The organism is Glutamicibacter soli, assembly GCF_052322135.1.
GTDB classification, from domain to species: Bacteria; Actinomycetota; Actinomycetes; order Actinomycetales; family Micrococcaceae; genus Glutamicibacter; species Glutamicibacter soli.
In genome coordinates this window covers 1-56,257 of the sequence record NZ_JBQRUB010000002.1, presented here as the reverse complement: position 1 = coordinate 56,257, position 56,257 = coordinate 1, and the positions used below count along the sequence as shown (strand labels likewise).

General features: G+C 57.3%; 55 protein-coding genes and 3 pseudogenes (1 of these 58 cut by a window edge). 33 read left to right on the top strand and 25 right to left on the bottom strand.

The genetic code is table 11. From position 1 onward, the window contains the following. The 3 genes from ACTX90_RS18565 to ACTX90_RS18555 form a co-directional block, all read left to right on the top strand. On the top strand, positions 1-865 hold the 3' portion of the coding sequence (locus tag ACTX90_RS18565; protein ID WP_107862438.1) for an ABC-F family ATP-binding cassette domain-containing protein. 791 nt of this gene lie to the left of the window's left edge; only the last 865 of its 1,656 coding nucleotides appear in the window; its start codon lies off the left edge, out of view; the stop codon is at positions 863-865. Further along, positions 862-2,130 carry an MFS transporter gene (locus ACTX90_RS18560; protein WP_204677730.1) on the top strand — a complete coding sequence of 423 codons (1,269 nt, stop codon included), beginning with the start codon at positions 862-864 and terminating at the stop codon, positions 2,128-2,130. The genes ACTX90_RS18565 and ACTX90_RS18560 overlap by 4 nt, the downstream gene beginning before the upstream one ends. 92 nt (positions 2,131-2,222) lie before the next feature. Beyond that, positions 2,223-3,132 (top strand): IS5 family transposase gene (locus ACTX90_RS18555; RefSeq protein WP_239464072.1). Its coding sequence is split into 2 segments (ribosomal slippage): positions 2,223-2,591 and positions 2,593-3,132, totalling 909 coding nucleotides; the frame shifts between segments, so codons are not numbered across the junction. Here the strand turns inward: ACTX90_RS18555 and ACTX90_RS18550 are convergent. The 9 genes from ACTX90_RS18550 to ACTX90_RS18510 all read right to left on the bottom strand — a co-directional run bounded on the left by ACTX90_RS18550 (position 3,060) and on the right by ACTX90_RS18510 (position 10,515). Next, positions 3,060-4,556 (bottom strand): site-specific integrase, encoded by a 1,497-nt coding sequence (locus tag ACTX90_RS18550; protein WP_239464252.1) that lies wholly within the window; start codon positions 4,554-4,556, stop codon positions 3,060-3,062. The two genes, ACTX90_RS18555 and ACTX90_RS18550, sit on opposite strands and share 73 nt — an antisense overlap. 2 nt (positions 4,557-4,558) lie before the next feature. Next, positions 4,559-4,891 (bottom strand): helix-turn-helix domain-containing protein, encoded by a 333-nt coding sequence (locus ACTX90_RS18545; RefSeq protein WP_064846257.1) that lies wholly within the window; start codon positions 4,889-4,891, stop codon positions 4,559-4,561. Continuing rightward, a complete protein-coding gene (locus tag ACTX90_RS18540; protein ID WP_064846256.1) occupies positions 4,888-5,994 on the bottom strand; it encodes a tyrosine-type recombinase/integrase in 1,107 nt (368 codons plus the stop codon). Before ACTX90_RS18540 ends, ACTX90_RS18545 begins: the two co-directional genes overlap by 4 nt. A 146-nt stretch (positions 5,995-6,140) precedes the next feature. Then, the gene (locus tag ACTX90_RS18535) at positions 6,141-6,905 is read right to left on the bottom strand and encodes an IS6-like element IS6100 family transposase (RefSeq protein WP_001389365.1); all 765 of its coding nucleotides are present in this window, start codon (positions 6,903-6,905) and stop codon (positions 6,141-6,143) included. A gap of 269 nt (positions 6,906-7,174) precedes the next feature. Beyond that, a complete protein-coding gene (locus tag ACTX90_RS18530) occupies positions 7,175-7,675 on the bottom strand; it encodes a GNAT family N-acetyltransferase (RefSeq protein ID WP_000376623.1) in 501 nt (166 codons plus the stop codon). Between the two features lie 127 nt (positions 7,676-7,802). After that, entirely contained in the window at positions 7,803-8,642 is an 840-nt protein-coding gene (gene sul1 / locus ACTX90_RS18525) for a sulfonamide-resistant dihydropteroate synthase Sul1 (RefSeq protein WP_000259031.1), read from the bottom strand. Further along, entirely contained in the window at positions 8,636-8,983 is a 348-nt protein-coding gene (locus ACTX90_RS18520) for a quaternary ammonium compound efflux SMR transporter QacE delta 1 (RefSeq protein WP_000679427.1), read from the bottom strand. The genes sul1 (ACTX90_RS18525) and ACTX90_RS18520 overlap by 7 nt, the downstream gene beginning before the upstream one ends. Positions 8,984-9,174: 191 nt before the next feature. After that, entirely contained in the window at positions 9,175-9,648 is a 474-nt protein-coding gene (dfrA1, locus tag ACTX90_RS18515; RefSeq protein ID WP_092592735.1) for a trimethoprim-resistant dihydrofolate reductase DfrA1, read from the bottom strand. A 75-nt stretch (positions 9,649-9,723) separates the two neighbouring features. Further along, positions 9,724-10,515: an ANT(3'')-Ia family aminoglycoside nucleotidyltransferase AadA2 gene (locus ACTX90_RS18510; protein ID WP_001206356.1), complete on the bottom strand. Its 792-nt coding sequence runs from the start codon at positions 10,513-10,515 to the stop codon at positions 9,724-9,726. Positions 10,516-10,660: 145 nt separating this feature from the next. Here ACTX90_RS18510 and intI1 (ACTX90_RS18505) point away from each other — a divergent pair. Further along, positions 10,661-11,257 (top strand): annotated as a pseudogene (intI1, locus tag ACTX90_RS18505) (class 1 integron integrase IntI1); the annotation flags it as partial. Positions 11,258-11,310: 53 nt separating this feature from the next. Here intI1 (ACTX90_RS18505) and ACTX90_RS18500 read toward each other — a convergent pair. After that, positions 11,311-12,075 (bottom strand): IS6-like element IS6100 family transposase, encoded by a 765-nt coding sequence (locus ACTX90_RS18500; RefSeq protein WP_001389365.1) that lies wholly within the window; start codon positions 12,073-12,075, stop codon positions 11,311-11,313. A gap of 39 nt (positions 12,076-12,114) precedes the next feature. Beyond that, complete coding sequence (locus ACTX90_RS18495; RefSeq protein ID WP_204677734.1) at positions 12,115-12,420, bottom strand: type I restriction enzyme HsdR N-terminal domain-containing protein; 306 nt, start codon at positions 12,418-12,420, stop codon at positions 12,115-12,117. A gap of 96 nt (positions 12,421-12,516) precedes the next feature. On the opposite strand from ACTX90_RS18495, the gene ACTX90_RS18490 reads away from it, so the two are divergent. From ACTX90_RS18490 to ACTX90_RS18475, 4 genes are all read left to right on the top strand, one after another. After that, positions 12,517-12,915 (top strand): hypothetical protein, encoded by a 399-nt coding sequence (locus tag ACTX90_RS18490; RefSeq protein WP_204677736.1) that lies wholly within the window; start codon positions 12,517-12,519, stop codon positions 12,913-12,915. Between the two features lie 135 nt (positions 12,916-13,050). Beyond that, entirely contained in the window at positions 13,051-13,620 is a 570-nt protein-coding gene (locus ACTX90_RS18485; protein ID WP_204677785.1) for a recombinase family protein, read from the top strand. A 67-nt stretch (positions 13,621-13,687) separates the two neighbouring features. Beyond that, complete coding sequence (locus tag ACTX90_RS18480) at positions 13,688-14,146, top strand: sugar-binding transcriptional regulator (RefSeq protein ID WP_128471518.1); 459 nt, start codon at positions 13,688-13,690, stop codon at positions 14,144-14,146. Positions 14,147-14,172: 26 nt separating this feature from the next. Continuing rightward, entirely contained in the window at positions 14,173-15,171 is a 999-nt protein-coding gene (locus ACTX90_RS18475) for a zeta toxin family protein (RefSeq protein ID WP_204677738.1), read from the top strand. A 283-nt stretch (positions 15,172-15,454) separates the two neighbouring features. On the opposite strand, the gene ACTX90_RS18470 is transcribed toward ACTX90_RS18475, so the two are convergent. Beyond that, positions 15,455-15,721, bottom strand: a complete 267-nt coding sequence (locus ACTX90_RS18470) for a hypothetical protein (RefSeq protein ID WP_128471520.1) — start codon at positions 15,719-15,721, stop codon at positions 15,455-15,457. Between the two features lie 260 nt (positions 15,722-15,981). On the opposite strand from ACTX90_RS18470, the gene mobC reads away from it, so the two are divergent. The 5 genes from mobC to ACTX90_RS18445 all read left to right on the top strand — a co-directional run bounded on the left by mobC (position 15,982) and on the right by ACTX90_RS18445 (position 20,079). Beyond that, entirely contained in the window at positions 15,982-16,374 is a 393-nt protein-coding gene (gene mobC, locus ACTX90_RS18465) for a plasmid mobilization relaxosome protein MobC (protein ID WP_204677740.1), read from the top strand. Then, positions 16,371-17,837, top strand: a complete 1,467-nt coding sequence (locus ACTX90_RS18460) for a relaxase/mobilization nuclease domain-containing protein (RefSeq protein ID WP_204677742.1) — start codon at positions 16,371-16,373, stop codon at positions 17,835-17,837. The genes mobC and ACTX90_RS18460 overlap by 4 nt, the downstream gene beginning before the upstream one ends. Positions 17,838-17,864: 27 nt before the next feature. Beyond that, positions 17,865-18,710: a hypothetical protein gene (locus tag ACTX90_RS18455; protein WP_204677744.1), complete on the top strand. Its 846-nt coding sequence runs from the start codon at positions 17,865-17,867 to the stop codon at positions 18,708-18,710. Further along, on the top strand, positions 18,707-19,123 hold the full coding sequence (locus tag ACTX90_RS18450) for a DUF4913 domain-containing protein (RefSeq protein ID WP_204677746.1): 417 nt from the start codon (positions 18,707-18,709) through the stop codon (positions 19,121-19,123). The genes ACTX90_RS18455 and ACTX90_RS18450 overlap by 4 nt, the downstream gene beginning before the upstream one ends. A gap of 46 nt (positions 19,124-19,169) precedes the next feature. Further along, a protein-coding gene (locus ACTX90_RS18445) for an IS5 family transposase (RefSeq protein ID WP_239464072.1) occupies positions 19,170-20,079 on the top strand; the annotation gives its coding sequence in 2 pieces (ribosomal slippage) (positions 19,170-19,538 and positions 19,540-20,079; 909 coding nt in all). A 78-nt stretch (positions 20,080-20,157) separates the two neighbouring features. Here the strand turns inward: ACTX90_RS18445 and ACTX90_RS18440 are convergent. From ACTX90_RS18440 to ACTX90_RS18410, 7 genes are read right to left on the bottom strand one after another with little or no spacing between them, the layout of a single operon-like run. Continuing rightward, positions 20,158-21,888, bottom strand: coding sequence for a type IV secretory system conjugative DNA transfer family protein (locus ACTX90_RS18440; RefSeq protein ID WP_204677748.1), 1,731 nt, complete (start codon positions 21,886-21,888; stop codon positions 20,158-20,160). Then, entirely contained in the window at positions 21,888-23,519 is a 1,632-nt protein-coding gene (locus ACTX90_RS18435) for a putative type IV secretion/conjugal transfer ATPase (protein WP_073708051.1), read from the bottom strand. Before ACTX90_RS18435 ends, ACTX90_RS18440 begins: the two co-directional genes overlap by 1 nt. Further along, positions 23,519-25,030: an SCO6880 family protein gene (locus tag ACTX90_RS18430; RefSeq protein WP_204677750.1), complete on the bottom strand. Its 1,512-nt coding sequence runs from the start codon at positions 25,028-25,030 to the stop codon at positions 23,519-23,521. The genes ACTX90_RS18435 and ACTX90_RS18430 overlap by 1 nt, the downstream gene beginning before the upstream one ends. Positions 25,031-25,032: 2 nt before the next feature. Then, on the bottom strand, positions 25,033-26,610 hold the full coding sequence (locus tag ACTX90_RS18425) for a hypothetical protein (RefSeq protein WP_204677752.1): 1,578 nt from the start codon (positions 26,608-26,610) through the stop codon (positions 25,033-25,035). A gap of 8 nt (positions 26,611-26,618) precedes the next feature. Beyond that, positions 26,619-27,338: a DUF8175 domain-containg protein gene (locus ACTX90_RS18420; protein ID WP_204677753.1), complete on the bottom strand. Its 720-nt coding sequence runs from the start codon at positions 27,336-27,338 to the stop codon at positions 26,619-26,621. 37 nt (positions 27,339-27,375) lie between these two features. Next, the gene (locus ACTX90_RS18415) at positions 27,376-27,657 is read right to left on the bottom strand and encodes a hypothetical protein (RefSeq protein ID WP_204677755.1); all 282 of its coding nucleotides are present in this window, start codon (positions 27,655-27,657) and stop codon (positions 27,376-27,378) included. 12 nt (positions 27,658-27,669) lie between these two features. Beyond that, complete coding sequence (locus ACTX90_RS18410) at positions 27,670-28,155, bottom strand: DUF6668 family protein (protein WP_204677757.1); 486 nt, start codon at positions 28,153-28,155, stop codon at positions 27,670-27,672. Between the two features lie 323 nt (positions 28,156-28,478). Between ACTX90_RS18410 and ACTX90_RS18405 the strand changes: the two genes are divergently transcribed. The 4 genes from ACTX90_RS18405 to ACTX90_RS18390 are packed head-to-tail and all read left to right on the top strand — an operon-like array spanning position 28,479 to position 31,907. After that, positions 28,479-28,697 (top strand): helix-turn-helix domain-containing protein, encoded by a 219-nt coding sequence (locus tag ACTX90_RS18405; protein WP_128471534.1) that lies wholly within the window; start codon positions 28,479-28,481, stop codon positions 28,695-28,697. Positions 28,698-28,713: 16 nt separating this feature from the next. Continuing rightward, positions 28,714-30,204: a hypothetical protein gene (locus ACTX90_RS18400; protein ID WP_204677759.1), complete on the top strand. Its 1,491-nt coding sequence runs from the start codon at positions 28,714-28,716 to the stop codon at positions 30,202-30,204. 12 nt (positions 30,205-30,216) lie between these two features. Further along, complete coding sequence (locus tag ACTX90_RS18395) at positions 30,217-31,347, top strand: transglycosylase SLT domain-containing protein (protein WP_204677761.1); 1,131 nt, start codon at positions 30,217-30,219, stop codon at positions 31,345-31,347. Continuing rightward, entirely contained in the window at positions 31,344-31,907 is a 564-nt protein-coding gene (locus tag ACTX90_RS18390) for a hypothetical protein (RefSeq protein WP_204677763.1), read from the top strand. The genes ACTX90_RS18395 and ACTX90_RS18390 overlap by 4 nt, the downstream gene beginning before the upstream one ends. Positions 31,908-32,065: 158 nt before the next feature. Here the strand turns inward: ACTX90_RS18390 and ACTX90_RS18385 are convergent, their stop codons facing one another. After that, complete coding sequence (locus ACTX90_RS18385) at positions 32,066-32,692, bottom strand: helicase associated domain-containing protein (protein WP_204677765.1); 627 nt, start codon at positions 32,690-32,692, stop codon at positions 32,066-32,068. Between the two features lie 372 nt (positions 32,693-33,064). On the opposite strand from ACTX90_RS18385, the gene ACTX90_RS18380 reads away from it, so the two are divergent. The 5 genes from ACTX90_RS18380 to ACTX90_RS18360 all read left to right on the top strand — a co-directional run bounded on the left by ACTX90_RS18380 (position 33,065) and on the right by ACTX90_RS18360 (position 41,418). Then, positions 33,065-33,739, top strand: coding sequence for a helix-turn-helix domain-containing protein (locus ACTX90_RS18380; protein ID WP_204677767.1), 675 nt, complete (start codon positions 33,065-33,067; stop codon positions 33,737-33,739). 124 nt (positions 33,740-33,863) lie between these two features. Further along, positions 33,864-34,544: a hypothetical protein gene (locus ACTX90_RS18375; RefSeq protein WP_204677769.1), complete on the top strand. Its 681-nt coding sequence runs from the start codon at positions 33,864-33,866 to the stop codon at positions 34,542-34,544. A 243-nt stretch (positions 34,545-34,787) separates the two neighbouring features. Then, positions 34,788-38,480 carry a YobI family P-loop NTPase gene (locus tag ACTX90_RS18370; RefSeq protein ID WP_204677771.1) on the top strand — a complete coding sequence of 1,231 codons (3,693 nt, stop codon included), beginning with the start codon at positions 34,788-34,790 and terminating at the stop codon, positions 38,478-38,480. 210 nt (positions 38,481-38,690) lie between these two features. Then, positions 38,691-39,838, top strand: a protein-coding gene (locus ACTX90_RS18365) for an IS3 family transposase (protein ID WP_204677773.1) whose coding sequence is annotated in 2 segments (ribosomal slippage) — positions 38,691-38,961 and positions 38,961-39,838 — 1,149 coding nt in all. Because the reading frame shifts where the segments join, the coding sequence is not laid out codon by codon here. A gap of 1,214 nt (positions 39,839-41,052) precedes the next feature. After that, positions 41,053-41,418, top strand: coding sequence for a hypothetical protein (locus tag ACTX90_RS18360; protein ID WP_204677775.1), 366 nt, complete (start codon positions 41,053-41,055; stop codon positions 41,416-41,418). Between the two features lie 124 nt (positions 41,419-41,542). On the opposite strand, the gene ACTX90_RS18355 is transcribed toward ACTX90_RS18360, so the two are convergent. Together ACTX90_RS18355 and ACTX90_RS18350 are read right to left on the bottom strand one after the other, a co-directional pair. Further along, positions 41,543-42,076 (bottom strand): hypothetical protein, encoded by a 534-nt coding sequence (locus ACTX90_RS18355; RefSeq protein WP_204677777.1) that lies wholly within the window; start codon positions 42,074-42,076, stop codon positions 41,543-41,545. Next, entirely contained in the window at positions 42,045-42,938 is an 894-nt protein-coding gene (locus ACTX90_RS18350; protein WP_443444104.1) for a hypothetical protein, read from the bottom strand. The genes ACTX90_RS18355 and ACTX90_RS18350 overlap by 32 nt, the downstream gene beginning before the upstream one ends. A gap of 28 nt (positions 42,939-42,966) precedes the next feature. On the opposite strand from ACTX90_RS18350, the gene ACTX90_RS18345 reads away from it, so the two are divergent. Next, positions 42,967-43,731: an IS6-like element IS6100 family transposase gene (locus ACTX90_RS18345; protein WP_001389365.1), complete on the top strand. Its 765-nt coding sequence runs from the start codon at positions 42,967-42,969 to the stop codon at positions 43,729-43,731. 54 nt (positions 43,732-43,785) lie between these two features. On the opposite strand, the pseudogene intI1 (ACTX90_RS18340) reads toward ACTX90_RS18345, so the two are convergent. Beyond that, a pseudogene (gene intI1 / locus ACTX90_RS18340) lies at positions 43,786-44,613 on the bottom strand (class 1 integron integrase IntI1); the annotation flags it as partial. 101 nt (positions 44,614-44,714) lie between these two features. Between intI1 (ACTX90_RS18340) and sul1 (ACTX90_RS18335) the strand changes: the two are divergent. The 8 genes and pseudogenes from sul1 (ACTX90_RS18335) to ACTX90_RS18300 all read left to right on the top strand — a co-directional run bounded on the left by sul1 (ACTX90_RS18335) (position 44,715) and on the right by ACTX90_RS18300 (position 52,194). Next, on the top strand, positions 44,715-45,566 hold the full coding sequence (gene sul1, locus ACTX90_RS18335; protein WP_031966051.1) for a sulfonamide-resistant dihydropteroate synthase Sul1: 852 nt from the start codon (positions 44,715-44,717) through the stop codon (positions 45,564-45,566). A gap of 127 nt (positions 45,567-45,693) precedes the next feature. After that, positions 45,694-46,047 (top strand): annotated as a pseudogene (locus ACTX90_RS18330) (GNAT family N-acetyltransferase); the annotation flags it as partial. A 19-nt stretch (positions 46,048-46,066) separates the two neighbouring features. Further along, entirely contained in the window at positions 46,067-46,831 is a 765-nt protein-coding gene (locus ACTX90_RS18325) for an IS6-like element IS6100 family transposase (protein WP_001389365.1), read from the top strand. A gap of 475 nt (positions 46,832-47,306) precedes the next feature. Beyond that, entirely contained in the window at positions 47,307-47,870 is a 564-nt protein-coding gene (locus ACTX90_RS18320; protein ID WP_204677781.1) for a recombinase family protein, read from the top strand. Between the two features lie 394 nt (positions 47,871-48,264). Beyond that, entirely contained in the window at positions 48,265-49,059 is a 795-nt protein-coding gene (locus tag ACTX90_RS18315; protein ID WP_204677783.1) for a hypothetical protein, read from the top strand. Further along, positions 49,052-50,191 (top strand): helix-turn-helix domain-containing protein, encoded by a 1,140-nt coding sequence (locus tag ACTX90_RS18310; protein ID WP_204677701.1) that lies wholly within the window; start codon positions 49,052-49,054, stop codon positions 50,189-50,191. The genes ACTX90_RS18315 and ACTX90_RS18310 overlap by 8 nt, the downstream gene beginning before the upstream one ends. Before the next feature lie 291 nt (positions 50,192-50,482). Continuing rightward, a complete protein-coding gene (locus ACTX90_RS18305) occupies positions 50,483-51,067 on the top strand; it encodes an Abi family protein (protein WP_504434248.1) in 585 nt (194 codons plus the stop codon). A gap of 347 nt (positions 51,068-51,414) precedes the next feature. Then, on the top strand, positions 51,415-52,194 hold the full coding sequence (locus tag ACTX90_RS18300; RefSeq protein ID WP_504434247.1) for a DUF8608 domain-containing protein: 780 nt from the start codon (positions 51,415-51,417) through the stop codon (positions 52,192-52,194). A 512-nt stretch (positions 52,195-52,706) separates the two neighbouring features. Here the strand turns inward: ACTX90_RS18300 and ACTX90_RS18295 are convergent. Further along, entirely contained in the window at positions 52,707-53,582 is an 876-nt protein-coding gene (locus ACTX90_RS18295; RefSeq protein WP_204677707.1) for an SHOCT domain-containing protein, read from the bottom strand. Between the two features lie 96 nt (positions 53,583-53,678). On the opposite strand from ACTX90_RS18295, the gene ACTX90_RS18290 reads away from it, so the two are divergent. Both ACTX90_RS18290 and ACTX90_RS18285 read left to right on the top strand, forming a co-directional pair. Beyond that, positions 53,679-53,909: a hypothetical protein gene (locus ACTX90_RS18290; protein ID WP_128471546.1), complete on the top strand. Its 231-nt coding sequence runs from the start codon at positions 53,679-53,681 to the stop codon at positions 53,907-53,909. A gap of 149 nt (positions 53,910-54,058) precedes the next feature. Next, complete coding sequence (locus ACTX90_RS18285; RefSeq protein ID WP_204677709.1) at positions 54,059-55,495, top strand: hypothetical protein; 1,437 nt, start codon at positions 54,059-54,061, stop codon at positions 55,493-55,495. A gap of 471 nt (positions 55,496-55,966) precedes the next feature. Here ACTX90_RS18285 and ACTX90_RS18280 read toward each other — a convergent pair whose 3' ends face one another. Then, the gene (locus tag ACTX90_RS18280; RefSeq protein WP_204677711.1) at positions 55,967-56,257 is read right to left on the bottom strand and encodes a hypothetical protein; all 291 of its coding nucleotides are present in this window, start codon (positions 56,255-56,257) and stop codon (positions 55,967-55,969) included.

Sequence of the window (56,257 nt, the reverse complement as noted above, 5' to 3'; positions counted from 1 at the left end):
ACGCTGGGAGCAGGAGTACGAGCGTCAGCAGCAGGAGCAATCGCGGCTGCAGGAGAGTCTCAGCGCTGCGCAGAATCGGCTGGTGTCGGGGTGGCGACCGGAGAAGGGGTCACCGAAGCACGGCCGCGCGACGCGCGCGGGCGGGCTGGTGCAGAGCGTGCACCGACGCCAGGAAGCGCTCGAAGCACACGCGGTGACGGTGCCAGAACCACCGCAACTGTTCCAGTTCCCCGACCTGCCCACACGAAAAGGGGCGGTGCTGCTAAACGTCGACAACGTGAGCTTTGCCGGGAGGTTAGCGCAGCCGGTGTCGTTCGAACTCTCGCACCGCGGCAGGCTCGTGATCACCGGCTCGAACGGGGCCGGAAAGTCGACGCTCCTGAGTATCGCGGCGGGCGAACTACTGCCAGACACGGGAACAGTGCGGACATCCCGTGGCACGCGTTTGGGTTTTCTTCGTCAGGAGACGATGCTGCCGCCGGATCGCCGGGCGAACGAGATATACGCCCGTCACCTCGACGAACTCGTCGGTCAAGGAACGCTGCAGTCATCTGAGACGGTCGGTCTCGGTCAACTTGGACTGCTGCGATCGCGCGAGGCAGGCAAACGAGTGGGTGAACTGTCGATGGGTCAACAACGACGCCTCGATCTGGCGCTCGTACTCGCGGCACGCCCGCACGTGCTACTGCTAGACGAACCCACCAACCACCTCTCCATCGCGCTCGTTGACGAACTCACCGAGGCACTCGGGGCTACCCAAGCGGCCGTCGTACTGTCGACCCACGACCGGCAACTCCTGCGCGATGTCGCCCAATGGCCTCATGACCATCTGATGGCGATGGCTGAAGGCGAGGCGCTGGTATGAGCAACACCATCAAGCTCCGCGCACTCCGCCCATTGGCATCAGGTGATTACCGTCTCCTGTTTGCCGCCGTCGGCATCGAGGTATTCGGGACCGGTATGTGGACGATCGTCATGGTCTTCCAAGTACTCGCACTCGATGACAGCCCACTTGCCTTGTCGGCGGTCGCAACCGGAATGAGTCTTGGCCTGTTCTCCTTCTCCGTTCTCGGTGGGGTTGTCGCCGACCGGTTCTCCAAACGGCGGATTCTCATCACAGTGCAGGGCTCAACGGCCGCGATCATGACCGCCGTGGCGGTCCTGTCGCTCACCGGTAATATCGAACTTTGGCACGTCGCCGCAGCCTCGTTCGCGATGGGTGCCGGGAGCGCCTTTTTCTACCCTGCGTACAGTGCTTACCTACCTGTGGTCCTTCCGCCGGAGCAGCTCCTGGCCGCGAATGGGCTCGAAGGGGCGCTCCGTCCATCGATGGGGCAAGGGCTGGGCCCGGCCCTCGGTGGAGTCATCGTCGGTATGTTCTTCCCCGCTATCGGAGCGGTCATCGTCGCGGCTTCGTACGCGATTGCTTTCGTCATCACCTTGTTTCTTAGCCGCCGTGACGAACACACTGAGCCCACTTCTCCCGAGGATCGCCCGAGCGTCTGGGGTGACCTTCGTGCGGGGGTTGCCTACGTGGCTCGTACACGCTGGTTGCTTTGGACGCTGATCTTCGGGTCGTCGCTTGCGCTCATTGTCCAAGGCCCGATCGAAGTTCTCCTCCCGTTCCTCACCCGCGACCGATTCGAGGATGCTGAAGCTACTTTCGGGTTTCTTCTGGCCGCATATGGGATAGGTGGGGCTGTCGGTTCGCTGATCGTGTCGTCGTTGAAGCTTCCACGTCGGTACTTGACGTTTATGATCCTGTGCTGGGGTGGAGGAACACTACCTCTTGTGGTCATTGGCGTTGCCGACAATTTGATCCTCATGCTCTCCGCGCTCTTTGTCGTCGGTGCACTCACCGGGGCTGGCGTTGTCGTGTGGGGAACATTGCTGCAACGGTTGGTGCCGCTCGACATGATCGGCCGAGTCGCCAGCCTCGACTTCTTCGTTTCGATCGCGTTCATGCCGGTCTCAATCGCCATCGCGGGGCCGCTCTCACTACTGGTTCCCATCCCCATCATCTTTGTGATTGCGGGAGTCATTCCGCCAGCTCTCGCGTTGATCGCATTGCTGGCCGGGCGCATGCGTCACACGGAGGAGAAGCATCCATTGGATGTGGCTGAGGGGTGACTCAGCCGGGCAAACTGCGTCTGGGGTTGACCTCTCGCTCAGCTAGGGCGTGTCTCCTAAATCTAGTTGTGTGCACGCGCCATGATTGAGTCGTGGCACAAAGGTCTAGATTTACGCAGTTCACGAATGCGCAATGGGAACGAGTCGAACCACTCCTGCCATCGAACGAAGGCCGTAAAGGCCGTCCCTTCAGTGACAACCGCCGCGTCGTAGAAGGCATCATCTACCGTTACCGGACCGGAATCCCGTGGCGTGATCTCCCTGACCGGTATGGCCCTTGGCAGACCGTCTGGAAGCGGCATCGCCGCTACGCAACCGACGGCACCTGGGACCGCGTATTCGCGCACATCCTCGCCGAGGCCGATGCCGTAGGTGATATTGACTGGAACGTGTCGATTGACGCGACGATCAGCCGTGCTCACCAGCACGGCACGAACCTTCCGCGTCCGGACCAGGACACAGGGGGCTCTATCGAATTACAAGAATCTGCCGTTATGCGAGGTTGAACCGGAAGGTCATGGGATAGGGAGATCGCGCGGAGGGTTGAGCACGAAGGTGCATTTCGCGGTCGATGGGCATGGCCGCCCATTATCGATTGTGGTCACGGGTGGGCAACGTCACGACGGCGCGATGCTCCAGGAAGTAATCGGCGATATTCGAGTGCCAAGAACCGGGTCGGGGAACGCGCGGACGCGCCCCGAGTCGCTGCTTGCTGATCGTGGTTACACGTCACGAGTGAACCGCACGTACCTGCGTAAGCGGGGCATCACTGCTGTGATTCCGGAGAAATCTAACGAGATCGCTGCCAGGAAGCGTAGGGGTCGCGCGGGTGGGCGCCCGCCGGGGTTCGATGCTGAGAAGTATAAAGATCGCAACGTGGTCGAGCGGGCGTTTGGATTGATGAAGCAGTGGCGGGGGCTTGCGACTCGTTATGACAAGCTTGCGGTCACGTATCGTGCGGGAGTGGTGTTGGCAGCGATTCTGGTCTGGCTACGGATATAAGAGACACGCCCTAGCGACGGTGGGCATTGGAGGACGAGCTCGCCGAGGGCGCTGTTGCGGGCGCCGAGGAGGTTCACGCCGAGGGCTCGCAGTCTGTCCATCACGGTGTTGGGGTGGAGGTGTCGTCCGGCGAGGATGCTTGGGAACATCCAGGGGCTGTCCGTCCCTGCCGCTGTCCGGAGGTTGGGCCGAGCATCGCGGTGCTGGCGGATCATGTTGGCGAACGGCTCAGGCACGTCCACTGGATGGCGGCCGAGCTGGATTCTCATGCCGTGAGGGCTCTCGGCGATGGCCTCGGTCGTCAGAGTGACGACTTTGACCAGTGGTTGCGCGTAGAGGAGCAGGAGCATGCCGGCGACGCGGTAGGGGAGTGACTCGCTGGTCCCGGTGAGCAATTCGCGGATCCAGGCAAGTCTCTGCTCCTGGCTCAGGGACGGGCTCGATCGGGGAGTGCGATGCGCGACCGTGACACCGGTGTTCAAGCGGGACTTCTTGGCGAGCTGGAAGAAGTTCCTGATCATGGTGCGAGTGGTCGGTCCGCCTGCCAGCCACTCGTCGGCGTCTTGCTGGGTGCAGGTCGCGGCGGTGCGGTGGTGTGTCTGGTGCAGCCAGGTCAGGAACTTGACTGTCTCGGTGATCTCTTGCTTCGCTGAGTGCACCGGGCCGCGCGTGTTGGCGCCTGCTTCGGATTTGGCGCGGATGTTGCGTAGGTGGTGCCAGGTCGCGAAGTGCTGGACGGGCTGACGGACCTCGGCGGGGAGCCCTTCTAACTTGACGGCGATCCACTCCTCGAATCGGTGCAGGTAGGCATCGCGGTAGGGGAGTAGGCCGTGATGTTGCAGGAGTGCTCGGATGTGTTCGGTCGGCTTGCCGGGAACGGCGTCGAGGCCTTCGTGGGAGATCGGGATCGTGCCGTCGCCAAGGCCACGCAGGAGCGTCTGGACCTTGGGGGATCGCTTCCAGACGAGGATCGACTCGGGTCGCTCGGATGCGCATAGCGCGTCGACCAGACCGCGCAGAGCGGGGTGTTCCGGCTCGCCGCCGAGGACCTGGTGGAGGTCGGCGCGAAGCGCACATCGGGCGCAGAGCCGCCCTCGGTGATGCCCGGCTTCGGTGTCGCAGCTGTCGCAATGGAAGTCGTGGGGGATCTCCGCGCAGGTCGCGCAGATCGGACCGCCGCCGGCGCTTGCGGGTCCTGGTAGCAGGCGGTCTTGGAGGCACTCCGGGCAGACGCCTCGGGTGTGGACGGCGTTGTAGTAGCAGATGTTGCAGAGCCGGCCCTCCGGCCATGTGACGGCGACCCGCGGGATCTTGCGGCCGCAGCGTGCGCACGGGTTCCCGGTCGTCGAGGTGATGCGTGGACGACCCTGGATGGTGGAGCGGGGGGACAGGCCTGCTGGTCCTCGACTCGCCACGGCAGCCATCCCTACTCGTCGAGAATGTTCGCGCGCCGGGGTCGAACTGATCGGTCGAGGCTGACGACGTTGGAGCCGGGCTCGGTCGCGGTCTTCCGGCGCCGGACGTCCGCGGCGGTTGTCGTGACCAGATCGGCTGGTGTGCACTCGAAGATGTCGCAGAGTGCGGCGATAACTTGGAGCGAGACGCGCTCCGGCCGCTGATTGACGAGGCGGTAGACCTGCGGTCGGGAGAGCGTGATGTCCCGTTCGCCGAGCAGCGGGATGAGATCGGTCGTGTTGTGCAGACCTCTGGCCGCCATCAGCTCGGCCAGGCGCCACTGGTAGTCGACCTTGCGTTTCATGGTGTTCCATCCTTCGTGGTGCGGGCCAGGGCCTCGTTGACGGTCCTGTCGAGAGCGCTGCGGAGCGTGCTGCGCCGGAACTCGTCGCCGACGAACTGGTAGATGCCGGTCGTCGAGGCGTACTCGTGCCCCATCTGGTCCTGGACGAACCGTGGGTCCCAGCCAGCCTCCAACAGATGCGTAGCGTAGGAGCGTCGGAACGAGTGCAGATCGAGCCCGTCCGAAAGTCCGAGCTCGTCGCAGTAGCGGCGTAGCCGGCGCAGCAGCGCCGGTTCTCCGACCAGGCCGCCGCGTTCGCTGGGGAACAGGTCGAGTGTGTCGGGCTCACCGCGACCGTTGGCGAGCCAGTCCTCGAGGATCGGAGGCGTCCATCGCCAGACGGTGAGCACGCTGCGGGGTTTGTAGGGCGAGGAGCGCTTTGACTTGCCGTAGCGGACCTTGCAGACGCCGAACCGGCCGAACTCGCGCGCATGCGGGTTGCGGGCGAAGTCGACGAGCTGCAGGTGTCGCAACTCGTTGAAGCGGAGGCCGTAGGCGTAGGCGATCTTCATCATGACCGCATCGCGATAGGCCGCCTGCCAGCCCTTGCGTCCCGACCGCCCCATGCGTTCGACCTCATCGTCGGCGTAGACGAAGAGTCGATCGAGCTCGGACCGCGTGTAGGGACGCTTCGTGGGTCCGCCGTCGTACTCCTGGACGTGCGGTGCGGAGTTCCAGTCGAAGAAGACCTGCGCCGGGTGGGTGCCGAAGTACTGCTCGCAGACCCGGTCCCATCCGTAGTCGGGGTTGCTGACGTAGCTCGTGAACGCCCGAAGCGCAGAGTGGTAGCTGCGCAGCGTGGAGCGAGAGACGTGTCGGACGGTGCGCAGGTCGGCCGAGAACTCCTCGACCATCGCCGGCGTCCAGTTCCACGGATCCTCGTTCATGTGCTCAACGAACCGGCGCACACAGCGCAGCCGCTGCTCGATCGTCGCGAACTGCAGGTTCCTGGAGAGCTGCTGGTTGCGCCAGCCGTCCAGCATGAGCTGGAGCACCTGCTCCTCGGGCCGAAGGACCGGCAGCGAGGGCACCACCGAGACCCGACCCACACCGTCGACGTGCATCCGACACCTCGTTCCGCGGTTGCATCCAATGAGTCAATGATGCATCCGATGAGACGCCAAGGGTATACGTGCTGGTCAACGGCGTGTCTGCGGGCTCTGTTGCAAAGATTGGCGGCAGTCAGAGGTAGGCTGTCGCTCTGCGCCGATCAGGCGGCTGCTGCGAAATGGTGGTTGAGCATGCCCATGGCCTCCGTCAGCGCCGAGGGCCCAATGCCAAAAGCTCTCTCCACAAGGCGCACCTCGCCCCTGATGCCGGGCTGCAGGCACCAGGGGCGAGCCTGTCCTTTGCGCAGGGCTCGCATGACTTCGAATCCCTTGATCGTGGCATAGGCCGTGGGGATCGATTTGAAACCGCGCACCGGCTTGATCAGTATCTTGAGCTTTCCGTGATCGGCCTCGATCACGTTATTGAGATACTTCACCTGCCGGTGGGCCGTCTCCCGGTCCAGCTTTCCTTCGCGCTTCAATTCGGTGATCGCTGCACCATAGCTCGGCGCTTTGTCGGTATTGAGCGTGGCAGGCTTTTCCCAGTGCTTCAGGCCTCGCAGGGCCTTGCCCAGGAACCGCTTCGCTGCCTTGGCGCTGCGGGTCGGCGACAGGTAGAAATCGATCGTGTCGCCCCGCTTGTCGACTGCCCGGTACAGGTAGGTCCACTTGCCCCGCACCTTGACGTAGGTTTCATCCAGGCGCCAGCTCGGATCAAAGCCACGCCGCCAGAACCAGCGCAGCCGCTTCTCCATCTCCGGGGCGTAGCACTGGACCCAGCGATAGATCGTCGTATGGTCGACCGAAATGCCGCGTTCCGCCAGCATTTCCTCAAGGTCGCGATAGCTGATCGGATAGCGACAATACCAGCGCACCGCCCACAGGATCACATCACCCTGGAAATGGCGCCACTTGAAATCCGTCATCGTTCCGTCCGTCCAATCTCCGCCAAGCATGCTCAAGCTTCACGATTTTTGCAACAGAGCCTCACATCACCCTGGAAATGGCGCCACTTGAAATCCGTCATCGTTCCGTCCGTCCAATCTCCGCCAAGCATGCTCAAGCTTCACGATTTTTGCAACAGAGCCATATCGACAACCTCTCGCGCAACCAAGACATCGCGGTCGGACTGCAAGTGATCTTGAAGCCACGGGCCCGTCCCACCCCGACATGGACCTCGATGCCCGAACGGACGTTAGATTTCGAGTTCTAGGCGTTCTGCGATGAAGGTTGGATCCCAGCCGGGATTGAAAGTGTCGACGTGGGTGAATCCGAGCCGCTCGTATAGGCCACGCAGGTTCGGGTGGCAGTCGAGCCGCAGCTTGGCGCACCCCTGCGTTCGCGCGGCATGGCGGCAAGCCTCGATCAGCGCGGAGCTGACACCCCGGCCCGCATGTGTCCGTCGCACCGCGAGCTTGTGCAGATATGCGGCCTCCCCCTTGAGGGCGTCGGGCCAGAACTCGGGATCCTCGGCCGACAAGGTGCAACAGCCGACGATGCCGTCGCTGCAACTCGCGACTAGGAGCTCGGATCTCAGGACGAAGGTCTCCGCGAATGTCCGGTCGATCCGCGCGACGTCCCAGGCGGGCGTTCCCTTGGCGGACATCCACGCCGCAGCGTCGTGCATCAGCCGCACAACCTCGTCGATATCACCCGAGCAGGCGACCCGAACGTTCGGAGGCTCCTCGCTGTCCATTCGCTCCCCTGGCGCGGTATGAACCGCCGCCTCATAGTGCAGTTTGATCCTGACGAGCCCAGCATGTCTGCGCCCACCTTCGCGGAACCTGACCAGGGTCCGCTAGCGGGCGGCCGGAAGGTGAATGCTAGGCATGATCTAACCCTCGGTCTCTGGCGTCGCGACTGCGAAATTTCGCGAGGGTTTCCGAGAAGGTGATTGCGCTTCGCAGATCTCCAGGCGCGTGGGTGCGGACGTAGTCAGCGCCATTGCCGATCGCGTGAAGTTCCGCCGCAAGGCTCGCTGGACCCAGATCCTTTACAGGAAGGCCAACGGTGGCGCCCAAGAAGGATTTCCGCGACACCGAGACCAATAGCGGAAGCCCCAACGCCGACTTCAGCTTTTGAAGGTTCGACAGCACGTGCAGCGATGTTTCCGGTGCGGGGCTCAAGAAAAATCCCATCCCCGGATCGAGGATGAGCCGGTCGGCAGCGACCCCGCTCCGTCGCAAGGCGGAAACCCGCGCCTCGAAGAACCGCACAATCTCGTCGAGCGCGTCTTCGGGTCGAAGGTGACCGGTGCGGGTGGCGATGCCATCCCGCTGCGCTGAGTGCATAACCACCAGCCTGCAGTCCGCCTCAGCAATATCGGGATAGAGCGCAGGGTCAGGAAATCCTTGGATATCGTTCAGGTAGCCCACGCCGCGCTTGAGCGCATAGCGCTGGGTTTCCGGTTGGAAGCTGTCGATTGAAACACGGTGCATCTGATCGGACAGGGCGTCTAAGAGCGGCGCAATACGTCTGATCTCATCGGCCGGCGATACAGGCCTCGCGTCCGGATGGCTGGCGGCCGGTCCGACATCCACGACGTCTGATCCGACTCGCAGCATTTCGATCGCCGCGGTGACAGCGCCGGCGGGGTCTAGCCGCCGGCTCTCATCGAAGAAGGAGTCCTCGGTGAGATTCAGAATGCCGAACACCGTCACCATGGCGTCGGCCTCCGCAGCGACTTCCACGATGGGGATCGGGCGAGCAAAAAGGCAGCAATTATGAGCCCCATACCTACAAAGCCCCACGCATCAAGCTTTTGCCCATGAAGCAACCAGGCAATGGCTGTAATTATGACGACGCCGAGTCCCGACCAGACTGCATAAGCAACACCGACAGGGATGGATTTCAGAACCAGAGAAAGAAAATAAAATGCGATGCCATAACCGATTATGACAACGGCGGAAGGGGCAAGCTTAGTAAAGCCCTCGCTAGATTTTAATGCGGATGTTGCGATTACTTCGCCAACTATTGCGATAACAAGAAAAAGCCAGCCTTTCATGATATATCTCCCAATTTGTGTAGGGCTTATTATGCACGCTTAAAAATAATAAAAGCAGACTTGACCTGATAGTTTGGCTGTGAGCAATTATGTGCTTAGTGCATCTAACGCCTGGCACAGCGGATCGCAAACCTGGCGCGGCTTTTGGTACAAAAGGCGTGACAGGTTTGCGAATCCGTTGCTGCCACTTGTTAACCCTTTTGCCAGATTTGGTAACTATAATTTATGTTAGAGGCGAAGTCTTGGGTAAAAACTGGCCTAAAATTGCTGGGGATTTCAGGAAAGTAAACATCACCTTCCGGCTCGATGTCTATTGTAGATATATGTAGTGTATCTGCTTGATCGATCAGGCTTTTGTATATCTCCCCACCACCTGAAACAATGACATGATCCGTTATTTTCTTTAGGTTGGTTAAAGCATCTTTAATTGATGGAAAGATCAATACGTTCTCATTGTCAGATGTAAAACTTGAACGTGTTACGACCGCATACTTTCGGTTGGGTAATGCTCCCATTGATTCAAAAGTCTTGCGTCCAACCAACAGCCATTGGTTATAGGTAATAGCTTTAAACAGGAGCTGTTCACCTTTGGCACTCCATGGAATATCAGGGCCATTCCCGATAACTCCATTCTTCGATATAGCTACCATTAGTGATAGTTTCACAATTCTTCCTCAGAGGTTAACGCCGGAGTTAAGCCGCCGCGCGTAGCGCGGTCGGCTTGAACGAATTGTTAGACATCATTTACCAACTGACTTGATGATCTCGCCTTTCACAAAGCGAATAAATTCTTCCAAGTGATCTGCGCGTGAGGCCAAGTGATCTTCTTTTTGTCCCAGATAAGCTTGCTTAGCTTCAAGTAAGACGGGCTGATACTGGGCAGGTAGGCGTTTTATTGCCCAGTCGGCAGCGACATCCTTCGGCGCGATTTTGCCGGTTATTGCGCTGTACCAAATGCGGGACAACGTAAGCACTACATTTCGCTCATCGCCGGCCCAGTCGGGCTGCGAGTTCCATAGCTTCAAGGTTTCCCTCAGCGCCTCGAATAGATCCTGTTCAGGAACCGGGTCAAAGAATTCCTCCGCTGCCGGACCTACCAAGGCAACGCTATGTTCTCTTGCTTTTGTAAGCAGGATAGCTAGATCAATGTCGATCATGGCTGGCTCGAAGATACCCGCAAGAATGTCATTGCGCTGCCATTCTCCAAATTGCAGCTCGCGCTTAGCCGGATAACGCCACGGGATGATGTCGTCATGCACGACAAGGGTGACTTCTATAGCGCGGAGCGTCTCGCTCTCGCCAGGGAAAGCCGAAGCCTCCATAAGATCATTGAGCAATGCTCGCCGCGTCGTTTCATCAAGCTTTACGGCCACAGTAACCAACAAATCAATATCGCTGTATGGCTTCAGGCCGCCATCCACTGCGGAGCCGTACAAATGCACGGCCAGCAACGTTGATTCCAGATGGCGCTCAATGACGCTTAGCACCTCTGATAGTTGGTTCGAAATTTCGATGGTCACCGCTTCCCTCATGATGTCTAACTTTGTTTTAGGGCGACTGCCCTGCTGCGTAACATCGTTGCTGCTCCATAACATCAAACATCGACCCACGGCGTAACGCGCTTGCTGCTTGGATGCCCGAGGCATAGACTGTACAAAAAAACAGTCATAACAAGCCATGAAAACCGCCACTGCGCCGTTACCACCGCTGCGTTCGGTCAAGGTTCTGGACCAGTTGCGTGAGCGCATACGCTACTTGCATTACAGTTTACGAACCGAACAGGCTTATGTCCACTGGGTTCGTGCCTTCATCCGTTTCCACGGTGTGCGTCACCCGGCAACCTTGGGCAGCAGCGAAGTCGAGGCATTTCTGTCCTGGCTGGCGAACGAGCGCAAGGTTTCGGTCTCCACGCATCGTCAGGCATTGGCGGCCTTGCTGTTCTTCTACGGCAAGGTGCTGTGCACGGATCTGCCCTGGCTTCAGGAGATCGGAAGACCTCGGCCGTCGCGGCGCTTGCCGGTGGTGCTGACCCCGGATGAAGTGGTTCGCATCCTCGGTTTTCTGGAAGGCGAGCATCGTTTGTTCGCCCAGCTTCTGTATGGAACGGGCATGCGGATCAGTGAGGGTTTGCAACTGCGGGTCAAGGATCTGGATTTCGATCACGGCACGATCATCGTGCGGGAGGGCAAGGGCTCCAAGGATCGGGCCTTGATGTTACCCGAGAGCTTGGCACCCAGCCTGCGCGAGCAGCTGTCGCGTGCACGGGCATGGTGGGCTCTGTTGCAAAGATTGGCGGCAGTCAGAGGTAGGCTGTCGCTCTGCGCCGATCAGGCGGCTGCTGCGAAATGGTGGTTGAGCATGCCCATGGCCTCCGTCAGCGCCGAGGGCCCAATGCCAAAAGCTCTCTCCACAAGGCGCACCTCGCCCCTGATGCCGGGCTGCAGGCACCAGGGGCGAGCCTGTCCTTTGCGCAGGGCTCGCATGACTTCGAATCCCTTGATCGTGGCATAGGCCGTGGGGATCGATTTGAAACCGCGCACCGGCTTGATCAGTATCTTGAGCTTTCCGTGATCGGCCTCGATCACGTTATTGAGATACTTCACCTGCCGGTGGGCCGTCTCCCGGTCCAGCTTTCCTTCGCGCTTCAATTCGGTGATCGCTGCACCATAGCTCGGCGCTTTGTCGGTATTGAGCGTGGCAGGCTTTTCCCAGTGCTTCAGGCCTCGCAGGGCCTTGCCCAGGAACCGCTTCGCTGCCTTGGCGCTGCGGGTCGGCGACAGGTAGAAATCGATCGTGTCGCCCCGCTTGTCGACTGCCCGGTACAGGTAGGTCCACTTGCCCCGCACCTTGACGTAGGTTTCATCCAGGCGCCAGCTCGGATCAAAGCCACGCCGCCAGAACCAGCGCAGCCGCTTCTCCATCTCCGGGGCGTAGCACTGGACCCAGCGATAGATCGTCGTATGGTCGACCGAAATGCCGCGTTCCGCCAGCATTTCCTCAAGGTCGCGATAGCTGATCGGATAGCGACAATACCAGCGCACCGCCCACAGGATCACATCACCCTGGAAATGGCGCCACTTGAAATCCGTCATCGTTCCGTCCGTCCAATCTCCGCCAAGCATGCTCAAGCTTCACGATTTTTGCAACAGAGCCGTTTTGGCGTAGGTCGTGGGATCAAGAGAAGTGCCAGGCTTTTTCAGCTCTATATGCCCTGTCATGAGCCCGTTAACTCGTGCCCCATAGTCAGGCCGAACCGTGCCGGAATCTTCACGTACTTCTTTATGCATCACCGTTTTAAGGCTGAGAAGGTCACTTGATATTCCGGTTATCAGCTCTGTCACTGGCTGCGACAAAGCCGCTTCCGGCTCACCAGGGCCATTGAGCAAGTCTTTCGCTAATGCACCGTACTGTTCTACCAAGTCAGCGAGTTCAACCATAGATCAAACTCTACTTTGTCCAGCATTGAATGATGAACAATATACGTGCGTTCACCATTGCCAGTACGGGAGAAAGAATCAGGGATACTGGAAAGCATGAATACTTTTTCTGCAGTACCTGAAGATTCTGCAAAAAGTGATGGAACTAAGCGCAACTTGTCGCTAATGATTTTATTTGTAGTTGCGATAGTTGCTATGACGCTTCCATTGCCGTTGATCTTATTAGGAAGGCCCGCAGATGCCCTGGCTGTAATCTATTTTTTCCCAAGCGTATTTTTCATGGGCCTCATACGGGCCACAGCACAAAATGGTCAGGTAATGAAAATCCTTTGGAGGGTCGCCGGCCTCGCGTTATCCGTTGGGTTCGTATTTATTTTCGCGAATGCACTACCTAACAATGCATTGACTGTCACTCTTGCTGTCGCTGGATTAATTTTATGCCTCGTGTTTGAGCTCATTGCGCCAAGCAGTGTTATGAAAAAGCAGGTGTTTTAGGTCGCCAGCGAAGTGATCTAAAACGGTCGTTATTGAAACGCGCAGCGAACCCCGGCGACACGCCGGGGTTTTTTGTTTCAGAAACGTCTTTCAAAACTGATTCATTGCACAACCTGGCTGTGTACCGTTTTTGATATGGCAGTCATTGGATATGCGCGAGTTAGTACGCGCGAGCAGAACCCGGAGTCGCAGGCGGCCGAGCTGCGCGCGGCCGGAGCAGGGCAGATATTTACTGACCGTGGGGAGTCGAGCAGGGAGGCTGCGCGGCCGCAGTGGGTGGCGTGCAAGGAGCAATTGAAGCCGGGGGATACGCTGATCATCCGTGCCCTGGATCGCGTGGCCGGTGAAGAGCGAATGGCCATTGAGATTATCCGCGAGCTGGGGGAGCGTGGCGTGAGGATCAAAAGTCTTACTGAGCCGTTTTTGGACGTGGACATATCTACGCCGATGGGCGAAGCCATTGTGGGCATCATGGCGGTTATGGCGCAGCTGCGCGTTTCTATGATCCGGGAGAACACCCGCCGGGGTTTGGCGCATGCGCGCGCCCAGGGCCGGGTCGGAGGCCGGCCGCGCGTCATGGATGCAGACCGCATCGACACGGCGCGGCAGCTGCGCGAAGAGGGGAAGAGTTATGCGCAGATCGGCAAGATTCTTGGTGTCAGTGCAGCGAGTATTTACCGTTCGTTATCGAGCGAAAATCGTTGATTCAGAAATATAACTAATGTTATATTGGAAGTGAAGGAATTTCTATTTTGAGGTTTAGGAGGTTGTTATGAGCCAGTTGATGGAACGTCCGCAGCATGATGAAATGCGTGCGCGGCTGCTGAAAGCTCGGCAGCGTATGGAAGTTGATTCGCTGGACTATAAGCGGACTTTGAAGGCTGCTGCGGGCGGCATGACTCAGAAAGAGATGGCGGCGCTGCTGGGCATGTCTCAGCCAGCGGTGGCGAAGGCGTTGCAGCGTGCCCAGGCGGTACCGGAAGTGGTGGGCGAGTTCAACGCTGCAAGTCCTTATGAGGTGTGCCAGCGGTACGCGGCCGGGTTTATCGACCGTGAGGAGCTGGTGCGTGTGCTGGTCGCGTGGCCGTACAAGCCGACCCCTTGGGCGAACGAGTATGGTGAGTACGAAGAGAGCCTGGACGGTACGTGGGAAGAAGTAGGCGACGCGCTGCGGCATGAGCTGATTGATGCAGCTACTTACGATGAAGTGTTGACGAAGACGGCCGATTAGGCGGCGAGCAACCGAAGGGCGGATCGTTGGCTAACGACGAATCAATAGAACGACATTACGCGGCCCTGCGCCAGGTGCTGGCTGATCCTGATATGAATCCGCGCGGGGCATACTCGACGATCAGACAAGGGCAGTATTTCATCCAAAGCGGATCGCGGCCTCGTGCCACATCGGAACGGGAACTCTTGCACAAGAAGTGGATGCAAGAAGTGGTTGAGGACTCTGCTAAGCGCGGAGAAATCAAGCACGAGGGAAAAGCTATTGTGATGGCTGGGCCGCCCGGAGCTGGCAAAGGCACTGTGCAGCGCGAACGCTTGAATGATGTTCCTGGTTACGTTCAGTGCGACCCGGATATTTTCAAGGAGAAGATCATCCAGCACGAGCTGGATAGCGGAAACCTGGATCGTCTGAAAACGCCATTGGTGAAAGAGCTTGAAGCCCAGGGGCACAAGTTCGCTCCAATGGAGTTTGCTGCGTTGGTGCATGAAGAGTCGTCCATGCTCAGCGCCAAGCTACAGAAAGACTTGCGCAAGGACGGCACGAACTATGTCATTGATACGGTGCTCAAATCGCAAGGGTCGGCGCAGGAAGTTGCCGCTACTTTGGACAAGCGCGGCTACACCTACGATGTGGTGAGTGTGCAGGCCTCATTCGAGGAGTCCAAGGCCGGAATTTATGGCCGGTGGCAGGCCGGGCGCGATGCTTTTGAACGCGGAGAGAGTCAGCTTGGCGGCCGTCCGGTGCCATCTGATTTTGCGAATAATTTGGTAACGCCGGAGGGCAAGTCTGCTACCGAGGAAGCGGCAAGGTGGTTGGCTGAGAACGGCAAGGGGGTTGCCAGTTTCAAGCAGTTCCGTCGAGGTTCTGCGATCCCTGAGATTGATCAAGTGAAGCAGGATGGCAAGCTCATGGCGCGTCGTGCAGCGACGGCACGGCAAGGTTTTCCCAAGGGCCACGGGGTGCCGAAAACTATCGGGAAGTCTAATCGATCCGGTCGGGATCGAGGTACTGGAATCGGAGAATAAAGTCCGAACGATTCAGGGAGCTTTATCCTGGCGGGTTGCCATTACTAGAGGCCGTGCACGGGCCGCGATCACTCGTCGTAAGTGAACTCAGGTACCGCAGCTAGTGGCTTGTGTGCGGGCGGTCGATTGGTTCCTGCTGTCCATCATGTGTGCGAAAAAAGCAGCGGAGCGGGAGGGCTTTTTTCGTGCCCATGTGGGCAGGAGGCTACCTGACGTAACCAGGTTTAAAAAATGGGCCGGCACTCACCTTTGGGTGAGTGCCGGCCCATTGCTATGTGCTCGTTTAGCTCTCTGCTGGTGCAGTCGTTTGGTCGGCTTTTTTGCGAGGCCGGCGACGGGATGGGGAGCCAATTTTGTTCAGCTCGGTTTGCGTCCATCCCTTCTTCAATGCAGCGGCGAAAGCTTGCTTTTCGGCGGCCTTAGCTTGTTCCAGCTGCTGCTCGGCTTCCACACGCGCGGCAACGGCTTGGGCGATGTCGTTAGCGGCTTGCATGCGCAGGTCGTTTTGCGCTTGGAGCTGTTCGAGGATGCGGCTTGCTGCGTCACTCATGGCTTGAACCTTCCGATAGGACTGGGCTACTTCGGCTAGGCCGATCTGGCGAACTTGTGATGCTTCCAGCGTAGCGCGGGCATCTTCTTATGCCAACGCATGTTGCACTTACTAAAGACGAAGTGCCCCGCCGAAGAGGCGGAGCAAGCTATAGACTTAGCACGGCTAAGTTGCTTGTATCCTTGATCTTCGATTCTGCGGGTGGGACAATTGACCTTGTTAGGTCGATTGGCGTTGCACTGGGCGGGAGGTTGGTTCGCATGGCTCGTTTCGATTCGCGCAAGCGCCAGCCGAATGCGGCCGGTGGCCGTTCGGTGCGCCGCGAGGTGAAGCTGACCGTGGAGCAGAACCTGGCGTTGCAGGTCATGGCCGACGAAGTTGGCGTGTCTGTTCCTCGGTTGTTGGTGGAGTCAACGTTGTCGCAGTCTCGTGGTGAGACTGCCGCCGAACGTCATGAGCTGATCACGTCGCTGTTCTTGTTGCAGCGTGGCCTTGCTGCTGCGGGGAACAACATCAACCAGATCGCCAGGGCCGCGAATGCGACCGGTGAAATCAAGGGCGAGCTGCACGATTCGTTGGAGCATCTGCGGGAAACCGTGAAACGTATTGACGAGGTTTTGGAGTCGTTGAAGATCGTTGGTGATCCGGCATGATTCCGAACGTTACTCGCGGCGGCCGTATGGCCGGGTTGATGAACTACCTGGTTGGCCCTGGACGTTCCAATGAGCACGAGAACCAGCGGCTAATCGCTGGCGATGACCGCGTGACTTTCGCTTACGCTCCGGGCGTTGAATTGTCGAAGTATGATGCGTTTGAGATTGCCGAGATTCTGGATGCCCCGCGCAAGCTGCACGGCACCGAAGTGGCCAAGCCGGTGTACGCGAAAGATGACGTTGCCGGCGGGTTCTTGACCGATGAACAGGGCAAGAAGATCAAGGTCGGATCGACGCCAACGCATGTGTGGCACTGCTCGTTGTCATTGGCCGAGTCCGAAGGATCGGTGTCTGATGCGCAATGGAAGAGCATCGCAGAAGCCTTCGTTGAAAAGATGGGTTTCATTGACCCGGACGGTGCGAAGTCCTCGCGCTGGGTTGCAGTGCATCACGGGGCTTCGAAGAACGGCAACGACCACATTCATCTGGTGGTTCAGATGGTGCGCGAGGACGGCACCAAAGCGAATACCCACAACGATTTCCATCGTGCCCAGGTCGCCTGCCGCGAGCTGGAAAACGAATACAACTTGCGTGCCCTTGAATCCTCGGTGACGCAGCAGCAAGGCTTGTCGGGAGAGAAGCCAGCGGAGCGCGAACGGGCAGCCCGTGAAAGCTACGCGGTATCGGATCGGGTGGAGATTTCCCGCCGCATGCGCGCGGCACTGGCAAGCTCGTCGAGTGCTGATGATTTCATTCGCCAGCTGCCTCAGATGGGGGTGCAGGTTGCCCCGCATTTCGCCAAGGATTCCACGTCTCGCGTCACCGGTTACAAGGTGTCTTTGGGAACGAAATCCGGTGAGGATCAGGCAGTGTGGTACGCGCCGTCAAAGCTGGATCGCAGTCTTGGGTGGCCATCCATCAAGGCGCGTTTCAACGGGGCTGGGGTGCGCGAGGCGGAACAGTTCTTGGCTGACCGCCACAGCAGTGCTCGGGTGCAGCGCGCGTCCGGTTACCGGGCGTTCGATTTGTCGCAGTCCACTTCCGCGAAGTTGAATGGCGGACAGCTTGGGCCGGATACCTTGGCGAACATCTACGCGCGGTTGTCGTTGGAGCTGGAAGGGAACAAGCCTGGCAGCTTGGCACGGTTGAGCACGCACATGGCCAGGGCTGGGCAGGGCATGGGCAACCGTGCTTACGCTGCGCGTTTATCGTCGCGTTTCGGTTCGCGTTCTGCGGAGCAGGGCTGGATGGCGGTGCTGCGCCAGGCTAACCGCTTGTCGCGGGTGATGATGCAGGGCCGCATGGCCTCCGAACGTCCGCAACTGGCCCAGGCTGCGCAGCAGGTCGTGGCGATGGCGGAGAAGATTGTACGAGATGCCGAGCAGCGTCTACCGGCTCATGCGGTGGCGCAGCCGGGTGCGCGAATGACCAAGAAAGATCGGGATCACGGCTTAGGCCGGTGACCGAACAGAGATGGGAGAGTGCAGGACATGGAAAACGACGAAGAATCAGATATTTCGATGGAGTTCGGCCGTGTGCTGCGCATGGCCCTGGGCGCTGCGATGCAGGTCAAAGAAGCCGCCGACCGGCGCGCGGCGAACCAAGACCCCGAAGCCCAAGCTCACCGGTTGCAGCAGCAGGTCGCCTCGCTGTTGAAGAAGGACATGGCTTCACCGGATTTCGTGAAAATGAGTTCCCAGCAAATCGCTGACCGGATGACCGTGGCCTCGGAACTGTCGGCCCGCCATCCCGATGCCTCGAAAGCATTCATGGCCGGATCGGATCGGCTGCGCAACGCGCTGGGAATCAATATCGAGGACATTTACAAGAACCATCCCCAGTCGCCCATGGAACGCTACCAGGCGTTGCGCAATGCCATCGATGACTACCAAGCCAGCGCCCGACTAGACCATGAAGCGAACGCAGAACGCGGCCACGACGCACCAGAAGCTTCCACCCAGGCTGAGGCGAAGGAAGAACAATCCCAGGCCCGTGAAGAAGCTGCCGAAGGGCATCTGGACAAAGCTGAACAAGCAGAAGGCGAAACCCAGCTTGATGCTCGGGATCGTGATGCTGCCGAAGGCCGCGAAGCAGTCAACGCGCCGAGTTTGGGCAGGCCCGAAACGCAGCATGCGACCGGTGCCAGCGTGCATCCGGATGATATGGGGCAGGGATCTAAGACTGCGGCGGCCGTGCTCGCCCGAGCGAGGGCCGTCCACGGATTCCCCACCAAGCCCGGTGAAGCGGTGCGCTTCGGTACATCGAGCAGGCCGGCAGCGCAGCATGGCAGCGGGCAAGCACGAAAGCGTGGACAGAGCGCGGAGGTGACTCGGTGAGCTTCATCAATGATGAACACCTGGAACAGTCCGCACCAGCCGATGAAGGACAGGGCGAGGATGCGGAGCACCCGTTAGCTTTTGAGACGGAAGAGGAATGGCTCACCGGGTGGGCTTTGCCCAACTTCCGGCGGCGGCTGAATAAGGGGGAGTTCCGGTGGGATCCTGAATGGTGGCGTTATGAAGAAGCGATCACGCTGATCACCTCGTTGTGGTTGAGCTTCGAAAAAATGCGGTGGGAGGGCGCTACCGGCATGGCTTCGTACATGCGCGATTACTTCTATCCGTTGATGGGGGAGCTGACTTCACCAGATGGCCCGTTCTGGGATTACGACCCGCCGGTGCGCGAGGACGTGCCAGAGCAGTGGCCAGTCCAGGGCATGCCTGAGGAAATCAGGGAGTCCGTGAACTAGGGCGTGTCTCCTAAATCTAGTTGTGTGCACGCGCCATGATTGAGTCGTGGCACAAAGGTCTAGATTTACGCAGTTCACGAATGCGCAATGGGAACGAGTCGAACCACTCCTGCCATCGAACGAAGGCCGTAAAGGCCGTCCCTTCAGTGACAACCGCCGCGTCGTAGAAGGCATCATCTACCGTTACCGGACCGGAATCCCGTGGCGTGATCTCCCTGACCGGTATGGCCCTTGGCAGACCGTCTGGAAGCGGCATCGCCGCTACGCAACCGACGGCACCTGGGACCGCGTATTCGCGCACATCCTCGCCGAGGCCGATGCCGTAGGTGATATTGACTGGAACGTGTCGATTGACGCGACGATCAGCCGTGCTCACCAGCACGGCACGAACCTTCCGCGTCCGGACCAGGACACAGGGGGCTCTATCGAATTACAAGAATCTGCCGTTATGCGAGGTTGAACCGGAAGGTCATGGGATAGGGAGATCGCGCGGAGGGTTGAGCACGAAGGTGCATTTCGCGGTCGATGGGCATGGCCGCCCATTATCGATTGTGGTCACGGGTGGGCAACGTCACGACGGCGCGATGCTCCAGGAAGTAATCGGCGATATTCGAGTGCCAAGAACCGGGTCGGGGAACGCGCGGACGCGCCCCGAGTCGCTGCTTGCTGATCGTGGTTACACGTCACGAGTGAACCGCACGTACCTGCGTAAGCGGGGCATCACTGCTGTGATTCCGGAGAAATCTAACGAGATCGCTGCCAGGAAGCGTAGGGGTCGCGCGGGTGGGCGCCCGCCGGGGTTCGATGCTGAGAAGTATAAAGATCGCAACGTGGTCGAGCGGGCGTTTGGATTGATGAAGCAGTGGCGGGGGCTTGCGACTCGTTATGACAAGCTTGCGGTCACGTATCGTGCGGGAGTGGTGTTGGCAGCGATTCTGGTCTGGCTACGGATATAAGAGACACGCCCTAGTTCCATGCAAGCGAAAGGTGCCAACACCCATTGGGTGTTGGCACCTTTCATTGTTGACGGGTGGCTACTGAACGAATTTCTCCACGTTCTCGTAGTAGTCCTGGGACAGCTTCACATCTTGGCCATAGGGCTTTTGGGAGAAGTGCACGAGTTCGAGCAGTCCGGCGGGAATGCCAGAGCCGGTAATGATGGCACGGCCTCTAGGCAGTGCGCCAAGGTCTGAGACTTCCAGAATGGATTCACGCTGCATCGAGCTGGACACGGAGCGACCGTTGCGGCCACTGGTGCTGGACGAGCGTTTGAGCACGTCGCGGGCACCGATCAGCTTTTCCAGATACGGCAGGAACTTATCGTCAGACAGGCCAGATCCGGCAACGCGGATATTCGATGCGCCCCAGAGCTTATCCATGCCGTCTTGCCCGTAGGCTTCCACGCCTTGCTTGTAGGACTGGAAGAACGTGGACACCACGATGCCGCGTGAACCGTAGTGCGAGTACACGTCGGGCAGCTCGCGCCAACGCACCACGTTCGCCGCCTCATCGAGTACGGCCATCATCGGTGTTGTTAGCCGGCCACCGGGCAGCGCGGCGGCAGTCTTTTCGGCGGAATCCATCACGGCCATCACCAATGCGGCGGTGATGGCGCGGGCCGTGCCCGCACCTTCCTTGGAAACCAGATACAAGGTATCGGTGCTCGTTGCGAATTTGCGGTGATCGAATTCGGGACGGGCAAAGTTCCCATTCGGGCGAATCCAAGGGGTGACTTCCTCGTAGGAAAGCACCGTGATCCATGGGCGCATCGTGCCATACACGCCATCACGCTGCTTGGGGGTCAGTCCTTGGATCTGCCAGAGAGCGGAGGAGAAATCCTGGTACCCGTGCTCGTCCAGCAGGTCTCGTGCGGTTTTGTCCTCGGGATCTTGCGCCCACGCGAACACGTCGGTGATCGGCCGGTTGGCAATCGCCGCAGCAAACAGGAAATGAGACAGCAGGCGCTTGCCATCCGATTCAAAGTACGCGTCGGACTTGGCACCGGCTGAGGTTTCCGAAGCAATAAACACATCGGCCAGCTTGACCGCAGTTTTCATATCGGTCACGAAGGAGAGCGGGTTCCACCACCAGGAAGGTTCTTCACCGATGATTCCCTGCACGTCGTGAACCCAGACGGTGCCCACGCGGGCGCGCGGGCCACGAGTCATGTCCACAATGTCGCGCTTGTTCGAGGTGGCCAGCACCGGCCCGCCGGTTTCCAGGATCTGCGGGACACACACGCACGAGGTCTTACCGGCACGTGGCCCCATCAACCAGATCTGCACCCATTCGTAGGAAGCAAACAAGCTAGCCTTGTTGTTTACCAGTTTGGCTAGAGGTACGCCTATACCGGCTTTTTGTGCTCCGAGGCGTTCCGCGTCGGCGCGGGCCGCTGGTTCTTCCAGGCTCTTGAAGTCCTTGGCGTGAGCCATTTCCTTGGCCAGGTGATCAATGCGGGAGCTGGTGCCCCGGCTGCGCCGCCACACCACCACGAGCATCACGATGACCGCCAGCAGGAGCAGCAGGCCGAGGGCGAACACAGCGATTTGCAGCCCGCCCACGGGCAGGTAGCCGCGTGATTGATCCATGAGGATCTGCACCGGATTATTCGATGAGTTCTCCACCGTGGGATCGAGGATCGCCCCAAGCGACCACAGCAGCACACCCATGATGCCTAAGGTGAGGATGCCGCCGCCAACCATCCATAGAGTGTCGTCGTTGGCTGGTTGGTTCTTGCGCCCTGAGCGCGGATCGGCGTTGAACATTATTTGACCATCTCCCACGCCCGGTTGGTATCAGAGATCTCGAATTCCAGATCGGTGAGTTGCGTTACGAACGGGGTACCAGGATTCTTGCCGACCTTCATGATGAAGTGCCCTGCACCAGGGCGGCGGGATGCCTTGTTGGTTTTCGGATCAACCACGGCTTCACCGGTCCAGTCGGTCATCAACGCTTTTTCCTTACTGGACAGGGCGAACACTTCTTCCAGGTTGCCCATTTCCGACGGTGCCAGCCCGCCCAGGAACACTAGCGCGGAGCGTTCCACGAACCCCCACGCGGTGGCCGTCAAGTAGTCCTTGGACAGTCTGAGGTCGTTCATGGTGTGGGTGATCATGACCTGCCCGATACCTCGCCCGCGATTCAGGCGGGTGATGGTGTCGATGAAGTGCACCATGTCATCGCTGGCGCGCAGGATGCGCCACAGCTCGTCCATGACCAGGAAGTAGGTGCGCCGCTGGCGTTTTCCCGCTGCCGCCAGGTGCTGCTCGGCAGAGACGGTGGCTGAGCCGAGGTTCCAGCACAAGGACTGTACGGCAGCGACCAACACTGAGTCGTTCTCGTTGACCCCGGAAATGTCGAACACCACCGGCACGCCGGGAGTGATATGCGCATCCGAAGGCTTGGCGAACATGTCCCCGTACGCGCCGGAAGGGCCGAGATTGATCAGTGCGTCCAGCAGCGCTTGGAGCCGCTGATCGTATTCGTGGTCATCATCGTAGGCCAGCACGTTCTGGCGCAGCACCTCAGGCCGGGAACGAATGAAATCGACCAGATCACCGATCAACGGCGCGCGACGCAGCTCGGGATCGAGTTCGTTGATCGCCACCGACAGGCAGGTGGATTCGTGCGGCTTCAAAGGCCGGCCCAGCATCATCGAGGCGATGCCTTCCATCAGGGAGCGGCGGCGGCTGATCATCTCCTGGATCGCAATGTCCCGCGCTTTTTCGTCGTCGATCTCGTTCAAGCTGGCCACCAGCGGCCCAAGATCCAAGGGGTTCAGGTGCCCCTGGCCGGGGGAGAAGGTGATGACCTGCCCGCCCAGGGCGCGGATATGCGGCACATAATCAGGGCGGGAGTCGGCCAGGATCATCGGCACCACACCCCAGGCGGAGAGCACTGCCAAGAGGCGGTGCACCAGCGAGGTCTTGCCTAGTCCTGGCTGGCCGAGGATGAACGCGGACGGGTTGGAAATGATGCCGTTGAGGAACCAGGAAATCGGGTCGCCGGTCACCAGGGTGTTGCGCAGCAGATGGCGGCCCAACGGGGCACCAATGGTCGGCAATCCGGCACCGTTGACGAAGGGCCAGAACCCGCACACTTGGACGGCTGAGCCTTGAATCTCTACCGGGTTTTCGATGTAGTTCACCGGCCCGCCGCCACGGCGGTTCCAGCCCGCATCGCCTGGGACATGCCGGGACTGGGCACCTTCGGCCAGCAGGCGGGAAAGCAAGCCTGGTTCCTTGGCTGGCTTGGGTGCTGCCTTCTTCGCAGAGCGTTCCAAACGGGCCACGTCGCGCTTGGACAGGGTGAGGCTATGGGACTCGGTGAGATGTGAGAGCGCCAGATCCTCAGGGCTAGTGTGCTGGCGTTTCTTCGAGAGTTTCAGGGGAGTCATTAGAACCACGTCTTAATCTCGTCGGGGATCATCATGTGATCAGGCACCACCATGCCCAAAGGCAAGCCAGCCTGGAAGGTCACTGCCTGGTTCGCCAACGCTTCGCGTACCCGCAGTTTCGCGTGGGACACCAGGCCGGGAACGGTGCGGTCGAACTTCTTCAGTTCCGCCTGATCCTTGACGCTGATCGTGATGATCAGCCCGAACCGGGTCAACCCGGAACCCAACGCTTCTTCCTGGGCTGTTTTCTGCGCTGCCGCCAAACGCTGGCGGGCACGCACGGACACGCGCTGCTGGGAGCCGGAGAACATCGCATCTTTCTGCTCGTTCTCCACCACGGTGGAGGTCTGATCCGCTGGGATCGGACGGTACAGCAGGGTCACGCGCTTGCGCAGTGCCCCCTCGCTGGGGGCGGTGAGGCGGGCCAGTGAGTTGGACATGAAAGCGCCGCGCGGGCCTTCATACATCGTCCAGGACTTCGACACGGCCCGGTCGTGCCGGTAATGGTCGAATGCGTCTAACGCGAACGATGGGCCAGCATCCTCCCACGCCAGGCCGGTGCCGCCAGCAGCTTGCGCTTCTTCCACGGCGACAGCGGTGGTCGGGTCATAGGCGACGCGGGTGAAGTCGATGATTTCCTGGGCCGTGTTAGGGCGTACTGCTCCGGCTCCGGTGTTGGCCAGCCCGGAAATGATGCCGGGGAGCTTGTTGCCGATTTCCTCGGCCATCTCTTCCATGCCCCGATCCCCGGCCTTGCCATCAAGGCGGCGGCCGTCAAAGGTCAGGGTAATGCGGGCTACGACCTCGGGAGCAGCGGAGTTATCAGTCTGCGCGATGCGTTCCACGACCTGCTTGGCGAACTCGGGTGCGTCCTCGCGGTGGTTATCAGCCAACAGCTTTTGCAGCCGCAGGCCCGAGTCCTGGGAGGATTCGATGGTGACCGAAGCGCCGCGGATTCCCTCGTCCAGGCCGCGTTGGGTCAGCCAGTTCGCCCAGTGCGCCACCTGGTTATCCACGTCGGCCTGGTCAATGAGATTATCCCCGTTGGGGAAGCATTCGAGCACCACGGAGTAGTTGTGGTGGCCACGGGAGGAGAGGCGGATCAGCCCGAAGGGGTTGCCGTAGGAGTCCATGGATTCAGTCAGCTGGGACTTTGCCATCAGACCGGGCAAGCGTACCTGCCCATCGGGGGTGAACCCGGTAGGGCCGGAAAGATAAACGTGCTTTTTGGATGCGACCTTCTGCCGCTGCGCTAGACGAAGCATGAGTCTCCCATAGATTGAACGGCCTTGTTTCTTTGTGACCAGAAGCAGCACGGCACCGAGGATGGTGGCCAGGGCGATGATGACAGCGGCCATGATCCAGCCGCGCGCTGCGGTGACAATGACGATCAGGACGATGGGCACCAGCATGAGGCTTTGGCCCATGGACAGGCCCAGCAAGCCTGAGCGGCGCGGCACGGTCAGGTTGCCGAAGGTGTTCGGTTCGATACGCGTATCTGTGATGGCCATGATTATTCGCCGTCCTCGTCTACAAGCTTGCTGGGATTTGCCCCGTTGGCGATGCCTTTAACGTCGCCCATTTTCTGCATTGCCTCGTTGAGCTTGTTTGGTGCTTTTGCTCCTGAGGGGCCACCGGAAGGTGGGGTGCTTGAGCCTGGGTCTTTCCCGCCCGCGGTTTGGGATGCGTTGCCGGAATCTGAGGAACTGGCCCCCGAAGGAGCGGGGGTAGAGGTAGAAGAAGTAGACCCGGTTCCGGTAGATCCGGTGCTGCTGGAAGTACCGCCGGTAGATCCCGCACCGGTAGATCCCGCACCGGCAGATCCGGTGCTGCTGGAACTGCTGCCGGTTGATCCGGCACCGGCAGATCCGGTGCTGCTGGAACTGCTGCCGGTTGATCCGGCACCGGCAGATCCGGCACCGGTAGATCCGGCACCGGCAGATCCAGTGCCGTCACCCGAGGAAGCGCTGCCACCGCTCACAGTGTCCGAAGCACTAGAACCGCCTCCCGTTGTTCCTGCGCCACTGCTGGAACTTCCAGTAACGGCGGAAGACTCAGCACCTTTCCCGGCTGCTGCCGTGGAAGCTGATGTTGAGGCTCCTTGTGTCGTTGTTGCAGCGCCCTTCCCGGCTGCTGCGGCCGCCGCGCCCGCGCCACCAGTTCCCGCGAGAACTGCGGCACCGGCTGCGAGCGTGACACCAGCGCCCAGCGCTGCACCGCCGGAGAATGCGCCCGCGCCAACACCGGCAGCAGGAACAATGAACTTGATCAACGCAGGCAACGCCAGTGCCGCCAACAACATAATCAGCAACGCAATGAGGGTGGCATGCATCGCCTCCGGAACTGAGGGTTCTTGTCCTTCTGGGGTGCCGGTCGGGGCAAGAATGCGCAGACCCAGCGAGTAAATTCCCGCCGCCACGGGTTTGAACAACAATAGGGCGACCAGCCAGCCGTTGGCTTTACGCCAGGCTTGCCGTCCCTGCTCGGAGCCACTGGCCGCAGCCAGCACGACGATGAATGCTGAGAGGATCAGGAACATCACGTCGCGAAAATACATGAACAGGAGGTTGATGATGGAGCCTAGAAGCAACAGGATATACAGCAAAAAAGCGGTGCCGGGGCTTGCGATGAGGGCCGAGACGGTGGGGAGCATTTGGGTGAGGTCCACTTCGCCCCCGGTGGATCGCTGCACAATCCATTTGGAGAACTCGTCCGAAGCCGTCAACAGCACCCCGATGCCGACAGCGTAGGCGGTTGCGGCGAGAATCAGGTTCACGATTGGGGTTGCCAAACCGATCAGGCTGTTCTTCACATCTTGGGACATGACTAGCTTGATCAGTCCGAGGAAGAATCCCAGAATGGCGAACCCTGCAACGTACCAGGACATATCTTCTCGAAGGCTGATGACTGCCGCGTTGTTCACGTCTGGGCTTGGTGAGTCCATCCAGAATGTGGAGATCTGTGACATGAAGGCCACAGCACCGTCAAACATGGACTTGATGAACTCGGCAATCGCGCTATCAGCAAGATTCTTTAATCCTTCGCCGCCTTTGCAAATGAGATCCCACGGACGGCATTTTGAATCGGCCATAATTGCACCTACTTCAAATCGGTATACGCGCTGGGATCGGTTGCAATGTCCCAAGCCGGTTCACCGGATGAAAGATCCAGCCGCCAATCGTTAGCATTTTCATCCCATAGAAGATCCACACGAGTTGAAACATACTGACTGCCCGCTGGGCCGATATATTCGACAGAAGCAGCATCATCTGAGCTATCCATAATGCGGTAGCCAGAGATTACGGGGTATTCGGAGGTTTGTTCCAGGGCCATCCACTGCTCAAAAAGTCGATCACGTTCTGGTGATTCAACTGCGGCTTCGATGATTCCGGCTCCCGAAATGTCTAGGAGTAGAGTCAATCCTGCGAAAATTGCGCCAGATGGTGTGTGGCTGAAACAACGCCAGAAATCCCCATCCATCTTCGCCGGCCCATGCTCCGTCGATACTGGAAGCAGCATCCCGGCAGGGTGCCGTTTCCATTCAGTAGCCGGGGCATCGTTCGGGAACGAGCTGTCGGTACTTAGTGCAGGGCAGTCCCCAGAGGCTGGCTTGGAAGCCGAAGCCGAAGGCGAATCCGAAGGGGAAGACGGGGAAGCAGTCTCAACCGGTACCGACGGGGCAGGAGCGGGCGGAGCTGTTTCTGGTTCAGAGCTGGCGCGGGGGAAGATGACTAGCCCCGCGATCACGATGACCACGATGAAGGCGAGGATACCGCCCCAGAGTTTCCAGTTTCTGCCTAATGGATCATTTTCAGCCATGAGGATCTTCTCTTTCTCTTAGACGGTTCACCGGTGCTTAGACGAAGACGTTGATGATCGTTCCCGCGCTAATGGCCAGGATGCAGACGATCAACGAGATGACCAGTCCCTTGAACCCGTTGATTTCCCGTCCGGTGAAGGACGCGAAGGCCAGGAAACCTGCCGAGGCGAGGAATCCGGCTACTCCGAGCAGGATCACGGCCCAGGCGATCCAGTTCAGGATCGTGGTAAACCCTTCGGTGCCTGGTGGCTGTTCCGGGGTTGGGTTGGGGATGCTGGCGGCCAGATCGATACCGAAAGCCAGGGTTTGCAGCAACATGTGTTTGCCTCTCTATGTGGTGGGAGTGTTCAAGAGTTTGATGATTCGCTTGATGCGCCCGGGTAACCGGGCCGGATCGGGTGGGGCATCCAGCCAGGGGTCCATCCAGGGGATATGGGTGCCTCGGGGAACCATGCGCAACAGACGCTTGGTGGCTTTTTTGCGGGCGTCACTGGTTCGTGGCCCTGCTTCGATCAGCACCAGGGCTGAGAGCTGGGAGCCGGTAAGCTGGCGATTGGCCCAGGAGCGGACGAAACGGTCCGCGGCGGACAGTCCGGTGTGGTCGGTGCGAGCGACTGCGATCACCGGAAGCGGCCAGGGGGCTTGGGTCCGGGTACTTTGCGAGAGGGGCCATGCTCTGCCTACGTCCAGGGCGGATTCGCCAAGGAGGGTGCTGAGGGTGGTGGCGCCTGCTCCGCCGTGCAGTCCCATGACAGCCAGGCCTTCGAAGGGACCAATATCAGTGTGCGGCCACGGGGAAGATGGGGCTTCCAGCATGGGGGACAGTCCTGGTGCAGTGGGCCCGGTGACGATGAGGTCATGGCCGAGAAGGTCATCTCGGATGTCATGACCGCTATCAGGCGTCTTATTTGGTCTTGTAGGCGCAAAAGGGTTTGGGATCCCTGACATATGCGGGTTCACCTCAGTAAAGTAATCAACCGTAAGTAGTGATTCGCTATTTACGCTAACTCGCATAGAAAACAGTGTCAATGTTGTAAAACGGTTACATTGTGAAAACATGTAAAACATAGTTTTATGGGGAAACATGACGTAACAGGGTTGACGCGGTTTTCGTACTCAAGCACATTTGGAGTGTGACCATGAACGACCCAGAAGCCGTTGAAGATCTCATCGCGGATTTGCCGGAATGGGCAACGACCGAGGAGATCGCAGACGTGATGCGTGTGAAAGCGCAGACCGTTCTGAAATGGAACAAGGAATACGGCCTGAAATCGGTGTCTATCGGATCGAGGGTACGCCGGTACAGGAAGAAAGACGTGCGCGACTTCTTGCTGAAAAGCGATGAGGCCGCCGACTAACCCAAGGAAGCTACGGGTGGCGAAAGAGATGACGCTGATCGATCCCCAGAAAGTCCCGGCCTTTCCGGTCTATACGCTGCACATCAGCGAAGACCGCCACAGGCTGACCTTGGATGGGGCACCGGTCCCCGTGCTCGAAGAGGAAGATTTCATCGAGGCAGGGAAAAACGCGGTCATCGCCAAACTCGCCACCCACCACTTCGGAGCTGTTCGTGTGCGTGCTATTGATGCTTCCACGAACAGCTCCTGGGACATGATCATCTCCGCTGATGGGGAAGTGCTCGATCTCTCCGAGCAACAAGAAGCCGAGCAAGCGAAGATCGAACGCGCGCAGCGCACGAAAAAACGCTTGTTCATTGCCGGGGCGAGCACCCTGGCGGTGCTCGCCCTCGGCGGCACCGGCACCGCAGTGGTCATCGCCAACCAGCCCGCAGCCACCGTCCCCGCCTACACCCCGCAAGGGGTCGGGGCCACGCTGCCAGCCGCGCCGCCGCCACACCACGAAGCGACCGCCGCGTGGAGCCACCCCACCCGCGCTGATGCTACGGTCAACCTGATCAGCCCTGACCGGCTGCTCACCGCCGACCCGGAAGGCACTGTCACCGGCCGCAACCCGTCCACCGGCCAGCCGGTCTGGCGCGGGGACAAAGCCCCGGAAGACCTGGCCAGCATCCACCAGGGCACGTGGGCCGGCAAGGAAGTCTATGCCGCCGCAGAACGCAACGAGCTGCGCCTCTGGCCAGTAGATATGCCCTACGACACCCCGAGCGTGGCACCAACCAGCATCGGGCTGGAACCAGGGCAAACAGCACGCACCGACACCCACACCCCCTACATCGAACTGGGAGACTGGTACATCCGCGTGCCCGACGGGGACGGCACGCTGCATGATGTGATGATCCCACCCGGTTCGACCGTGCTGGACGTGGCAGCCGATGGAACCATCACCACGATCAGCGCCACCAGAATCTACACCCTGGATAACACCGGGAAGATCCTAAAAGAGAAGAACTTCACCGCGCCAGACGGTGCCACGAAATACCCGGTACGAGTGTGGCTGCTCGACGACACCCACGCCCTGCTGGCGTGGGATGACACCGAACGCATCATGGGAGTGCTGAACACCAGCACCGGGTCCATGCTGTTCTCCGGAACGCCACGGGCAGTCCCCACTGCCACCGAACCCCTGCTGGTGGACAAGGAAGCGAAAACCGCAGCTATCGGAAACGTGGGAATCAGCTACAGCGACCAGGCAGCACTCATAGACCTTCCTGCCACTGACCTGTCAGCAATCCACGGCAACCTGATCTACGCGAACACCAGCAACGGGCCAGTCACACTGGACCTCGCCTCCCCGGAGCCCGAGCCGAAGACGTGGGCGAACTACCGTACCGAAGATCCAGCCCCGGCACTGGTCACCGATGACGCGGTGTATGTGGTGGCAACCCAGTTGGAGAACACCACCGTCTACCGATCCAACAAGACCAACGGCAGCACACGCCAGTAGGGAGGCCTGGTCATGGAAGAACAGGGCGGCGGAGCCAAAATCATCCTGGCAGTCCTCGGTGTCCTTCTCCTTCTGGTCATCACCCCGATCATTCTGTTCATGGGTGGAGGCGACAGCGAAGAACCCGATCCCAATGCCCCCTGTGTCATTGAAGGAACCCCCATCGGCAAGGGCAAAGACGGAACATCAACGGTGAAAATTCCCGAACAGTACCGGGACGCCGTAGAGCAATCAGCCAAAAGTGCAGGACTGCCCGTAGGGATCATCGCCGCGCAAATCCAACAAGAATCCGGCTGGAACCCCAAAGCAGTCTCCCCAGTAGGAGCACGAGGCATTGCCCAGTTCATGCCAGAAACCTGGGAGGAATGGGGCAACGGTAAAGACCCGTTCGATCCGTTCGCTGGCCTCGATGCCCAAGGCCGCTACATGAAACATCTCGCCGGACACATCGCGGATCTGGCCAGCAACGAGAAAGAAAAAATCCAATTCACACTGGCCGCCTACAACGCCGGAGCAGGCAACGTCCAGAAATACGGGGGCATCCCGCCCTTCGAGGAAACCCGCCACTACGTGGAAATCATCATGGGCAACGCCCAGATGGACTATTCCTCAACCTGCGAAGCGCCCGGTGGCTTCGACTTCGGTGACCTGACAGCGGACGAATGGGCACACCCCATGCCCAATTCACGCATGACCTCGCCGTTCGGGCCACGCGCCTGCCCGCTGGCCAGCTGCGCGGGCATGCCGTTCCTCTTGAAGCACGAAGGCATCGACCTGGCCGGATCAGACCCCTACTTCTACGCTCCCACGGACATGAAGATCACCTATGCCAGCAGAGGCAATGTTGATGAACTCTACGGCTCTTATGGCAACTATATTTTCGCGCAGATGACCGAAGCTCCTTACCTGGTGTTCGAGTTCCACGAAGCACAAGACAACTCCCTGCTGGTGAAAACCGGAGACGTAGTGAAGAAGGGAACCCCGCTGGGTAAGCCGGGTGCTACCGGAAATTCCAGTGGCATCCATGTCCACTTCCAGATCAACAACCCGAAAACCAGTGTGTTTGATCGCCCGGCGATCAACAACGGGACAACTTATGATCCGGTACCGATCCTTCGACAGCAAAAGGTGAACATCCAATGAAACACCCCAAAATCCTCGCCCTGGCACTGGCGGCAGGACTCGTCACAGGGATAGTCGGATGCACCCCCGTCAGCACCGAGACCGAACCAAGCAGCATTCCGAGCGTTGCCCCCACCACGGCCAGCCCCAGCACGCTTTCACCTAGTGCCAGCCACGAGCACGGGGATGCTGTGGATGATCCGGCCAAAATCGAGCTGGCGAAGCAAGCGGCCACGATCATGACTACTTGGGACCCGAATAAGGACTTCAACCGCACCGCCGCCGAAATGCGCGCCAGAAACCTCATGACCAGCGAACGGGCCAAGGAAGTCATCGCCCCGGAGCGGCCAGCGACCGGCGTTGAATGGCTGACCGCCGCAGAGAAGAAAGCGACCAGCAAGCCCACGGTGAAACTCATGACCGAGCACCACGAGCAAGACACGGTTGCGGTCACCGCCACCTGGCAATGGGTGACCAAGGACGGGGAATCCTGGGCCGGGGAAGGGAAGCAGACGTTCTTCTTCACCTTCACCGACACCGAACCGTACAAGATCCGTGACTACGTTTCGACTCTCCAATAAGTCCCTTCACCCGCAGCTGCTATCCGCTCCCCGGGAGGGAATGGACAGCACAGAGAGCCTATGGAAACTGCCATCAAGACAGATGGTATTGCCGCTGTGCTCACCCAGGGCAAGAATCCAACGAGGTATCACAAGTAAATAAGCCCGTGCCGTTGTGCTCAGCCGCGGCTGCGCCATCCAGGCACAGCCAGGTCCAAGGCCTCACGTCGCCACTCAGGCAAAGTCCCCTTGGTCCGGCCTTGATGCTGATTATGCAGCCAAACACCCAGGGAACGTTCGGTGTCTGAAGCATGATTGCGGTACCGGGGCAGGCATTGATGCTCCGCAACATATTGGCTGAGCGAAGCGAGTCGTGTTCGCCAGAGCTCATCCACTTCTTGCTGGCGCGGGTCATGGTTCCACCCTTCGATGCCCTGCAAGAGCACGATCTTGGAGGAGGGCAGTTCGCCTGCTTCGAAGAGCTTGCGTTGTTCAGCAAGCCAATGATGTAGTGATAGCTCGAGTCGGGTCCCTGTGGTGCGGGGAAGCCTGCCGTGTTCGGCTTGAAAGGCGGCGACCTCCTTGGCCCGGCGGCGCCAGCTGGCCGGCGGATCATTCTCTCGGCGGGCGGCCAAGGCCGCTGCATGCTTACTGCGGAAACCGGGCTCGTAGTGCTCGCGCCGCTGCAGGTGGTAATGGACCGTTGCCACATTGCGATGGCACGCCTCAGCGATCTCGCGGGCTGTCGACCCGGCGAGATACAGCTGATCCCACTCGGGATGCCTGGAAACATTCCAGCTAACCATGGCTTCAGGCTACAACACCATACAAAGCAAGAAACCATGGAACAGGCATCCGGGACCCTGAATCACGGGGCAGTAATCAGCAATGAGGGAGGAGCCAGGCACCCAAAACCGTCCACGTGTCTGATGGAGTTATTTCGACGAATGCAATGAGCACCCCACGCACTCGCGGAGCTACAAGCGAATCGAGAGAAACTGCAAATTCAGATTTCATCACACGCACGATGATGCTCGTCCTAGAAGCCATTCAGCTCTTCTGGTTTCCCAGTAGGGCATTCATTGGCCCCAGGGAAATCTGGCACGTTAGCGCCGGGACAAACCATTCATTGGTTGACACAATGGTTTGCTCGACAGTACCTTTGTGTCATGGGAGCGATGACTACGCGACAGGCAGCCGAGATCTTGGACGTCACTGCCGAAGCTGTCCGGAAAATGGTAAAAACCGGACGCCTGGAACAAACAGGGACAGTCGGGCGCATGCTCATGATCGATGCAGATTCGGTGCACCGCGTGCGACGCGAAGGCAAGCGCGCAGGCCGCTTGTGGACTGAGCAAACTGCGTGGGCCGCTCTCTTCCTACTCTCGGGCCAGAAAGTCACCTGGTTATCCTCAAGCGAATTGTGGAGATTGCGCAAGAAACTCGCCAGTATTTCCGCGGAAGAATTCCAACAGCTTGTACGCAACCGCTCTACACCACGCCGTTTCCGCGGTAGTGCCTCATCCAAAGCCCAGCTATCCAGAGCCATTGCGCTGACAGGTAGTGGAATCCTCGGGGACTACCGTATCGCCAGCTCGTTCGGTCTCGCTGCCGGCACGGCTGCGCTGGAAGGCTATGCAAAGACCGGATTCATAGATAAAAATGCGCGAAAACTGGGGCTCAGGGAAGATGCCTCCGGAGACATCCTGATCAGAGAACTCAATTTCGCACTGCCACTGGAAGGCGGTCATGTGCCAACAGCTGCCATCGCAGCTGATCTGCAAGATGCGCACTCCACCCGCGAACGTTCTGCCGGACGAACAAAAATTGAAGAGCTGCTGCATGCCCAATAGCGCACCCCAACGCCCAACCCTCAACGTCGAACTCCCTCCAGGAGGATGGCCGCACCCCTGGCCACAGTGCCTGGAACTGTCTCGCGCTTTAGACAGCTCGAAATGGACCCTCATCGGAGGTCTCATGGTGCAGCTGCATGCTGAAATAGCGAGGATCCCAGCCATCCGTCCCACAACCGACGTGGACGTGGTGCTCCATGTGGAAACAGGACTCGTGTCCGGGCCTGAGGTGAGCTATACGCTTTCTCAACTCGGGTATGAACTGCAACCGCCCCTGCACAAAGACTCGCCAGCCCACCGGTTCACCCGGAAGCGCGATGGGCTCAAAGAAACCGTTGATGTCATGGTCGCCGACCATGGAATTTCCAAACCACCGCTGAAAATCGGGGGCAGAGATCCGTTCCAAGTCACTGCAGGAACACAGGCCTTGAAGCGTACTGCCAACTGCCAGATCCTGGATTCTGCAGGAGATGTCATTAGTACGCTGAGCATCCCAAGCCCACTGGCGGCACTGGTACTAAAAGGTGCCGCATATCGAGAGGATACCAGAGATCGGGGTCGGCACCTGGAAGATGCCGCACTGCTATCGACAATCATCAGCGACCCCATCGCACTCGTACCAGAGCTACAAGGATCTGACCGGTCCCGAATCATTGGCCTCTATAAGCACCTCTCAGATCTCAATCACCCTGCCTGGGAATCTATTGAGGCAGACAGACGCCGCGATGGCCACTACGCCCTCGATATTCTCTCCAGCAACCCCCAAGACTTCTCATCGAACGAAGAACTAGGAACTGCCTTCTAGCACGAAGGCTGGCTCTACAGGACAAGTTGTTTCTAAGTGATCCGGTCAGAAGAAACACGCGAAGCCTATTTCGACGAGATGCGTAATTCATGAGAAATTGAAGTTAACGACGTTGAGGGTTGCATTGGTTCAGAATCGGAGATTATTCAGGGCATCGGGTATCGGCTTAAAACGTATGGGCGAACCCTTTAAACAGCATTTTTCACATAGCAGTCTCTGACCTCTGTCATAATCAAACATGCCATGAAGAATCCGATAAAAGCGCTTAAGCTAAAACCAAAAACAGCGAATTCACCTGCAAAGGTTTCTCCTGCCTGGGAACTTAAGGCTCTAACGCCGGAGTTTATTGAGTCTGAACATGCGCAATATGCGGCAACCATAGCCAAAAACATCAAGAAGGACGACGTTCGAAACATCGCCCTCTCTGGAAATTATGGCGTCGGCAAGAGCAGCATTCTTCGTCGAGTTTCGGAAGACCACAAGGGCCGCGTTGTTGAACTCTCGCTATCGACGCTGTCACCGATCGAGGCATCGCAGCTGGACGAATCTGTCCCCGTTCAAGCGACGACGCCGACAAACCGCATCCAGCAAGAAATTGTTAAGCAGCTTTTGTATCGTGCTGAGCCAAAGTCAGCACGCGCTTCACGCTTTCGAAGGATAGAACATTTCAGATGGTGGAGAGAGCTTGCGCTGTCCGTAGTTATGGGCGTCGGGGTTACGGTGGCATTTCTGATCCTAGGATGGGCATCGAAAATTGAGCACACCTTTCGACCCCTCTTTGAACTTGGACTCTGGATCTATCCGATCCTCATACTGCTCGCTTCTGCCGCAATCCTTGCTACCAGGATTCTTCTCCATGGTCGTATCCACATCAAACAGTTTTCCGCCGGTCCCGCAGCGGTCACTCTAGACGAGAAGTCAGTATCCTATTTCGATCAGTATCTTGACGAGATCGTCTATTTCTTCGAGACATCATCTCGCGACATCGTCATCTTCGAGGACATCGACCGCTTCAACGATTCTCATATTTTCGAAACACTTCGTTCTCTAAACGCCCTTCTGAATGCATCACCAAAAATTAAGAAACCAATTCGCTTCATCTACGCGATCAAGGACAGCATCTTCGACCGCGACGGTCTCAAACAGGAGGGGAGAAAGGTTGACGTAGCCCATGCCGGTATAGATGATCCGGCCCAAGCTGAAATCATTCGCGCGAATCGCACGAAGTTCTTTGACCTTGTGATCCCAGTGGTCCCATTCATCACCCATCGAAGCGCACGAAACCTCACAGCACAGATACTCAAGGACATTGAACACGAAGTATCAAATGACCTCATTGATTTAGCCGCCCGGTTCGTTCCTGACATGCGCCTGCTCAAGAATGTACGGAACGAGTTCGTGGTCTTTCGAGATCGAATCTTTTCCGGAGATGGCAAGCATCTCAATCTCAGCGAAACCCACCTTTTCGCCATAATGCTCTACAAAAGTACTCATCTGAGCGACTTTGAAGTGGTCCGCCTCGGTGAAAGCAAGCTGGACCAGTTATATAAGGCAAGCCGGGCACTGATCGTGGGCAACATTCGAGAACGCGAAAGTGAGCTACGCGCGGCCAGAGCAGCCGTGGCAAGCCGAAAGGCGGCCTCCGAGAAGGCCGTACGGCTCGGAAAACGATTAGTTTCGTGTATCGACCTGATGGTCCGGACAGCTAGGTTTCAACGGCAGTATGGGCAGTACTGGCGTGGTGGCAGCGCTGCGCACCCCGATGATTTCCAGACGGTTGAATTTTGGGAGGTCTTTGGCAGTCAAGAAGGCAACCCCACCGTCGGCTGGTACAACCCCCGTTATAGACAAGAAATCAAACTATCTCGCTCCGATGTTGCAGCGTTGGTAGGAGAAACGCTGAACGTAACTACCTGGGATCAAGCCGACGAGAAAGCCCACGCCGAACGTGTTCGTAAGATTGAAGATGAACTGAAATTCCTTCGCTCTGCGGATATGAATGACCTAATGCACCGGCCAGAATTCCGGATGGATTTCGAAGATGAGAAGTATCCATTCTCGAAAGTCGCAGAGAGCCTGTTCACTAAGGGGCTGGTATACAGTCTCATTCAGGACGGATACATCGATCGCAATTTCACGCTCTATACGTCGACATTCCATGGCAACCGCGTAAGCCCCGCTGCCACAAACTTCATCATTCATCATGTTGAACGGGACCTGATGGACGAGCAATTCGTCCTGACTGCAGAAGACGTAGAAGCAGTAATCCGCGAGCGGGGAGCTCGCTCACTAGCCGAAGCGGCAATGTTTAATATTGCGATCCTCGACCATCTACTTCGTTCGAATAACCCCGACGCTGAACTGATGGTTGCTGCCCTTGCACGCCTTGATAATGAGGGCAAACGCTTTTTGCAAGCCTACTTCAGCAGCGGAGCCTTCAAGGAGTTGCTTGCAAAGAAACTGACAGCACGGAGCCCCAATATTCTCGGGTACCTTGTTAGCGGCGTCGAGCTTGACGATGAGACCCAAAAGTCTCTCGTCAGTGTCGCATTAATGAGTCTTACCGAAAAGATGCACCAGACCGTAACCAATCCAACGAAGGACTACCTGCATACTAATTACGGGCAACTTGCATCTATACGATCTGAACCGCTTACGACAGTTCAAGCGGATCTCATAGCACTCCACTTTAAGGAAGCCGGTGTATTGCTTCCTGACCTTGCGACTACAAGTGATTCGGTACGTCCGGCCTTTGTGAAATACGGATTATACGAGATGAGTTTGGATAACTTGCGTGCCGCTGTGGGCGACGACCGTGGCCTCTCGCTCGATGAACTTAGAGCATTAGGCCATGAGGATGTGTATGCGAAGGCGCTTTCTGAGCTTTCGAACTATCTCGACGCAGTGGACGGACATTCCTCAACGAATAACTCTGTGGGGGGATTCGTTCCGGTGATTAAGGATGTGCTCGAAACTGCACCCGAATTGCTCGACCGCGTTGTCGGAGGAGCATCAGATGAGAGTCGTGTCGAGGACCTGGAGACGGTACCGCAAGAAGCATGGAGCATCTTAGCGGCACATAATCGCTTTTCCCCGACTTTCTCAAATATAACGGCTTACATCGAGCAGGTCGGCAAAATTGACGAACATCTAGCCTTCGTCCTGGAAAAGTCGCAGGCTGTTACAGCTCACGAAGACGTCGCTGAGAACGAGAAGCAAGATCTGGCCGTGAAGCTGATCGGCGCCAAAACTAAACTCGGGCCGATTTTGCGCGCAACTTTGGCAGAGAGCCTAGAGCTAACTGAATGGATCCCTTTAAGTAACGTGAACGTCGAGGATGGTGAGCTTTATAGGCAGCTAATTATGCGACGTGTCATTTCTGGCGAGGCAGAAACGTATGAGCATCTGCTTGCGGCAAACTGGAACACACGTGAACGGGTGATCACGGTTATGCCGGAATTCCATGAATGGATTACTCCAGAACTCGTTAATGATGACCTTGCCGTGATTCTCGCGAGCCCGTCGGTTTCTGAGCAAGCGAAGCGCGCTATTTTGAATCGAGCAAGCGAGTTCACATCTGCAGCAGGACGAGAAGAACTCACCGAAATTGCTCGGCTTGCACTGCTGTATGGGCTCCCAATAGGGTTCGACGTCGTTGCAAAGATGGCAGAAAATCGTATCCACATCCCCGATGTGATCGCGTTACTAAGCCCGCATCTCGGGTCAATATTGGACGAGCAGCTATTCGACCTGCTTCGCGCATTCGGTTCACCGTATTCGGAACTGACGACTGTGGGCCGAGACAAACCTAAGGTTGCTAATACCGTAGGAATTGTCGAACTATTAGAAGCTTTGCGCAGTCGAGGGGTTGTTGCGAGCTTCAATGACAGTAAAGACCCGATCATAGTAAGTAAGCGACACAAGGAGCTGTCCTGAAATGGAACTTATCGACCATAGCTTGGTGAAAACACGCGCTCAAGCATCCAAGTAAGCTAATGCCCGCATTATTGAACTCGGTGGGACTAATCCTGCCCGATACCGCTTGTGACAGTCCCTAAACCGTGGTGGTTGGGTCCCCGGAAAGTAGTCCAGTGACTTTGTGAGTATTCGTGTCCGACAATGGACACAGGAGGAATCACAGAAACAATGGCACGCAGACACACACCAGACCAGGTCATCGCTAAAGTCCGCCAAGGACAAAAGATGCTCAACGAAGGCCACCCGATGATCGAGGTCATCAAGGAACTGCAGATCACTGAAGCGACCTGGTACCGCTGGCTCAACCAGTACGGATCCGAGAAAAACGCCGAAGCCAGCAAACGCACCAAAGAGCTGGAAAAGGAAAACGCCCGACTGAAGAAACTGCTAGCTGATCAGATGCTCGCCACCGACATCCTGACCGAGGTAGCGAAGGGAGAATTCTAAGTCCCGAACCACGCCGTCGTGCTGTACGGATGGCGATGGAAAAATTCGGGGCATCCGAACGCTTCGCTTGTCAGATCTTGGGCCAGAATCGCTCTGCGCTACGTAAGAAGAAATCACCGATGAGCTTTGAGGAAGCGCAGCTCAGAGCCGATTTACGCGCCGTCGCGTCCGAGTATCCAGCCTGGGGCTGGCGCAAGGCCCGCTGGCACCTACTGAGCACTGAACGATGGAAAGACACTGTCTTGAACAGCAAGCGTGTCCGTCGGTTGTGGCGTGATGAAGGTCTGGTCTGTAAACCCAAGCGTCGAAAGAAGCGCCGTACCGGCCCTGAAGCCGGTGAGCAGAAGCGACTGACCGCAGAGCATCCAATGCATGTGCTCAGCTTCGACTTTCAATCGGATGTCACCTCCTGCGGACGTCACGTCCGCTTTTTCAACGTCATTGATGAGTACACGAGAACAGCATTGGCGATTGTTCCGCGGCGGTCTTTCAAGGCTGAGGACGTGGTGGCAGTTTTGGAAGGGATCATTGCCGAGACAGGGATCCAGCCGGCGTTCGTGCGGTGTGATAACGGGCCTGAATTCACTGCCGGCGCTTTGGTGAACTGGTGCAACGCTGTTGGGGTTTCTACTGCGTTTATTGATCCGGGTTCGCCTTGGCAGAACGGTTTTATTGAGTCGTTTAACGCCCAGTTCCGACGCGAACAGCTCTCGGGGGAAATTACGGACACCATGGCGGAGGCTAGGTATTTGGCTGATGAATGGAAGGACATTTACAATCAGGAACGTCCCCATGGTTCCTTGAATGGAAAGACGCCGTCCCAGTTTTGGGACGAATGGGTTTTAGAGAATCAGTTAGCTATCGCATAGTTACTGGACTGCTCAAAGGGACCCAACCAGGAAATCCTACTTAGTCGGAGGAATCGGGCGGCAATTGCCAGACATGATCGCAGTTGCCGCCTTACCCGACTCCGGGAACTTCGCTACAGGTCTTTCTTGCGGGCCGGGGTGTCGTTAGCCGTGGGATTCCACGCGTACAAGCCGCCAGCCACAGGGAGGAACAGTAGTGCCGGAAGCCATTGGAACGCGGCTAGTAGGACGAGGGCAGCTAGCAGGACGACTAGAGCGGCTATGTTTGCAGTCTTACTCATGTCATCTCCATGCGAAGTGGTTGGCGACTATTGATAAGCGAGTCTAGCCACACTTTGCATTGGTTGCAATCATAATCTTGAAACACTCATTTTTAGTACATCTGGGTTTGAAAAACACCATGGCTTCTAGGTCGATGATGTATTTTTTGAGTGAACACGTTGGCTCAGATCAAGCTCTTTATTCTCGCAGAGTCCTGACGCAACTACACCGGTTGGATGCCGGGGAATCGTTCAAATTTTTAAAAACTTGCTTGACTTAAAAATTGATCCCTTTTAGGTTTTACTTACTCGCCCCTGTTGCTCCGGAACGATACGGAAGCTCGTGATTGGCCGTGAGCCAATGAAGACGAATCTTTTCAGGTCTCTTACTGAGGTGAAGTACGCAATGTCGAGGATGAAGAAACTTTTGGCCCAACTCTGCGTGGTAGGCGCTTTGGCGCTTTCGCTAGTTGCAGCACCTGCTGTCGCAGAAACGAATTCAGCGCAAGCTGCGGTATCTGTTCAGATCAGCTGCAAATATACGGGAGGAGTCACCAGCTGCAACATGATTGTCCCGGGTGGGTACTGCGGTTCTGGACGCGGTGTTGGCGTCGGTGTGACGACCCACCGCAAGGGCGGAATCATCGTTTCAGCCCCGCTTTTCAAACGGATTTCCTGGCAGGGAGGTCAAACCCGGAGCTACAGCATTTACGTTGGGACGACTTTCACTGCCGTGGTAACGATGGAAGGTAACACGACGACTCGTCCATACCCAACATGTTCGCTCGGTTGAACTGCCACCGACTGATTCGCAGTTGCAGAAACTGAAAGTGCCGGACGTTCGTCTCAAACTAAGACGGATGCTCGGCCCTTTCATTTCTCCGCAGGCTTCGATGGCATTTTTGCCGTCTGTGCGGATGCTCCGGGCTGGGCACTCCCGCCCACATATGGTGCATGAGCATAGAGAATCGCAACCGCGTACAAAAAGGCGTATCCACCGGTGGCCAGTTCGCCACCGAAGCCAAGTCCGAAGCAACGGGCGTAGCACTCGCTCCGGCCCGCCAGGAGTTCACCGACCCTAACGATTTGCCCCGCATTCCCGTCACTCTGATCCAACAGCGTGTCAACGATTACGACGAGGATGAAGAGGTCGCCCGGATCGAAGTGGACGGGCGCACCCTGTTTGCAGGCATGCATCGCGACGACCTGGAAGCACTGATGGAGTCGGACGAGGAGCTCGGAGAAGGCGACCCCTTCTACACGCTTGCCGTTGAGCAGGGCATCACCCGTGAATGGGATGGTCCTATTACCGTGGTTTAAAAGCCGATAACCCATGTTATGTAAAGTTATAGCTGTCGTATTGTCAGAACATGCGAACTCGCGGTCCCTTCGATAGTTCATTGATAACGCAGGTACCCTATCCCAAAATAGGCATCAGCCAGATCTAATTTCGTCCCATAGCAATGCGCTCGTAAGCTCGATGGATTCTCTTGAGGCACATGGTGAGAACCATAAGTAGATGGCCTCCTGCCGCAATAGAGAAGCACGAGACAATACGGATCATTGTCTCTTCAGCGGGATCGAGGCTTGCAGGAGCACCGACCCACTCCATAGATCCAACAACTACTAAGAAGAAAACCAGCAGCAAACCCCAAAGCATTGCCCATAGGCAGTTGAACATTATCTCGTCCAATAGTTCCAAATCAGCATCAATGATTAACGGGTTATTGGGTAAAGAGGTTCTTAACTGGAAGAGGAAAACCGCGACCGCGAATAAAAGCCCGGATACTATAGAAATGCCCGCAACAGCGTTGTCTACTTTTACCAACCTGAAGTCTAGAAACCAAGCGAGAGTGCTTACAGCTATGGGTACGCCTAGTTGCATCAAATAATCCGGGGCATGTATTTTTCCTGTTTGCCCGTTCCTGAGGGTTGTGAAATGACCTCTAGGAATTTGCCAGAGGGACAGCTTCCCCATGTTTTGCTCCTAGACTCTCGCTCCAGCGCGGCTCCCAGCTTATTTTGCCAGTTATTCCCGTAATCTCAGATAACTGCTCTACGCACTTTGCCACTAGCTCATCCACACTTAGCTGCTCCGCGTTGTCTTCGTTGAGGACCAGCCGAAAGCTCGGAGCGCCTCCGCCCTCAACTAAAAATTTCTTTTGTCGCTCACCATCGACTAGGGTGACATAAACATCTTCCTTCTCATGATCCTCGTCAACTGGAATACCAACGACTCGCTTTGCGGCACTCTTGTCAGTTGCCAACTTCCCAAGAAGATCTCGATCAAAGAAAGCACGGCGCCGCGGCCTTGCGATGTGGGATATGACCCCGACTTCGACGTGCACCCCATCTGCAGCATCGACTGACTTTCCCTCGACCCGGAGTTCGACCTCTTTCAATTTCGCATGTTCCGCCCAAGCGTCGCTTTCCGATACGGTGGAGCAGTCCATCTTGATGAGCTTTAGTAGTTCAGCTATATGTGTAGAAAACAACTGGCGAATTCGTATCCCGCCGGAGCCGCGGCGTGAAGATTCTGTCATCAAGAATGCGGAGCGTCCTCTTTCGGGAACCAAAAGAAGCGTCCGAGTTGTTCCAGTTGGTGCATGGCGAGACGAAAGCTGGAATTCCGATTCGCCGGTTTCTGAATCGACTACCTCCCCGGATTCACCGGTGGAACCCACTGAGGTTTCAACTACTACGACCCGCGAGGAATACCTGGATATACCGGTGACATTGACCCAAGTGTTCTTACTTTTATCGACGGTATCCTCTCGAGTCAGCTTGCTTAGCCAATCGGAGAATATGGCTCTGTTGCAAAAATCGTGAAGCTTGAGCATGCTTGGCGGAGATTGGACGGACGGAACGATGACGGATTTCAAGTGGCGCCATTTCCAGGGTGATGTGATCCTGTGGGCGGTGCGCTGGTATTGTCGCTATCCGATCAGCTATCGCGACCTTGAGGAAATGCTGGCGGAACGCGGCATTTCGGTCGACCATACGACGATCTATCGCTGGGTCCAGTGCTACGCCCCGGAGATGGAGAAGCGGCTGCGCTGGTTCTGGCGGCGTGGCTTTGATCCGAGCTGGCGCCTGGATGAAACCTACGTCAAGGTGCGGGGCAAGTGGACCTACCTGTACCGGGCAGTCGACAAGCGGGGCGACACGATCGATTTCTACCTGTCGCCGACCCGCAGCGCCAAGGCAGCGAAGCGGTTCCTGGGCAAGGCCCTGCGAGGCCTGAAGCACTGGGAAAAGCCTGCCACGCTCAATACCGACAAAGCGCCGAGCTATGGTGCAGCGATCACCGAATTGAAGCGCGAAGGAAAGCTGGACCGGGAGACGGCCCACCGGCAGGTGAAGTATCTCAATAACGTGATCGAGGCCGATCACGGAAAGCTCAAGATACTGATCAAGCCGGTGCGCGGTTTCAAATCGATCCCCACGGCCTATGCCACGATCAAGGGATTCGAAGTCATGCGAGCCCTGCGCAAAGGACAGGCTCGCCCCTGGTGCCTGCAGCCCGGCATCAGGGGCGAGGTGCGCCTTGTGGAGAGAGCTTTTGGCATTGGGCCCTCGGCGCTGACGGAGGCCATGGGCATGCTCAACCACCATTTCGCAGCAGCCGCCTGATCGGCGCAGAGCGACAGCCTACCTCTGACTGCCGCCAATCTTTGCAACAGAGCCCGGTGTGGCGGGCTTCGTGATGCCTGCTTGTTCTACGGCACGTTTGAAGGCGCGCTGAAAGGTCTGGTCATACATGTGATGGCGACGCACGACACCGCTCCGTGGATCGGTCGAATGCGTGTGCTGCGCAAAAACCCAGAACCACGGCCAGGAATGCCCGGCGCGCGGATACTTCCGCTCAAGGGCGTCGGGAAGCGCAACGCCGCTGCGGCCCTCGGCCTGGTCCTTCAGCCACCATGCCCGTGCACGCGACAGCTGCTCGCGCAGGCTGGGTGCCAAGCTCTCGGGTAACATCAAGGCCCGATCCTTGGAGCCCTTGCCCTCCCGCACGATGATCGTGCCGTGATCGAAATCCAGATCCTTGACCCGCAGTTGCAAACCCTCACTGATCCGCATGCCCGTTCCATACAGAAGCTGGGCGAACAAACGATGCTCGCCTTCCAGAAAACCGAGGATGCGAACCACTTCATCCGGGGTCAGCACCACCGGCAAGCGCCGCGACGGCCGAGGTCTTCCGATCTCCTGAAGCCAGGGCAGATCCGTGCACAGCACCTTGCCGTAGAAGAACAGCAAGGCCGCCAATGCCTGACGATGCGTGGAGACCGAAACCTTGCGCTCGTTCGCCAGCCAGGACAGAAATGCCTCGACTTCGCTGCTGCCCAAGGTTGCCGGGTGACGCACACCGTGGAAACGGATGAAGGCACGAACCCAGTGGACATAAGCCTGTTCGGTTCGTAAACTGTAATGCAAGTAGCGTATGCGCTCACGCAACTGGTCCAGAACCTTGACCGAACGCAGCGGTGGTAACGGCGCAGTGGCGGTTTTCATGGCTTGTTATGACTGTTTTTTTGTACAGTCTATGCCTCGGGCATCCAAGCAGCAAGCGCGTTACGCCGTGGGTCGATGTTTGATGTTATGGAGCAGCAACGATGTTACGCAGCAGGGTGACGGTGTTCGGCATTCTGAATCTCACCGAGGACTCCTTCTTCGATGAGAGCCGGCGGCTAGACCCCGCCGGCGCTGTCACCGCGGCGATCGAAATGCTGCGAGTCGGATCAGACGTCGTGGATGTCGGACCGGCCGCCAGCCATCCGGACGCGAGGCCTGTATCGCCGGCCGATGAGATCAGACGTATTGCGCCGCTCTTAGACGCCCTGTCCGATCAGATGCACCGTGTTTCAATCGACAGCTTCCAACCGGAAACCCAGCGCTATGCGCTCAAGCGCGGCGTGGGCTACCTGAACGATATCCAAGGATTTCCTGACCCTGCGCTCTATCCCGATATTGCTGAGGCGGACTGCAGGCTGGTGGTTATGCACTCAGCGCAGCGGGATGGCATCGCCACCCGCACCGGTCACCTTCGACCCGAAGACGCGCTCGACGAGATTGTGCGGTTCTTCGAGGCGCGGGTTTCCGCCTTGCGACGGAGCGGGGTCGCTGCCGACCGGCTCATCCTCGATCCGGGGATGGGATTTTTCTTGAGCCCCGCACCGGAAACATCGCTGCACGTGCTGTCGAACCTTCAAAAGCTGAAGTCGGCGTTGGGGCTTCCGCTATTGGTCTCGGTGTCGCGGAAATCCTTCTTGGGCGCCACCGTTGGCCTTCCTGTAAAGGATCTGGGTCCAGCGAGCCTTGCGGCGGAACTTCACGCGATCGGCAATGGCGCTGACTACGTCCGCACCCACGCGCCTGGAGATCTGCGAAGCGCAATCACCATCTCGGAAACCCTCGCGAAATTTCGCAGTCGCGACGCCAGAGACCGAGGGTTAGATCATGCCTAGCATTCACCTTCCGGCCGCCCGCTAGCGGACCCTGGTCAGGTTCCGCGAAGGTGGGCGCAGACATGCTGGGCTCGTCAGGATCAAACTGCACTATGAGGCGGCGGTTCATACCGCGCCAGGGGAGCGAATGGACAGCGAGGAGCCTCCGAACGTTCGGGTCGCCTGCTCGGGTGATATCGACGAGGTTGTGCGGCTGATGCACGACGCTGCGGCGTGGATGTCCGCCAAGGGAACGCCCGCCTGGGACGTCGCGCGGATCGACCGGACATTCGCGGAGACCTTCGTCCTGAGATCCGAGCTCCTAGTCGCGAGTTGCAGCGACGGCATCGTCGGCTGTTGCACCTTGTCGGCCGAGGATCCCGAGTTCTGGCCCGACGCCCTCAAGGGGGAGGCCGCATATCTGCACAAGCTCGCGGTGCGACGGACACATGCGGGCCGGGGCTCTGTTGCAAAAATCGTGAAGCTTGAGCATGCTTGGCGGAGATTGGACGGACGGAACGATGACGGATTTCAAGTGGCGCCATTTCCAGGGTGATGTGATCCTGTGGGCGGTGCGCTGGTATTGTCGCTATCCGATCAGCTATCGCGACCTTGAGGAAATGCTGGCGGAACGCGGCATTTCGGTCGACCATACGACGATCTATCGCTGGGTCCAGTGCTACGCCCCGGAGATGGAGAAGCGGCTGCGCTGGTTCTGGCGGCGTGGCTTTGATCCGAGCTGGCGCCTGGATGAAACCTACGTCAAGGTGCGGGGCAAGTGGACCTACCTGTACCGGGCAGTCGACAAGCGGGGCGACACGATCGATTTCTACCTGTCGCCGACCCGCAGCGCCAAGGCAGCGAAGCGGTTCCTGGGCAAGGCCCTGCGAGGCCTGAAGCACTGGGAAAAGCCTGCCACGCTCAATACCGACAAAGCGCCGAGCTATGGTGCAGCGATCACCGAATTGAAGCGCGAAGGAAAGCTGGACCGGGAGACGGCCCACCGGCAGGTGAAGTATCTCAATAACGTGATCGAGGCCGATCACGGAAAGCTCAAGATACTGATCAAGCCGGTGCGCGGTTTCAAATCGATCCCCACGGCCTATGCCACGATCAAGGGATTCGAAGTCATGCGAGCCCTGCGCAAAGGACAGGCTCGCCCCTGGTGCCTGCAGCCCGGCATCAGGGGCGAGGTGCGCCTTGTGGAGAGAGCTTTTGGCATTGGGCCCTCGGCGCTGACGGAGGCCATGGGCATGCTCAACCACCATTTCGCAGCAGCCGCCTGATCGGCGCAGAGCGACAGCCTACCTCTGACTGCCGCCAATCTTTGCAACAGAGCCGAGAATATATCTAGGAGATCGCTACCCAGAAGATCAGCCGGTGCGAAAACACGGCCAGCTCCTTCACTCTTACCCTTCTCACGAAAAGTTAATTCATGAATCGTAAGCACTCTTCTGGCCATCTGCTCCCCCACAATAATCGAATCTAAATCTCAAGAGAAACCTACAGCATCAGACCCACATTCAGGGATATTCGATCAGAGTATGGATGCTCGGAAAATCTTTAAGCACATGAAGTAACTGCACGGCTCGGTTGTGTCTAAATCGTTCGTTTATGACACACCAAACCGTGCGCTCTGCTGAAAAGCAAGGACAGTTGAAAAATCAACAGATTTTTAGGCGTGCTTCGCCGCAAAACTCAGTGTCACAAACTATGTGCCGATACACACCTGTTCGCACGAGTATTGATACATTTGGATACATGGGACACCTCCTCGGGTACGCCAGAGTCTCTACCGGCGACCAAGATGCACAACTTCAGCTCGATGCGCTCACTGCAGCAGGCTGCTATCGCATCTTCACCGACACCGCCTCCGGGGCCCTCGAGTCACGTCCCGAACTCGATAAACTCCTGGACCAGATACGGCCAGGCGACACTTTGGTGGTCTGGAGGCTCGATCGACTCGGTCGCTCCATTCGCCACCTGATCAATCACATGGACGCGCTGCAGCAACAAGGCATTGAGTTCAAATCCCTGCAGGAGAACATCGACACCAGCTCCTCCGGCGGACGACTCGTCTTCAACATCTTCGCTTCACTCGCCGAATTCGAAAGAGACCTTATCCGCGAACGCACCAACGCCGGGCTCCAAGCAGCCCGAGCCCGCGGCCGCACTGGCGGACGACCACCATCCCTGTCCCCCGACAAACTACGCACCGCCAAAAGACTTTATGAACAGAAGGACATGACAGTTGCGCAAATAGGCGAAGTTCTAGGTGTCAGCCGTAGCACGGTTTACCGGGCGTTGGGTAAAGCACCGGAATAGCAAAGACAACTGAAGCACTCAATCACCAATAGCCTTCTTGACTAATACAGCCAGCCGCAATGCCATTTTCGGCCAGATCTGCTTACGCTCTATGCTGGCCATAACTTGGTTACGAAAAATCGCGAAACGAGGATCCGGCCTTCCATCGCCTCTAGCAGTTCCTCCATCCATAATTGCGGAACAGTCCAGAAGCGTCTCAAAAATCGAAGAGCCGCCAAAGTTCACTGTTCCAGCTATGCGCAATCAGCTTCCACGGAACATGATAAGTGGACGAATAAGACACCTCATACTGACCTGCCCTCAGTATTCTCCGCTCGTTTCCAGATCCTAACCCGGAGTAGAGCCCCACTCGGCAGCACGCTAATGAAATCGAGGAAATCACTACTATCAACCGATGATGGACGAAGGAGCGATCGGTGCCGTTTGCCACAGAAAGCCCCAAGAAGCGGGTTGTGGCATATTTGGAATCGTTAATTTACCATGTAATATTATTACAACTTGGGATTTCTGGGGTCAAAAATACATGGGGGGCAACAACTTGGCCGACTTTAATATGGACACAGCGGTACGACTACACACAGCATTGCTACCGCTCACAGAGCCCCTGCACGAGGCCTTTGCTCTGGCTGTGATTGATGCGCAAACTTATATCCCGCCATACAAAAATGCCGGACGCATGGCTCACCTTCGATCTGGAGTGATTCGTGCCGGTGTTCGTGAACACTTAACCAATGCCCCTGCAGCCAGTTGGTCGCTCGGTGGAAACCCTGAACTTATGGGACAGATTTCACTCGTTCACAAGGAAGAGGGCATCACCATGCGTCTACTCAAGTCTGCGAAGCAGACCGCAGGGGTCCCTCACGCCGGTTCAAATCTCACACGCCGAGCATATTGGCGAAATACGCCCATGCTCGAATTCGAAACCGGCACACTTTTCCCAGATCCAGGCTTTCACCGCCTTCTCGCACTCTGGACACCGCAAAACGACGGTACTGTTTCACTTCGAGTCGTACGACCCATCAAGGAAGGTCGATATGGAGGCACCGTGGAAGTCGATTTCGCAATGGAACTGGCGCCCAACCGAAGCGACTTTGAGCAACTCGAATTCGTCGGCGAGCCTGCTCACGAAGAAGACCTATTCAATCCCCAAGTAGCGGAGGACGAAATTTCAGGTGAGGAGGGTGTCTAACGAGCCAGGTGTCCGCCTACTAACGTTGAGGCATCTACTCGGCATCAGCCAGGCCGAACTTTCACTGGCAACAGGAATCAGCCAAGCGCAGATTTCACTCATGGAAAGAGGGGACCGAACTCTTTCACCCACTGCAGCACAGTCCATTGCCTTCGCGACCAACACCCCTATCACTTTTTTTGAGATGGATGCTCAGCCATTGCCAGGACCCCTTACCTACCGAAAGTTGGCCTCAGCAGGAGCAAAGGCTGCGGTCGAAGCCCGGTTCAACGAAATCGAGCGTATCGCAAATCATATGGGTACTGCTGTCGATTTCGTTCGCCCAAACCTGCCCCGCGCAGCTGCCACTGAGGAGTCACTCATCACTGGCGAAGACATGGAATTCTACGCGAAAGCTACACGCACAGCTCTAGGGCTGAACACCGAAACCCCAGTGCTTAACCTGACCCGTTCATTGGAACGAAAGGGAGTTATCGTTGTTCCCATTTCCGACCGATCTGAAGATCTTTTTCCCAAGCACGAGGGTCTTTCGCGGCCCACTTATCCCAGCCATCGCCCGTTCATAACATATGTGAGTGGCGGTTCTGGTGACCGCGAGAGGTTCAGTAAGGCCCATGAGCTCGGCCATTTGATCCTCCATGGCGATCGCATCCTGCTAGACGAGAAGGCCAAAGAACAGGAAGCGAACGAATTTGCCGGCGCATTCCTTCTACCGAAAAAATCCATGCAGAATGAGATCAGCGAGACTCTTAACCTGAGCGGCTACCTCAAACTCAAAGCCACTTGGGGTGTATCTATCCAGGCAATCATTGCCCGTGGGCACAAACTCGGGCTCCTAAGCGACACCAGACGGAAATCACTCATGGTGCAACTTTCGTACAAAGGTTGGCGTAAGGAAGAGCCCGTCAAAGTTGCCCCTGAAGAACCTATACTCCTCCGACAAATGTTGACTAGGATGTTCGGTTCCACTCCATACACCAAGGCAGCGCAAAAACTCGGAATTTCACCCAAGTTTCTCCGACTTTGGGCTCCTGGGGCAGAGGAAAATAATGCCTCAGAAGGCACACCACATGTAACCTCCCGCGAAGAAGACAACAACGTGGTGCAACTCTTCGGAACACGTAGAAACTAAGCCATTTAGGGCACGTATAGGATCTCAACTGCGAAGCATACGGATACATCCGCTGACTTGGGACTTCAGTGGACACCTACGAGATAAAATGATCAGTTAAAGCAGAATCCCGGCCGTTTGATCGGCCTTCAGAAGAAGACTACAGGGACGGTTCCGGGATGTTCTCTTTCATTCTAGACGAATCGGATGTTGATGGCCAACCTACAAACGTGGAGTTTCCATGAGCTTCATTTTGGGACCGCACGCTTAAGGCACTACCTTGACGAATGCGGTGAGAATCAAGATCTAGCTATGCAGCTTTACGAGTGGAATACAGAAATTTCGGCTGCTTTCTGGGAATCATTCACTCACCTCGAGGTGGCGCTGCGCAATGCCATTGACCGACAGATGACTGTTCGGCACATAACCAAAGGGCGCGCGGGGCATTGGATATTTGATGACGCACGCGAACTCGGCCGGGATCGAGGGCGGGGATCTCGCCGCCATGCATACCCCTATGCTGATATCGATACCGCCATTGGACGTGTTCGAAAGAACGGGATGCCACTGGACTCAGGACAGATCATCTCAGAAATCTCCTTTGGTTTCTGGCACCAAATGGTGTCAAAGAGTCAAATGTTCCTGTGGCCCGATTTGGTAGGAGCCTTTCCTCATATGAAAAGCCGTAACCAAGCCCTTGTCAGCGCTAAGGTTGAATCACTCAGGTCGTTGCGAAACAGGATAGGGCACCATCATCGAATTTGGGCCGCAGATCTGCCTGCAAGATTTTCCGACCTCCACACCTTGTCCGGATACATAGACCCAGACTTGGAAACATGGATCGAAGAAAACAGTCGTGTGCCAACACTTTTGACTAGTCGCCCTAGAGCTACCTAGAAAAAATCATTCCGAAAGAATGCCCCTTACCTATAGGTATCCGCATAGAGATTCTTCACCCATCGCGTAATAGCAGAGTTTTTCACTAAACGAGTCATGCTCGCAGTTTTCTCTCAACGCTGAGAATTCTTCACCGCGAACAAGACGCAGGGCAACTTCCTTAGGAACCAAACTCTGAGCCCACAGCGCGCATAGCCGATTGATCGGACAACACGTCCTGGAAATAAGATCGGGGCGTCGTAAGAACCTTTACCACAAGAATGGATAAGACCGCAGTCGAATGCTAAATTTTTCCAAAAACATACCCTTAAATCTTCCAATCAAAATGTCGGAAAGGCAGTGAAAATTTGATAAGTGACTACCTCCGAGTTATCCAACGGTTCAGCGAAGAGATTGAGGAAGGCACACAATGGCCACGGACGCGCTGCCCCTCATGCCGGGAAGGATACGTGAAGTGGGGTAAGCCAGAAACCGCTGAAAACAAAATTTCTCGTAGCTACCGAGGACATGACGCATGGGAGCCAGAATGGATTTCCGGAACGATGCAACTTAGCGGTCGTTGCGAAAATAGCGAGTGCGAACAGATTGTCACGGCGGTCGGAAGTTTTAGAGTGGATGTATCTCGTGATCGACCGATAAATGATCCGGACGAAGGATATCAAGGTCAAAGGTACTCCGAATTTTACAAGATTGATTACTTTAACCCTCCTTTGCTCCTAATAACGTTGCCGGAAGATATACCTAGGGATGTGCGTCGAGCTATCGATAGAGCCCGCCCCCTAGTCTTCGTAGACCCAAGCTTCGCAGCAACTGCCCTACGAAATTCTGTCGAATGCTTTTTAAGCAACGAGGGCGTACCAGCACGCAACTCCAAAGGCTCATACACGCCATTGCACCAAAGAATCAAACAATGGAAAACGAAAACGGGTAATCAGAAGGTCGCAGAATTACTACAAGCAGTCAAGTGGATTGGCAACGAGGGAACTCATGAGGGAACATCCCTCACAGTTCAGGAAATACTTGTCAGCTTGGAATTCATTGAGGCAGCCTTCCACGAGCTCCTAGTTGCACCTGGAATTAGCCAAAGAGTTCAAACTGTAAATCAATCGAAGGGGCGCTTTGGCTAAATTACTACCATCGCCGCTAATTGACCACATCTTATAATCGACGTCTTCCATTGAGGACAATGTATCTCAACCTAAGAGTTGTAACACGCCTTGTTGGATGCCACTCCCCTGAAGAAAATCCGCGAGAAATCAATGCTCCACTATTCTTACAACTATGTGTTGCAACTGACGGCCTAAAATCGTGTCGCCGTCGTTAGTTGCGAGACACTTTTAGCGGGCCACGGTCAGTGCGGATCGGCTATGCTGCGTTTCGACCAAAGACCAAACCCTTCAGTAGCCTCTGAACCCGATCGTAGGGGTCGTCCTGTGCGATGACCCCGTCGTCCACGGCCAGCCTAAAAAGCTGGGCCGCGCGGATTGAACAACATCCTTATCGCTCTGCACTCGGACGATACCTTGGCGATTCCAACCTTTGACCGTCACTGGCTGTGGACTCACAAAATGCTCGATCATACTGGATTTAGAGACCAAGCATGAACACTGACTGGAATTAGCTGCTAGATTCCGAAAATTTATGAATCACGACCAAGAATTATGTTCTTTTGAGCCTCAAACTCGGACTCGCTTAGGTGTCCAGCTTCCTTCATTTTTATCAGCCTTTCCAACTTTCCAAGCAAGTCGTCATCCGAAGATCCACTCAAATTATTTTGTGTTCCCTGCGTTGGCGTCGCAGTAGTATCACCAGAAGGTGTCGTACTTACCGGCGCGACTGTTTCGCTGCTGGCACGTACTGCTGATTCGATTTTCGCGCACCAGCCGAACGCATCGGTTCTCGCCTTGAGGTAGGCAGGATTATTTTTAGGTAGCCCACTGCCAGGAGCATCGAGAAAAGTTATCTCGATCAAGGACCATCGGGCATCGTTAAGGCTGAGGCGCAATAGAACTTTGTTCACGTGCTCCCGACTTGTCTTAGAAGTACCTAAGCCACCGATGACGGCTCCTGTCCCTCCTGCGATTGCTCCACCTACAATGGCGGAACCGATCTGACGACCACGCCCAGCAGGCGTTACCGTAATTCCGTCTTCAACTACATCAACGCCAATTACGGAGGTATGGTCTAAGAGCATCCCTGAGGTATACGAGGGACGAAATAGATATGCCTGCCCTTTGCTCCCCTGCCCCAACACATGACCATCACTTGCTTGGCTGAGGATCGGCCCACTCACGCCTTCGTCAAGAAGCCACTTCACACGAAGAGGGCGCATCTGATCGATATTGCTTTGCGTTTTGACTTGCTGTTTAGTGGGCTTCCCAGCCTGCATAATTAGGCCAACGACCACAAAGACTACGAGTAGAGCAAGAATAATTTCCAATGACCCATCCTGAATGGCAAAAGTTCCAGGCGTAGGAACTTTGTGAATAATCAAAATCTGATTATCCCTGATCATGCGATGAGTTTTCTAAAACGACGGCAGGTCAACAAATTTAGAGTCGGTGCGTGTCGCACCTTCCTTAGGGTTACTGATAACCCTTAGACTGCTGTCATGACTATCAAACGGCGACCTCGTGGGACGCTCCATGAGCCTACATCCATTGGGTGGAAGGTTGAGAAGGCCAGCAAAGATCGTTTTGCTGAGCTTGCTGAGAAGTCGGGATATACAAGCGCCGCTTTTTTTGACCTCATGGTGAAAACAGTCGAACTTGATAGCCGAGGTATCCCAACGTGGGTTCCTCAGGAACTCGAAAAGGACCAGCTGCCTATCGACAAGCCTTAAACAGAAAAGCCCGCGCAAAGCGCGGGACTGAAATTCTGAATCCGATCTGAACACTTTGCCGAGTACAGCAGATCGAGATTTACCACGAAGCTTCCGGTTACCAGCCGGACGCTCCCCTTCCTTTACCCTCCAAAGAGAAAAGGACTTATGTGTCTATAGTAGCGCCTCCGCGCGCCCAATCAAGCACCAGCACCCCCGAAACGCCGCAAAACACCGCGATCCACACCACAAAACCACGCTGGTGCACCCGCCCCACCGACGGCCGCATCGCCGCCATCCTCGCCCACACCGCCAAACGACACCGCCCCTTTACCAAGGCAGAAACCCCCGAAGGATTCACTGTCAAGGGGAAAAGCCAGTTCAACGCGGCCAAAGAAGCCCTCGCCACCAAACACGCCCACACCCCCGCCCCGATACACATCAAGCGGGTCTCCCGTGCCCAGGAAACCTCGCCTCGCGCGATTGCCTGGGCCATCCCCACTGGCAGCAAGAAAATCGACCACACCGCCCAAGCCTGGCGCGCCACACGCACCCTCGACGCACTGCTCGAACGCCGCGCAGACTGCAAACGCAACATCCTCGCCGTCCTCTGGGTACTCCTTCGCTACACCGACCACGAGAGCATGACGGTGCGCATCACCTGGGACACCATCGCTTCTAAAGCACGCGTATCCCGCTCCACCGTAGGCAACGCTCTCAAATTCCTACGCACCCACGGCATCCTCGGCATCGTCGCCTCCGGCCGCAGCGCACAATACGCCGCCAAAGCTGGCCAGCCAGCGACCAACGAAGCCCCCGTCTACGTCGTGTGCCGCCCCATCGGCCTCGGACTCCGCCCCCAGGACTCCGAAGACACGACCACAACCCGCCAGACCCACCACACCCCCAACAACACGGCCTGTGGAAATAACTTAGAACCCCTCCCCGTAGGGGGGTTAACCACTTACGAAGTAAGTTCCTACACGCGCACGCGCGAGAAAAACACTCACAATGAGCCGCTACGCGGCACTGAAAAGATTTTTGGGCACGGCTCCGCCGTGCGAACTCACCACAGCGATGATCGACCAGTCGAACTGTGGCCAGCTCACAGAACTATCAGCTCTAGAGGACAGGGGTTATCGGCTGCCGCTGAAATCTTGCGTCGAATGCCAGATTTTGCCCGTTTTTCCAAGAAAAACGTGCTCAACATGTTCAAGCCATTCTTCAATGCCGGATGGACAATCGCAGATATCCAGCACGCCTTGGAATGGCGCACCACACCAGGCCTGCACGGCAAGGAAGCCTGGGGAGTACTCCCCCAGCACAACCGTGAAACTCAGTCCTACATCGACTACTGCCGGATCTTGCGCGCAGCGATCCTGCACCGCATGAACCAATGGCGCACCGCCACCGGAGAAATCATGCTCAGCCGATCCCAGCGAGCAGCAGCCGCCAGCAGCCACGCGCGCGCCGCCGCCCGAGCCGCCGCCGAACGCCGCGCCCAGCAAGCCGCGCAGCGCCCGCAGCTGCGCACCACGGCCTCCCGAGGTGCCGCAGCCGCACGCGCCGCCCTGGCCGCCGCACGCCGAACCAGGGCATGTTCCTAGCCTCCTGCCCACATGGGCACGAAAAAAGCCCTCCCGCTCCGCTGCTTTTTTCGCACACATGGTGGACAGCAGGAACCAATCGACCGACCGAACACAAGCCACACGCTCAGAACTCGAGTCAGCACACGATATGCGAGCATGGCATGTGCACGGATCTCTAGAAAGCAGCACTCATGACACGAAACCCATAACAAGCAACGCACTATCTCACCCAAGCGCGCGCTGCAATCATCTTTGGACTCATCTACCTGGTATTCCTTTCATCACGCCAGGACGTGACGGCTGGATCTACACAAGCGCCGCAGGAACAATCCTCGTGATGGGCGCGGCCGCACGCGGCCACTACCGACTTAGCCAAGAAAACCAACCACAAACAACCGAACTACGTTGGTTATACGAAGCTGTCATCCTCGGGTTCTTCGTATCTTTCGCTGCTGCGATAGGTCGAAATATCACCTAGATCTCGTAACTTCATAACACCTCGCGCACAGACCAAGAACCAGTGCGCGGATGCTCCACCAGCTCCCAGGTCACAAGATCCGACCTGGGATTAGCGCCAAGCCGCACCTGCACCAGCCACACCGCATAATCAATCCGGTCAGCGCTGCCCTTCTTAATAGTGAAGCTCGTATCTTCCCACCACTTCACTCGTTCATAATGATGGGTAGGTTCCACGACAACCTGCCAGACCCGACCGCCCCGCCGAATCTTCCAAGGCGCGGAGGCCGTCGTAAAAATAACATCAACAAGCTCGACAGACAT

What these genes read in the sequence shown, in the direction of transcription:
- ACTX90_RS18405 (WP_128471534.1), top strand. Translation starts at nt 28,479, where the DNA reads ATGAACGACCCAGAAGCCGTTGAAGATCTCATCGCGGATTTGCCGGAA.
- ACTX90_RS18315 (WP_204677783.1), top strand. Translation starts at nt 48,265, where the DNA reads ATGATGGACGAAGGAGCGATCGGTGCCGTTTGCCACAGAAAGCCCCAA.
- ACTX90_RS18455 (WP_204677744.1), top strand. Translation starts at nt 17,865, where the DNA reads ATGGAAAACGACGAAGAATCAGATATTTCGATGGAGTTCGGCCGTGTG.
- ACTX90_RS18540 (WP_064846256.1), bottom strand. Translation starts at nt 5,994, where the DNA reads ATGCACGTCGACGGTGTGGGTCGGGTCTCGGTGGTGCCCTCGCTGCCG.
- sul1 (WP_000259031.1), bottom strand. Translation starts at nt 8,642, where the DNA reads ATGGTGACGGTGTTCGGCATTCTGAATCTCACCGAGGACTCCTTCTTC.
- ACTX90_RS18460 (WP_204677742.1), top strand. Translation starts at nt 16,371, where the DNA reads ATGATTCCGAACGTTACTCGCGGCGGCCGTATGGCCGGGTTGATGAAC.
- ACTX90_RS18390 (WP_204677763.1), top strand. Translation starts at nt 31,344, where the DNA reads ATGAAACACCCCAAAATCCTCGCCCTGGCACTGGCGGCAGGACTCGTC.
- ACTX90_RS18370 (WP_204677771.1), top strand. Translation starts at nt 34,788, where the DNA reads ATGAAGAATCCGATAAAAGCGCTTAAGCTAAAACCAAAAACAGCGAAT.
- ACTX90_RS18380 (WP_204677767.1), top strand. Translation starts at nt 33,065, where the DNA reads ATGACTACGCGACAGGCAGCCGAGATCTTGGACGTCACTGCCGAAGCT.
- ACTX90_RS18490 (WP_204677736.1), top strand. Translation starts at nt 12,517, where the DNA reads ATGAATACTTTTTCTGCAGTACCTGAAGATTCTGCAAAAAGTGATGGA.
- ACTX90_RS18375 (WP_204677769.1), top strand. Translation starts at nt 33,864, where the DNA reads ATGGTGCAGCTGCATGCTGAAATAGCGAGGATCCCAGCCATCCGTCCC.
- ACTX90_RS18545 (WP_064846257.1), bottom strand. Translation starts at nt 4,891, where the DNA reads ATGAAACGCAAGGTCGACTACCAGTGGCGCCTGGCCGAGCTGATGGCG.
- ACTX90_RS18385 (WP_204677765.1), bottom strand. Translation starts at nt 32,692, where the DNA reads ATGGTTAGCTGGAATGTTTCCAGGCATCCCGAGTGGGATCAGCTGTAT.
- ACTX90_RS18470 (WP_128471520.1), bottom strand. Translation starts at nt 15,721, where the DNA reads ATGAGTGACGCAGCAAGCCGCATCCTCGAACAGCTCCAAGCGCAAAAC.
- ACTX90_RS18355 (WP_204677777.1), bottom strand. Translation starts at nt 42,076, where the DNA reads ATGGGGAAGCTGTCCCTCTGGCAAATTCCTAGAGGTCATTTCACAACC.
- ACTX90_RS18495 (WP_204677734.1), bottom strand. Translation starts at nt 12,420, where the DNA reads ATGGTTGAACTCGCTGACTTGGTAGAACAGTACGGTGCATTAGCGAAA.
- sul1 (WP_031966051.1), top strand. Translation starts at nt 44,715, where the DNA reads ATGTTACGCAGCAGGGTGACGGTGTTCGGCATTCTGAATCTCACCGAG.
- ACTX90_RS18485 (WP_204677785.1), top strand. Translation starts at nt 13,051, where the DNA reads ATGGCAGTCATTGGATATGCGCGAGTTAGTACGCGCGAGCAGAACCCG.
- ACTX90_RS18480 (WP_128471518.1), top strand. Translation starts at nt 13,688, where the DNA reads ATGAGCCAGTTGATGGAACGTCCGCAGCATGATGAAATGCGTGCGCGG.
- ACTX90_RS18290 (WP_128471546.1), top strand. Translation starts at nt 53,679, where the DNA reads ATGACTATCAAACGGCGACCTCGTGGGACGCTCCATGAGCCTACATCC.
- ACTX90_RS18440 (WP_204677748.1), bottom strand. Translation starts at nt 21,888, where the DNA reads ATGTTCAACGCCGATCCGCGCTCAGGGCGCAAGAACCAACCAGCCAAC.
- ACTX90_RS18500 (WP_001389365.1), bottom strand. Translation starts at nt 12,075, where the DNA reads ATGACGGATTTCAAGTGGCGCCATTTCCAGGGTGATGTGATCCTGTGG.
- ACTX90_RS18510 (WP_001206356.1), bottom strand. Translation starts at nt 10,515, where the DNA reads ATGAGGGAAGCGGTGACCATCGAAATTTCGAACCAACTATCAGAGGTG.
- ACTX90_RS18350 (WP_443444104.1), bottom strand. Translation starts at nt 42,938, where the DNA reads ATGCTCAAGCTTCACGATTTTTGCAACAGAGCCATATTCTCCGATTGG.
- ACTX90_RS18530 (WP_000376623.1), bottom strand. Translation starts at nt 7,675, where the DNA reads ATGGACAGCGAGGAGCCTCCGAACGTTCGGGTCGCCTGCTCGGGTGAT.
- ACTX90_RS18435 (WP_073708051.1), bottom strand. Translation starts at nt 23,519, where the DNA reads ATGACTCCCCTGAAACTCTCGAAGAAACGCCAGCACACTAGCCCTGAG.
- ACTX90_RS18425 (WP_204677752.1), bottom strand. Translation starts at nt 26,610, where the DNA reads ATGGCCGATTCAAAATGCCGTCCGTGGGATCTCATTTGCAAAGGCGGC.
- ACTX90_RS18560 (WP_204677730.1), top strand. Translation starts at nt 862, where the DNA reads ATGAGCAACACCATCAAGCTCCGCGCACTCCGCCCATTGGCATCAGGT.
- ACTX90_RS18325 (WP_001389365.1), top strand. Translation starts at nt 46,067, where the DNA reads ATGACGGATTTCAAGTGGCGCCATTTCCAGGGTGATGTGATCCTGTGG.
- ACTX90_RS18410 (WP_204677757.1), bottom strand. Translation starts at nt 28,155, where the DNA reads ATGCTGGAAGCCCCATCTTCCCCGTGGCCGCACACTGATATTGGTCCC.
- ACTX90_RS18550 (WP_239464252.1), bottom strand. Translation starts at nt 4,556, where the DNA reads ATGGCTGCCGTGGCGAGTCGAGGACCAGCAGGCCTGTCCCCCCGCTCC.
- ACTX90_RS18535 (WP_001389365.1), bottom strand. Translation starts at nt 6,905, where the DNA reads ATGACGGATTTCAAGTGGCGCCATTTCCAGGGTGATGTGATCCTGTGG.
- ACTX90_RS18520 (WP_000679427.1), bottom strand. Translation starts at nt 8,983, where the DNA reads ATGAAAGGCTGGCTTTTTCTTGTTATCGCAATAGTTGGCGAAGTAATC.
- ACTX90_RS18360 (WP_204677775.1), top strand. Translation starts at nt 41,053, where the DNA reads ATGAGCATAGAGAATCGCAACCGCGTACAAAAAGGCGTATCCACCGGT.
- ACTX90_RS18430 (WP_204677750.1), bottom strand. Translation starts at nt 25,030, where the DNA reads ATGGCCATCACAGATACGCGTATCGAACCGAACACCTTCGGCAACCTG.
- ACTX90_RS18395 (WP_204677761.1), top strand. Translation starts at nt 30,217, where the DNA reads ATGGAAGAACAGGGCGGCGGAGCCAAAATCATCCTGGCAGTCCTCGGT.
- ACTX90_RS18320 (WP_204677781.1), top strand. Translation starts at nt 47,307, where the DNA reads ATGGGACACCTCCTCGGGTACGCCAGAGTCTCTACCGGCGACCAAGAT.
- ACTX90_RS18280 (WP_204677711.1), bottom strand. Translation starts at nt 56,257, where the DNA reads ATGTCTGTCGAGCTTGTTGATGTTATTTTTACGACGGCCTCCGCGCCT.
- ACTX90_RS18420 (WP_204677753.1), bottom strand. Translation starts at nt 27,338, where the DNA reads ATGGCTGAAAATGATCCATTAGGCAGAAACTGGAAACTCTGGGGCGGT.
- ACTX90_RS18415 (WP_204677755.1), bottom strand. Translation starts at nt 27,657, where the DNA reads ATGTTGCTGCAAACCCTGGCTTTCGGTATCGATCTGGCCGCCAGCATC.
- ACTX90_RS18305 (WP_504434248.1), top strand. Translation starts at nt 50,483, where the DNA reads ATGCAGCTTTACGAGTGGAATACAGAAATTTCGGCTGCTTTCTGGGAA.
- ACTX90_RS18295 (WP_204677707.1), bottom strand. Translation starts at nt 53,582, where the DNA reads ATGATCAGGGATAATCAGATTTTGATTATTCACAAAGTTCCTACGCCT.
- ACTX90_RS18345 (WP_001389365.1), top strand. Translation starts at nt 42,967, where the DNA reads ATGACGGATTTCAAGTGGCGCCATTTCCAGGGTGATGTGATCCTGTGG.
- mobC (WP_204677740.1), top strand. Translation starts at nt 15,982, where the DNA reads ATGGCTCGTTTCGATTCGCGCAAGCGCCAGCCGAATGCGGCCGGTGGC.